51 protein-coding genes, 1 tRNA gene, 2 rRNA genes and 1 pseudogene (2 of these 55 running past the window's edge) are annotated in these 55844 nt (G+C 68.5%); 22 read left to right on the top strand and 33 right to left on the bottom strand.

Features of this window, described 5'->3' with window-relative positions:
• Nucleotides 1–2183: the 3' portion of an NADP-dependent malic enzyme gene (locus M9M90_RS07775; RefSeq protein WP_254836591.1), read on the top strand. Its footprint begins 103 nt before the window's first position; only the last 2183 of its 2286 coding nucleotides appear in the window; the start codon falls outside the window, past its left edge; the stop codon is at nt 2181–2183.
• 174 nt (nt 2184–2357) lie between these two features.
• Here the strand turns inward: M9M90_RS07775 and M9M90_RS07770 are convergent, their stop codons facing one another.
• The 7 genes from M9M90_RS07770 to M9M90_RS07740 all read right to left on the bottom strand — a co-directional run bounded on the left by M9M90_RS07770 (nt 2358) and on the right by M9M90_RS07740 (nt 8106).
• Nucleotides 2358–3050 carry a PepSY domain-containing protein gene (locus M9M90_RS07770; protein ID WP_254836590.1) on the bottom strand — a complete coding sequence of 231 codons (693 nt, stop codon included), beginning with the start codon at nt 3048–3050 and terminating at the stop codon, nt 2358–2360.
• A 7-nt stretch (nt 3051–3057) separates the two neighbouring features.
• Entirely contained in the window at nt 3058–3759 is a 702-nt protein-coding gene (locus tag M9M90_RS07765) for a hypothetical protein (RefSeq protein WP_254836589.1), read from the bottom strand.
• A gap of 2 nt (nt 3760–3761) precedes the next feature.
• On the bottom strand, nt 3762–4082 hold the full coding sequence (locus M9M90_RS07760; RefSeq protein ID WP_254836588.1) for a copper-binding protein: 321 nt from the start codon (nt 4080–4082) through the stop codon (nt 3762–3764).
• Nucleotides 4083–4167: 85 nt separating this feature from the next.
• A complete protein-coding gene (locus M9M90_RS07755) occupies nt 4168–5175 on the bottom strand; it encodes a copper resistance protein B (protein WP_254836587.1) in 1008 nt (335 codons plus the stop codon).
• Complete coding sequence (locus tag M9M90_RS07750) at nt 5172–6896, bottom strand: copper resistance system multicopper oxidase (protein ID WP_254836586.1); 1725 nt, start codon at nt 6894–6896, stop codon at nt 5172–5174. Before M9M90_RS07750 ends, M9M90_RS07755 begins: the two co-directional genes overlap by 4 nt.
• A gap of 71 nt (nt 6897–6967) precedes the next feature.
• A complete protein-coding gene (locus tag M9M90_RS07745) occupies nt 6968–7741 on the bottom strand; it encodes an SDR family NAD(P)-dependent oxidoreductase (protein WP_254836585.1) in 774 nt (257 codons plus the stop codon).
• Nucleotides 7742–7923: 182 nt separating this feature from the next.
• Nucleotides 7924–8106: a hypothetical protein gene (locus tag M9M90_RS07740; RefSeq protein WP_254836584.1), complete on the bottom strand. Its 183-nt coding sequence runs from the start codon at nt 8104–8106 to the stop codon at nt 7924–7926.
• A gap of 350 nt (nt 8107–8456) precedes the next feature.
• On the opposite strand from M9M90_RS07740, the gene M9M90_RS07735 reads away from it, so the two are divergent.
• The 3 genes from M9M90_RS07735 to M9M90_RS07725 are packed head-to-tail and all read left to right on the top strand — an operon-like array spanning nt 8457 to nt 13113.
• Nucleotides 8457–10238 carry an FAD-dependent oxidoreductase gene (locus M9M90_RS07735; protein ID WP_254836583.1) on the top strand — a complete coding sequence of 594 codons (1782 nt, stop codon included), beginning with the start codon at nt 8457–8459 and terminating at the stop codon, nt 10236–10238.
• The gene (locus M9M90_RS07730; protein WP_254836582.1) at nt 10229–12061 is read left to right on the top strand and encodes a 2-oxoacid:acceptor oxidoreductase subunit alpha; all 1833 of its coding nucleotides are present in this window, start codon (nt 10229–10231) and stop codon (nt 12059–12061) included. Before M9M90_RS07735 ends, M9M90_RS07730 begins: the two co-directional genes overlap by 10 nt.
• Nucleotides 12058–13113 (top strand): 2-oxoacid:ferredoxin oxidoreductase subunit beta, encoded by a 1056-nt coding sequence (locus M9M90_RS07725; protein WP_254836581.1) that lies wholly within the window; start codon nt 12058–12060, stop codon nt 13111–13113. The genes M9M90_RS07730 and M9M90_RS07725 overlap by 4 nt, the downstream gene beginning before the upstream one ends.
• A gap of 77 nt (nt 13114–13190) precedes the next feature.
• Here M9M90_RS07725 and M9M90_RS07720 read toward each other — a convergent pair whose 3' ends face one another.
• The 3 genes from M9M90_RS07720 to M9M90_RS07710 all read right to left on the bottom strand — a co-directional run bounded on the left by M9M90_RS07720 (nt 13191) and on the right by M9M90_RS07710 (nt 16942).
• A complete protein-coding gene (locus M9M90_RS07720; RefSeq protein ID WP_254836580.1) occupies nt 13191–13451 on the bottom strand; it encodes a hypothetical protein in 261 nt (86 codons plus the stop codon).
• Between the two features lie 297 nt (nt 13452–13748).
• Nucleotides 13749–16268: an ABC transporter permease gene (locus tag M9M90_RS07715; protein WP_254836579.1), complete on the bottom strand. Its 2520-nt coding sequence runs from the start codon at nt 16266–16268 to the stop codon at nt 13749–13751.
• The gene (locus M9M90_RS07710; protein ID WP_371876908.1) at nt 16265–16942 is read right to left on the bottom strand and encodes an ABC transporter ATP-binding protein; all 678 of its coding nucleotides are present in this window, start codon (nt 16940–16942) and stop codon (nt 16265–16267) included. The genes M9M90_RS07715 and M9M90_RS07710 overlap by 4 nt, the downstream gene beginning before the upstream one ends.
• Nucleotides 16943–17006: 64 nt before the next feature.
• Between M9M90_RS07710 and M9M90_RS07705 the strand changes: the two genes are divergently transcribed.
• The gene (locus M9M90_RS07705) at nt 17007–17651 is read left to right on the top strand and encodes an arylesterase (protein WP_254836577.1); all 645 of its coding nucleotides are present in this window, start codon (nt 17007–17009) and stop codon (nt 17649–17651) included.
• 244 nt (nt 17652–17895) lie between these two features.
• On the opposite strand, the gene M9M90_RS07700 is transcribed toward M9M90_RS07705, so the two are convergent.
• From M9M90_RS07700 to M9M90_RS07685, 4 genes are all read right to left on the bottom strand, one after another.
• A complete protein-coding gene (locus M9M90_RS07700; protein WP_256549241.1) occupies nt 17896–18222 on the bottom strand; it encodes an endonuclease domain-containing protein in 327 nt (108 codons plus the stop codon).
• A gap of 206 nt (nt 18223–18428) precedes the next feature.
• Entirely contained in the window at nt 18429–19178 is a 750-nt protein-coding gene (locus tag M9M90_RS07695) for a GIN domain-containing protein (RefSeq protein ID WP_254836575.1), read from the bottom strand.
• A 5-nt stretch (nt 19179–19183) separates the two neighbouring features.
• On the bottom strand, nt 19184–19756 hold the full coding sequence (locus M9M90_RS07690) for a DUF1700 domain-containing protein (protein WP_254836574.1): 573 nt from the start codon (nt 19754–19756) through the stop codon (nt 19184–19186).
• The gene (locus M9M90_RS07685) at nt 19753–20079 is read right to left on the bottom strand and encodes a PadR family transcriptional regulator (protein ID WP_254836573.1); all 327 of its coding nucleotides are present in this window, start codon (nt 20077–20079) and stop codon (nt 19753–19755) included. Before M9M90_RS07685 ends, M9M90_RS07690 begins: the two co-directional genes overlap by 4 nt.
• Before the next feature lie 124 nt (nt 20080–20203).
• Between M9M90_RS07685 and M9M90_RS07680 the strand changes: the two genes are divergently transcribed.
• The 5 genes from M9M90_RS07680 (at nt 20204) to M9M90_RS07660 (ending at nt 25288) form a co-directional block, all read left to right on the top strand.
• Nucleotides 20204–21001 (top strand): peptidylprolyl isomerase, encoded by a 798-nt coding sequence (locus M9M90_RS07680; protein WP_254836572.1) that lies wholly within the window; start codon nt 20204–20206, stop codon nt 20999–21001.
• Between the two features lie 89 nt (nt 21002–21090).
• A complete protein-coding gene (locus M9M90_RS07675) occupies nt 21091–21723 on the top strand; it encodes a LysE family translocator (protein ID WP_254836571.1) in 633 nt (210 codons plus the stop codon).
• Nucleotides 21724–21809: 86 nt separating this feature from the next.
• The gene (locus M9M90_RS07670; RefSeq protein ID WP_254836570.1) at nt 21810–23564 is read left to right on the top strand and encodes a hypothetical protein; all 1755 of its coding nucleotides are present in this window, start codon (nt 21810–21812) and stop codon (nt 23562–23564) included.
• Between the two features lie 55 nt (nt 23565–23619).
• Nucleotides 23620–24264, top strand: coding sequence for a DUF47 domain-containing protein (locus tag M9M90_RS07665; RefSeq protein ID WP_254836569.1), 645 nt, complete (start codon nt 23620–23622; stop codon nt 24262–24264).
• A gap of 10 nt (nt 24265–24274) precedes the next feature.
• The gene (locus M9M90_RS07660; protein WP_254836568.1) at nt 24275–25288 is read left to right on the top strand and encodes an inorganic phosphate transporter; all 1014 of its coding nucleotides are present in this window, start codon (nt 24275–24277) and stop codon (nt 25286–25288) included.
• On the opposite strand, the gene M9M90_RS07655 is transcribed toward M9M90_RS07660, so the two are convergent.
• The 5 genes from M9M90_RS07655 to M9M90_RS07635 all read right to left on the bottom strand — a co-directional run bounded on the left by M9M90_RS07655 (nt 25285) and on the right by M9M90_RS07635 (nt 35203).
• A complete protein-coding gene (locus M9M90_RS07655) occupies nt 25285–26406 on the bottom strand; it encodes a dipeptidase (protein ID WP_254836567.1) in 1122 nt (373 codons plus the stop codon). The genes M9M90_RS07660 and M9M90_RS07655 overlap by 4 nt on opposite strands.
• Nucleotides 26403–27743, bottom strand: a complete 1341-nt coding sequence (locus M9M90_RS07650) for an amidohydrolase family protein (protein ID WP_254836566.1) — start codon at nt 27741–27743, stop codon at nt 26403–26405. The genes M9M90_RS07655 and M9M90_RS07650 overlap by 4 nt, the downstream gene beginning before the upstream one ends.
• A gap of 65 nt (nt 27744–27808) precedes the next feature.
• Nucleotides 27809–29260: a glutamate synthase subunit beta gene (locus M9M90_RS07645; protein ID WP_254836565.1), complete on the bottom strand. Its 1452-nt coding sequence runs from the start codon at nt 29258–29260 to the stop codon at nt 27809–27811.
• A 25-nt stretch (nt 29261–29285) separates the two neighbouring features.
• Nucleotides 29286–33917 (bottom strand): glutamate synthase large subunit, encoded by a 4632-nt coding sequence (gltB, locus tag M9M90_RS07640; protein ID WP_256549240.1) that lies wholly within the window; start codon nt 33915–33917, stop codon nt 29286–29288.
• A 140-nt stretch (nt 33918–34057) separates the two neighbouring features.
• Entirely contained in the window at nt 34058–35203 is a 1146-nt protein-coding gene (locus M9M90_RS07635; protein ID WP_254836563.1) for an L-lactate dehydrogenase, read from the bottom strand.
• A gap of 86 nt (nt 35204–35289) precedes the next feature.
• Between M9M90_RS07635 and nth the strand changes: the two genes are divergently transcribed.
• From nth to M9M90_RS07620, 3 genes are read left to right on the top strand one after another with little or no spacing between them, the layout of a single operon-like run.
• Nucleotides 35290–36024 carry an endonuclease III gene (gene nth / locus M9M90_RS07630; RefSeq protein ID WP_254836562.1) on the top strand — a complete coding sequence of 245 codons (735 nt, stop codon included), beginning with the start codon at nt 35290–35292 and terminating at the stop codon, nt 36022–36024.
• Nucleotides 36025–36049: 25 nt separating this feature from the next.
• A complete protein-coding gene (locus M9M90_RS07625; protein ID WP_254836561.1) occupies nt 36050–36853 on the top strand; it encodes a DUF72 domain-containing protein in 804 nt (267 codons plus the stop codon).
• Nucleotides 36837–37169 carry a hypothetical protein gene (locus tag M9M90_RS07620; RefSeq protein WP_254836560.1) on the top strand — a complete coding sequence of 111 codons (333 nt, stop codon included), beginning with the start codon at nt 36837–36839 and terminating at the stop codon, nt 37167–37169. Before M9M90_RS07625 ends, M9M90_RS07620 begins: the two co-directional genes overlap by 17 nt.
• Here the strand turns inward: M9M90_RS07620 and M9M90_RS07615 are convergent.
• The 6 genes from M9M90_RS07615 to rlmJ form a co-directional block, all read right to left on the bottom strand.
• Nucleotides 37166–37840, bottom strand: a complete 675-nt coding sequence (locus tag M9M90_RS07615) for a cytochrome b/b6 domain-containing protein (protein ID WP_254836559.1) — start codon at nt 37838–37840, stop codon at nt 37166–37168. The two genes, M9M90_RS07620 and M9M90_RS07615, sit on opposite strands and share 4 nt — an antisense overlap.
• Nucleotides 37837–38301, bottom strand: coding sequence for a cytochrome c (locus tag M9M90_RS07610; protein ID WP_254836558.1), 465 nt, complete (start codon nt 38299–38301; stop codon nt 37837–37839). Before M9M90_RS07610 ends, M9M90_RS07615 begins: the two co-directional genes overlap by 4 nt.
• Nucleotides 38302–38370: 69 nt before the next feature.
• The gene (locus M9M90_RS07605; protein ID WP_254836557.1) at nt 38371–40380 is read right to left on the bottom strand and encodes an AsmA family protein; all 2010 of its coding nucleotides are present in this window, start codon (nt 40378–40380) and stop codon (nt 38371–38373) included.
• A 54-nt stretch (nt 40381–40434) separates the two neighbouring features.
• Nucleotides 40435–41031: a sugar transferase gene (locus M9M90_RS07600; protein ID WP_256549239.1), complete on the bottom strand. Its 597-nt coding sequence runs from the start codon at nt 41029–41031 to the stop codon at nt 40435–40437.
• A 32-nt stretch (nt 41032–41063) separates the two neighbouring features.
• On the bottom strand, nt 41064–41543 hold the full coding sequence (locus M9M90_RS07595; RefSeq protein WP_254836556.1) for a hypothetical protein: 480 nt from the start codon (nt 41541–41543) through the stop codon (nt 41064–41066).
• Nucleotides 41544–41619: 76 nt separating this feature from the next.
• Nucleotides 41620–42435 (bottom strand): 23S rRNA (adenine(2030)-N(6))-methyltransferase RlmJ, encoded by an 816-nt coding sequence (rlmJ, locus tag M9M90_RS07590; RefSeq protein WP_254836555.1) that lies wholly within the window; start codon nt 42433–42435, stop codon nt 41620–41622.
• Nucleotides 42436–42522: 87 nt separating this feature from the next.
• Between rlmJ and M9M90_RS07585 the strand changes: the two genes are divergently transcribed.
• The 4 genes from M9M90_RS07585 (at nt 42523) to M9M90_RS07570 (ending at nt 46039) form a co-directional block, all read left to right on the top strand.
• Nucleotides 42523–43551 carry a DNA topoisomerase IB gene (locus M9M90_RS07585; RefSeq protein ID WP_254836554.1) on the top strand — a complete coding sequence of 343 codons (1029 nt, stop codon included), beginning with the start codon at nt 42523–42525 and terminating at the stop codon, nt 43549–43551.
• Between the two features lie 70 nt (nt 43552–43621).
• On the top strand, nt 43622–44836 hold the full coding sequence (locus M9M90_RS07580; RefSeq protein WP_254836553.1) for an LLM class flavin-dependent oxidoreductase: 1215 nt from the start codon (nt 43622–43624) through the stop codon (nt 44834–44836).
• Nucleotides 44837–44913: 77 nt separating this feature from the next.
• Nucleotides 44914–45729 (top strand): arylamine N-acetyltransferase, encoded by an 816-nt coding sequence (locus tag M9M90_RS07575; RefSeq protein ID WP_254836552.1) that lies wholly within the window; start codon nt 44914–44916, stop codon nt 45727–45729.
• Between the two features lie 100 nt (nt 45730–45829).
• Nucleotides 45830–46039, top strand: coding sequence for a hypothetical protein (locus tag M9M90_RS07570; protein WP_254836551.1), 210 nt, complete (start codon nt 45830–45832; stop codon nt 46037–46039).
• On the opposite strand, the gene M9M90_RS07565 is transcribed toward M9M90_RS07570, so the two are convergent.
• A complete protein-coding gene (locus M9M90_RS07565) occupies nt 46036–47016 on the bottom strand; it encodes an aldo/keto reductase (RefSeq protein WP_254836550.1) in 981 nt (326 codons plus the stop codon). The two genes, M9M90_RS07570 and M9M90_RS07565, sit on opposite strands and share 4 nt — an antisense overlap.
• A 67-nt stretch (nt 47017–47083) precedes the next feature.
• Nucleotides 47084–47365, bottom strand: coding sequence for a hypothetical protein (locus tag M9M90_RS07560; RefSeq protein ID WP_254836549.1), 282 nt, complete (start codon nt 47363–47365; stop codon nt 47084–47086).
• 313 nt (nt 47366–47678) lie between these two features.
• Here M9M90_RS07560 and M9M90_RS07555 point away from each other — a divergent pair, with 313 nt between their 5' ends.
• Together M9M90_RS07555 and M9M90_RS07550 are read left to right on the top strand one after the other, a co-directional pair.
• Nucleotides 47679–47957 (top strand): hypothetical protein, encoded by a 279-nt coding sequence (locus M9M90_RS07555; RefSeq protein WP_254836548.1) that lies wholly within the window; start codon nt 47679–47681, stop codon nt 47955–47957.
• 77 nt (nt 47958–48034) lie between these two features.
• The gene (locus M9M90_RS07550; protein WP_254836547.1) at nt 48035–48499 is read left to right on the top strand and encodes a hypothetical protein; all 465 of its coding nucleotides are present in this window, start codon (nt 48035–48037) and stop codon (nt 48497–48499) included.
• Here M9M90_RS07550 and M9M90_RS07545 read toward each other — a convergent pair.
• On the bottom strand, nt 48496–49308 hold the full coding sequence (locus M9M90_RS07545) for an acyl-CoA thioesterase II (protein ID WP_254836546.1): 813 nt from the start codon (nt 49306–49308) through the stop codon (nt 48496–48498). The genes M9M90_RS07550 and M9M90_RS07545 overlap by 4 nt on opposite strands.
• 2 nt (nt 49309–49310) lie before the next feature.
• Nucleotides 49311–49781: a hypothetical protein gene (locus M9M90_RS07540; RefSeq protein ID WP_254836545.1), complete on the bottom strand. Its 471-nt coding sequence runs from the start codon at nt 49779–49781 to the stop codon at nt 49311–49313.
• 150 nt (nt 49782–49931) lie between these two features.
• On the opposite strand from M9M90_RS07540, the gene M9M90_RS07535 reads away from it, so the two are divergent.
• From M9M90_RS07535 to M9M90_RS07525, 3 genes and pseudogenes are all read left to right on the top strand, one after another.
• Nucleotides 49932–51335, top strand: coding sequence for an aldehyde dehydrogenase family protein (locus M9M90_RS07535; RefSeq protein WP_254836544.1), 1404 nt, complete (start codon nt 49932–49934; stop codon nt 51333–51335).
• 4 nt (nt 51336–51339) lie between these two features.
• Nucleotides 51340–52110 (top strand): alpha/beta fold hydrolase, encoded by a 771-nt coding sequence (locus tag M9M90_RS07530; protein WP_254836543.1) that lies wholly within the window; start codon nt 51340–51342, stop codon nt 52108–52110.
• Between the two features lie 9 nt (nt 52111–52119).
• Nucleotides 52120–53100 (top strand): annotated as a pseudogene (locus M9M90_RS07525) (oxygenase MpaB family protein).
• A gap of 3 nt (nt 53101–53103) precedes the next feature.
• Here M9M90_RS07525 and M9M90_RS07520 read toward each other — a convergent pair.
• The 4 genes from M9M90_RS07520 to M9M90_RS07505 form a co-directional block, all read right to left on the bottom strand.
• On the bottom strand, nt 53104–54264 hold the full coding sequence (locus M9M90_RS07520) for a pyridoxal phosphate-dependent aminotransferase (protein WP_254836542.1): 1161 nt from the start codon (nt 54262–54264) through the stop codon (nt 53104–53106).
• A gap of 86 nt (nt 54265–54350) precedes the next feature.
• Nucleotides 54351–54427 (bottom strand) — tRNA-Met (locus M9M90_RS07515).
• Nucleotides 54428–54484: 57 nt separating this feature from the next.
• Nucleotides 54485–54599 (bottom strand): 5S ribosomal RNA (gene rrf / locus M9M90_RS07510).
• Between the two features lie 89 nt (nt 54600–54688).
• Nucleotides 54689–55844: ribosomal RNA gene (locus tag M9M90_RS07505) — 23S ribosomal RNA — on the bottom strand (it continues 1637 nt past the right edge of the window).

Genomic DNA, 55844 nt, shown 5'->3' with positions numbered 1-55844 from the left:
CGACCCAGCAGGATCTGAGCCTGGCCTATTCGCCCGGGGTCGCCGCTCCGGTCCTGAAGATCGCTGAGGATCCAAACGCGGTCTATGACTACACGTCGAAGGGCAATCTGGTCGGCGTGATCTCCAACGGCACCGCGATCCTCGGGCTCGGCAACCTGGGCTCCCTGGCGTCGAAGCCGGTCATGGAGGGCAAGTCGATCCTCTTCAAACGCTTCGCCGACCTGGACTCCTTCGACATCGAAGTCGCCACCAGCGATGCGGACGCCTTCATCGAGGTCGTGCGCCAGATCGGCGCCACCTTCGGCGGCGTGAACCTGGAAGACATCTCCAGTCCCGATTGCTTCCGGATCGAGGCCGAACTTCAGGACCTGCTCGACGTTCCGGTGTTCCACGACGACCAGCACGGCACCGGCATCATCTGCGCGGCGGGCCTGATCAACGCCTGCGAGGTCACCGGGCGCAGGATGGAGGACCTTCGCCTGGTGCTTTGCGGCGCCGGCGCGGCGGGCCTGGGCTCGATCACCATGATGAAGGCGCTGGGCGTGCGCCCCGAGAACACGACCCTGGTCGATATCGACGGGGTCGTCTACCGCGGTCGCGAGATTGGCATGGACCAGTGGAAGTCCGTCCACGCGACCGACACGCCTCACCGGACCCTGGCCGAGGCGCTGGTCGGGGCCGATGTGTTCGTGGGCGTCTCCGCCAAGGGGGTCCTGACCAAGGCCATGGTGGCGTCGATGGCCGCCGACCCGATCATCTTCGCCATGGCCAATCCGGATCCGGAGATCACCCCGGAGGAGGTCCTTGAGGTCCGGCAGGACGCGATCGTCGCCACGGGACGGTCCGACTATCCCAACCAGGTGAACAACATCCTGGGGTTCCCCTACATCTTCCGCGGCGCCCTGGACGTTCGGGCGCGGTCGATCAATCTGGAGATGAAGATCGCCGCGGCCCGGGCGCTCGCCCTGCTCGCCCGCGAGGACGTCCCCGACGAGGTCGCCGTGGCCTATCAGGGTCGTAAGCTGAAGTTCGGTCGCGACTACATCATTCCCTCGCCGTTCGATCCGCGCCTGATCTGGTATGTCCCCCCGTTCGTGGCCGACGCGGCCATGCGCAGCGGCGTGGCGCGTCGCCCGATCGCCGACATGGGCGACTACCGCGCCGAGCTGAGGCGCCGGCTCGACCCGTCGGCGGGCTTTCTGCAGAACATCACCGAGGCCGTCCGCTCCGCGCCCATGAAGCGGGTGGTCTTCGCGGAGGGCGAGGAACCCTCGGTGATCCGCGCGGCGCACGCCTTCGCCAGCCAGGGTCTGGGCGTGCCGATCCTGGTCGGCCGGGAGGCCCAGGTCTGGAGCAACGCGCTGGAACTGGGCCTCGACGCCTCGGAGTTCGAGATCGAGGTCGTCAACGCGCGGCTGTCGGATCGCAACGGGGCCTATGTCGACTATGTCCACGGTCGGTTGCAGCGGGAAGGCTTCCTGCGGCGCGACGTTCAACGCCTGATCAACCTGGACCGCAACAGTTTCGCCGCCGCCATGGTGGCGCTTGGCGATGCTGACGCGATGGTCACGGGCGTGACCCGGAATTTCGACCAGTGCCTGGAGGAGGTCTGCCGGGTGATCGACAAGGCGCCCGGCGGTCGGGTCATCGGCTTCTCGGTCCTCCTGGCCAGGGGCCGAACGATCTTCGTCGCCGACACCTCGATCAGCGAACTGCCCAGCGCCCAGGACCTCGTCGAAATCGCCTGCGAGGCCGCCGCGGCCGTGCGCGAACTCGGTCATGTCCCACGCGTGGCGTTCCTGTCCCATTCGAGCTTTGGCCATCCGCGTGGGGCGCTGTCTCAGCGCGTGCGCGACGCCATCGCGTTGATGGACCAGCGGGGCGTCGACTTCGAGTACGAGGGCGAGATGCCGCCCGACGTGGCGTTGGATCCGGAACTCTGGGCCAGCTATCCGTTTCAGCGCCTGACCGAGCCGGCGAACGTCCTGGTCATGCCGGCCCTCCATTCGGCGACGATCTCGACAAAGCTGGTTCAAGCCCTGGGAGAGGCGCCGGTCATCGGTCCCGTCCTGCGCGGGCTGGCGCGGCCGGTGCAGATTTGCCGACTGGGCGACTCAGTCTCGCGCATCGTGACCATGGCGGCGCTTGCCGCCTTCGAGGCGCGGCAGGCCGCCACTCCCTGACGACCTCGTCGTCGCGACGTCCAAGCCATCCCAACCCGAGTTTGTCGACATGCGCATTCTCAGACGCCGCTCCTGGCGTCGCCATCACTGGAACCACCTTACCCGGAGGGGGTGGATGATCGTCATCGTGCTGGCGAGCGGCATGGCGGTGCTCATGCTCGCGCTTGCCATCGCTTAGCTGACGACGATGGGCGGTGGGCGCCGGCGGAAGCTGTGGACAAGCAGGATGAGGCCGCTCAGCGCAAGCCAGGCGACGCCCGAGGTCACGGCGATGATGAGCGGGTGGTTGAAGCTCTCGCGCTTGGTGTAGTCCATGATGTGGATCATCCAGAACACGTCCCACAGCCGCCAGCTGTTGTTGCGGCGTTCGAGGACGTCACCATTGGTCGACGACAGGAGGAGCGTCGTGCGCTCGGCGTCGGCGAACTCCACGCGCCACAGCGGAAGCGGCAGGTTGCGTGTCTCGACGTCGGCGGTGTCCACCCTGCGCACCGAGGCCGCGGGCTCCGAGCCGCTGAAGGCGGCGGCGGCCAGGGCCCCTGCCCTCGCCTCGTCGATGGCGACAGGCCGGCCGCTCTTCGCATCGATCAGCTTCACGCCGGATGGTGTGGCCGCTTCATAGACGAACCCATCGCCCAGGGCCTTCAGGCGCAGCCCCATGATAGGGCCGCCGACGGCCTCTGCGATCCGGGCCAGGGGAAGGGTGTCGGCGGGAACCACAAGCGCCGCCGGCTCGCGGACGGAGTGCTCGGCCGAGACCTGGTCATGGTCGAGCAGCGCCATCATCGCGCCGCTGATCGTCCAGAGGACGAACTGCAGTCCGAGGATCAGGCCGAACCATTTGTGCAATGTGCGGATCAGGAACATCGGGATCTCAGGCCGCGGCCCTCCGCGCGCGGCGCCGGCGTCGGAAGCTGTAGAGCAGGAGCCAGGCCCCGGTGAGCGAGGTCGCCACCGCCATCCATGTGGCCACGCGCAGCAGGATGTTGTTCACGTCCTCCCGCGCCTCGTAGTCCATGATGTGGAACATCCAGACGAAGTCGAAGATGCGCCAGAGGTCGTGCCGCTTGGCCACCAGCTCGCCGGTCTGCGGCGAGATGTAGAGGGTCGGCCGCCAGACGCCTTCGAACTCTACCCGCCAGATCGGCGCCGGCCGGCCCTTGATCTCACCCGGCGCGACGTCGAGTAGCTCGGTCTTCACGATCCCGCCGCGCCCGGCATAGTGGGCGAGCGCCCGGTCGCGGGCCGCGGCTTCGTCGAGCGGCGACAGCAAGGCGCCGCTGCGGGCGTCGAACAGCATCCGGCCCGGGATCGCGTCGACGACGTAGACGGGCTTGCCGAGCTGGGTTTCCAGGCGGACCGACCTGGCGCCGGACTGGGCGAAGGTGGAGGGCTCCACCAGCCCCGACATCGGCAGGGCCTTCAGCGCCACCGGCCGCACCAGGTGGTCGCCGTGGATGATGTCGATGTGGACGGCGGTCATGTAGAGGCCGCTAAGCGTCCAGAACACCGCCTGGACTGCGATGACCAGGGCGAGCCACTTGTGGGCCGTTCGCGCCAGGGCTGGCAGGCCCACCCCTAGAAGGCCCGGATGCCGACGATGGTCTGGCCGTTCAGTTGGAAGCGGATCTTGCTGCCGACGGCCGCCTTCGCGAGCAGGGCCTTGTCGGACACCTTGAAGGGCATGGTCATGGCCGGCCAGTTGAGCGCCTTGATGGGATCATGGGCCAGCGTAACCGTACCGGCCCGGGCGTCCACCTTCTTCACGACGCCGACGCCCTCGACCATGGCCGGGGATGGGGCGGCCTTCGGGGCGGCGTGGCCGCTGTGGTCGCCTTGGGCGGCGGCGGCGGAGGTCATGGCCAGGGCGGCCGCGAGGGACAGGACGACGGTTTTCATTGCGATCTCCAAAACTGGCGCCGACGGCGCGGCATGGGCGGCGGCCGCGACCGCCGGAAGAACCGGCCTCGGAGAGGCAGGGTTGTTAGAACCAGGCCCGCAGGCCGACCACCAAGCGGGTGGTGTCGGCATCCTCGCCGGCGGCGCGGGCGAAGTCGGCGGTCCGCCCGTACTTCCGCTCATGGACGACGCCGACATAGGGCGCGAACTCACGGCGGAACTCGTATCGCAGGCGCAGGCCCAGTTCGGTGTCGGTGAGGCCCGAGCCGACCCCGGTCGCACGATCATCCTGCGCCGCGAGATTGATCTCCGCCCGGGGTTCCAGGATCAGCTTCTGGGTGAGCCGCAGGTCGTAGGAGGCCTCAAGGCGCGCCGAGAGGTCGCCCTTGTCGGAGAGAAACGCCGCGCCTTCCAGCTCGAACCAGTAGGGCGCCAGCCCTTCGAAGCCCAGGGTCGCATAGGTGCGTGAAGGGCTGGGCTCGAAGTCGTGGCGCAGCCCGACCTGAAGATCGAAATAGGGGCTGATCGCGCGGGAATAGAGCGCCTGCAGCTCGGCGCTCTCGAGATGATCGGCGCCCTCGCCTTGGGATTTCACGACCAGTCGGTGGATGTCGCCGCCGAACCAGGCCTCGCCCTCCCAGGCGTAGCTGTCCTCGCCCGAGGCCGGACGCAGCTCGGCCGTGCTGAGCATGACCTTCCAGGCGGGCTCGCCCCCGTGCTCCCGGGCGAGCTGCGCGCGCGCCGCGTCCATGGCGGCGGGACTGTGAAAGCGCTCGGCCGCGTGGTCGCTCGGCGCCGGCGGCGGGGGCTCGGCGCCCACGGTCGGCTCCATCCTCGACATGTCGTGGCCGGCATGCGGGTCGGGGGCGGGCGGCATGACATGCCCCGCGTGCGGATCAGCCGCCGGCGGGGCGGCTTCCGGGGGCATGGTGTGCCCGGCGTGGGGGTCCGCGGCGGGCGGCATGGCATGTCCCGCGTGCGGATCAGGCGCCGGCGCGGCGGCTTCCGCGGGCATGGCGTGGCCGGCGTGCTGCGCCGAGGCCGGCGCCGCGACGGCGAGCGGCAGCAGGCCGATCAGGAGGAACCGGTTCACGCCGCACCGCCTTCGAGAGGCCGCACGGTGACGACATTGAACATGCCCGCGTGCATGTGGTGCAGCAGGTGGCAGTGGAACGCCCAGTCGCCGGGGGCGTCGGCGGTCAGGTCGAAGGTGACCTTGCCGCCAGGCAGCACATTGACCGTGTGCTTCAGCGGATGATGCCCAGGGTTGCCGTTCACCACCTCGTAGAAATGGCCGTGCAGGTGGATCGGATGGGCCATCATAGAGTCGTTGACCAGGGTGACCCGCACCCGCTCGTTCAGCCGGAAGGGGATCGGCGCCTTCAGGTGGCTGAACGTCTCCCCGTCGAACGACCACATGAAGCGTTCCATGTTGCCGGTCAGGTGGATCTCCATCTCCCGCGAGGGTGGTCGAGGATCGGGATTGGGGTCGAGCGCGACCAGGTCGCGATAGGTCAGCGCCTTGTGCTCCACCTTCTCCAGACCAAGGCCGGGCTCGCCGGTGCGGTCGACCGGCATGGGCGAGATCATCTGGACGCCCGGCCCCAGCTTCACCTGCGGCGCGTTTCTCGGATCGCGCATGGACATGGAGCCGTGATCCATCCCCTCCATGCCGCCCATGGCGGAGTGGTCCATGCCCATGTCGCGCATGGTCAGCAGGGGACGCTCGCGCAGCGGCGGGACGGCGGCGACCATGCCCGGCCGCGGCGCCAGGGTCGCCCGGCCCATGCCGGAGCGGTCGGCGGCCTCGGCGACCAGGGTGTAGGCCTGGTCCGCGGTCGGCTGGACGATGACGTCATAGGTCTCGGCCGGCGAGATCTGGAACTCGTCGACCTCCACCGGGCGCACGTTCTGGCCGTCGGCCTGGACCACGCTCATCTTCAGGCCCGGGATGCGGATATTGAAGACGCTCATGGCGCCGGCGTTGACGAAGCGCAGCCGCACCCGCTCGCCGGGGGCGAAGAGGCCGGTCCAGTTGTCCTTCGGGCCATGGCCGTTGATCAGGTAGGTGTAGGCTGAGCCGGTGATGTCTAGGATGTCGGTGGGGTCCATCAGCATCTTGGACCACTCGATCCGGTCCTTCAGCGCCTGGTCCCTGCCCTGCATCAGGCCGGCGAGCGTCTGCTTCTGCTGGTTGAAATAACCTGCCTGGGCCTTGAGCTTCCGCATCATCACGTGCGGATGCATGAAGCTGTAGTCGGAGAGCACCACCACGTGCTCGCGGTCGTAGGCGACCGGATCAGGGCCCGCCGGGTCGATCACGATGGGGCCGTAGTGGCCCTCCTGCTCCTGGAGGCCGGAATGGCTGTGGTACCAGTAGGTGCCGGCCTGGCGGACCGGGAACTCATAGACGAACGTCTCGCCCGGCTTGATGCCGGGGAAGCTGACGCCGGGGACGCCGTCCATCTGGAAGGGCAGGATCAGGCCGTGCCAGTGGATCGAGGTGTCCTCGTCCAGGGTGTTGGTCACCGCGATGCGGACGTTCTGGCCTTCCTTCAGCCGGACCAGCGGTCCGGGCACGGTCCCGTTGGTGGTGACGGCGTGGCCCGCGCGGCCGTCCACCTTGAACGCCGTGTGGCCGATCGTGAGCTTGATCTCCTCGCCCGACACGGTCGGCAGGGTCGAGACCAGGCCCGGCGTCGCGCTCTGGGCCCAGGCTGGCAGCATGGCGCCGAGCGCGGCGCCTCCTCCCAGGGCCGCGGCTCCACGCAGCAGCTGGCGGCGATCGAAATCGGCAATGGCGCGTCGGCGCATACGGACGGGTCCTATCCTCGTGGCGGGGAGGAGATGGGGCTTTCTGGGGCCGTAGTCGAGGCGGCGCGCGTCTATTTGGTCTGGCCGCCGTCCACCGCCAAGACCACGCCCGTCACGAAGCTGGCGGCCGGGCTGAGCAGGAAGGCTGCGGCGACGCCGATCTCGTGCGGCTCGCCGAAGCGCTTCAGGGGCACTTCGCGGTTTATCCAGCGCAGCACCTTCTCGCCGCCCGGGCCCTGCGACCGCGTCTCCCAGTCGCCTCCGGGGAAGATGATGTTGCCTGGCGCGATGGTGTTCACCCGCACGCCATGCCGGCCGACGATGGCCGCCAGCTCCTTGCCCATGTGGTTCATCGCCGCCTTCGACGTCCCGTAGGTGAGCGGCGTGCCCAGGGCCGCCCCGCCGGCGATGGAGCTGATGAACAGCAGGGACCCCGCCTTGCGCTCGGTCATCCTGCGAAGGACCACCCGGGCCAGCCGATAGGCGGAATCGAGGTTCTGCACGAACCCCGCGTCCCAGGTCTCGTCATCGACGTCGAATCCCGGCGGGCAGGGATGAAGCCCGACATTGGCCACGGCGCCCCAGATGGGCCCGAACTCCGCCTCGACGGCCTCGATCATGTCGTCCAGGACCGCGCTCTCGCGCAGGTCGCCCGCCCGCGCCCAGACCCGATCCTCGCCCCACCGCTTCGCCAGCGTGTCGCGCGCCGCCATCAGCGGCCCCTCGCCCCGGGCCGCGAAGGCGACCCGGGCGCCCTCCGCCAGGCAAGCCTCCACGATACCGAGCCCAATCCCGCGGCTGCCCCCCGCGACGAAGACGACCTTGTCGTTAAGCTGCAAGTCCATGGGGCCTCGATGTTCAGGGGTGAGGGGGCTCGGCGACGCGGCCGCCGGCGCGATGCAGCCTACAGGACCGGCGACACCTGGGCAGCCAAATCAAGCCGCGATGCGGTGAAGCGTCGTCGCGAGGGGCCGGGTCACTCGGACGCGCCGGGGCGTAGGTCGGACGGTTAGTTGGGTCGGGTGCGCTAGAGCGCGCGGGCGCGGCGCAGGCCCTCGGGGTTTTCCACCTGGGCGCGGCGCTCGTTGATCTCCATCGCCGCGGCGATCCGCTCGGCCTCGCCGTCGTTGAGATCGAGCGTGAAGGAGACGAAGTCCTCGGGAACCGGCGAAGCGAGCACTGAACTGACGTCGATCATCGGATTCGGCATCTGTGGTTCCTCGCGCTGGCGCACCCCATGCGGGTTAATCAAGTGTTACGACAATCCCGCGACAGTCCAAAGGGTCAAGCTCGGGATTCGTCACATGATCACAGGCTGTTGAGCGGAAATTGGGCGCTGCACCATCCGCGAGGCCGGCGCCCCAAGAGCGACACAAGCCGTGGATTTCAGACGCCGCGAGACGAAGAATCACCTCCCGGGCGCCCAGAAACGTATTGGCCGAGACCCAGATAAGGACTTACCATCGATAACGAACGCCGCGCCGCAATTGGCTGGATTCGCTCCATTGGGGCTCGTCTTCGCAGTTGCGGGAGAACGGCGTCGGGGAGAGGGAGTGGTTTGTGCAGCGCACCAGTACCGAGGGTCCCGACTACTTCCATAAGGTTGTCGATTGTCAGTGGGCCTGTCCGGCCCATACGCCGGTCCCCGAATATATCCGTCTGATCGCCGAAGGCCGTTATTCCGACGCCTACATGGTCAACTGGAAGTCCAACGTCTTCCCGGGAATCCTGGGCCGAACCTGCGACCGCCCCTGCGAGCCGGCCTGCCGCCGCGGCCGGGTGGAGGACGAGCCGGTCGCCATCTGCCGCCTGAAGCGCGTGGCCGCCGACAACAAGGACAACATCGCCGGCCGCCTCCCGCCTCCCGCGGCCGCTTCCAACGGCAAGCGGATCGCCCTGATCGGCGCCGGCCCCGCCTCGCTCACCGTGGCCCGCGACCTGGCGCCCCTGGGCTACGAGCTGGTGGTCTATGACGGTGACGCCAAGGCCGGCGGCATGATCCGCAGCCAGATCCCCCGCTTCCGCCTGCCGGAGTCCGTCATCGACGAAGAGGTTGGCTACATCACCGGCCTCGGCATGGAAATGCGGCTGGGATCCTATGTCGACAGCCTCAAGTCGGTGCTCGACGAGGAGTATGACGCGGTCTTCGTGGGTTCGGGGGCGCCGCGCGGCCGCGACCTGGACCTGCCGGGCCGCCGCGAGGTGGCCGGCCACATCCACATCGGCATCGACTGGCTCTCCAGCGTCTCCTTCGGCCACATCGAGAAGATCGGCCGCCGGGTGATCGTGCTGGGCGGCGGCAACACCGCTATGGACTGCTGCCGCACCTCGCGCCGGCTGGGCGGCGAGGACGTCAAGGTCATCGTCCGTTCCGGGTTCGAGGAGATGAAGGCCTCTCCCTGGGAGAAGGAAGACGCCATTCACGAGGACATCCCGATCCTCAACTTCCTGGTCCCCAAGGCCTTCACCCACGAGGACGGCCGCCTGACCGGCGTGACCTTCGAGAAGGTCGAGCCGCGGCTGGACGAGCGTGGCCGCCGCAGCCTGGTTCCCACCGGTGAGCCCGACCAGCACTTCGAATGCGACGACGTCCTGATCGCAGTGGGCCAGGAAAACGCCTTCCCCTGGATGGAGCGCGACATCGGCCTCGTCTTCGATGAGTGGGGCATGCCCCAGGTCGACCCGGTGACCTTCCAGTCGACCCATCCCAAGGTCTTCTTTGGAGGCGACGCGGCCTTCGGGCCCAAGAACATCATCTGGGCCGTGGCCCAGGGGCACGACGCGGCCATTTCCATCGACAAGTTCTGCAAGGACCAGGACCTGGCCGACCGCCCGCCGCCGGGCTTCTCCATGGCCAGCCAGAAGATGGGCATCCATGAGTGGAGCTACGACAACGACATCGCCAACGACCTGCGCTACCGGGTGCCGCTGCGCGACAAGGCCGTGGCGCTCAAGGACGTCAAGGTCGAGGTCGAGCTCGGCTTCGATCGCGAGATGGCCTATCGCGAGGCCCAGCGCTGCCTCAACTGCGACATCCAGACGGTGTTCTCCGAGCCCGCCTGCATCGAGTGCGACGCCTGCGCCGACATCTGCCCGGTGGACTGCATCACCTTCACCGGGAACGGCGACGAGGAGGACCTGCGCGGTCGCCTCAACGCCCCGGCGCTGAACACCGAACAGGCCATCCTGGTTTCCGGCGAGCTCAAGACCGGCCGGGTGATGGTCAAGGACGAGGACGTCTGCCTGCACTGCGGCCTCTGCGCCGAGCGCTGCCCCACCGGGGCCTGGGACATGCAGAAGTTCCTCCTGGAAATGACCCATGCGGGGGGGACATGTCGCTAGAGGCCGTCAACGACTTCGTCGTCAAGTTCGCCAACGTCAACGGCTCGGGGTCGGCGAGCGCCAACGGCATGTTCGCCAAGTCGATCCTGCGGATGGGCGTGCCGGTGGCGGCGCGCAACATCTTTCCGTCCAACATCCAGGGCCTGCCGACCTGGTTCGAGGTGCGGGTCACCGGGGCGGGCCATCTGGGCCGGCGCGGCGGGGTGGACCTGATGGTCGCCATGAACCCGCAGACCTGGGATCGCGACATCGCCGAGATCGAGCCCGGCGGCTATCTGTTCTACGACTCCACCAAGCCCCTGCCCCGCGAGAAATTCCGCGATGATATCAATGTGGTCGGCGTGCCGCTGACCGCCATCTGCAACGCCGCCTATCAGCTCCCGCGCGAACGCCAGTTGTTCAAGAACATCATCTATGTCGGGGCTTTGGCGGCGCTTCTTGGCATCGAGCTTGAAGTCCTGGAGACCTTGCTCGGCGAGCAGTTCAAGGGCAAGGACCGGCTGATCACCGCCAATGTCGCCGCGCTCAAGATGGGCCGGGACTATGTGGCCGAAAACCTCCACCCCCTGGGCCTGAAGGTGGTCCGCGCCGACGCCGTCGGCGACCGGATCTTCGTCGAGGGCAACATGGCCTCGGCCCTGGGCGCGGTCTATGGCGGCGCCACGGTCTGCGCCTGGTATCCGATCACCCCCTCGACCTCGCTGGCCGAGGCCTTCACCGGTTTCTGCGAGGACTACCGGACCGATCCGGAGACCGGCAAGGCGCGCTACGCCATCGTCCAGGCAGAGGACGAGATCGCCTCCATCGGCGTGGTGGTCGGCGCGGGCTGGAACGGGGCGCGGGCCTTCACCGCCACCTCCGGCCCCGGCGTCTCGCTGATGACCGAGTTCATCGGCCTGTCCTATTTCGCCGAGATCCCGGCGGTGATCTTCGACGTCCAGCGCGGCGGGCCCTCCACCGGCATGCCGACCCGGACGCAGCAGGCCGACCTGCTGGCCGGCGCCTATGCCGGCCACGGCGACACCAAGCACCCCATGCTGCTGCCCGCCGATCCCGGTGAGTGCTTCGAGATGGGGGCGCTGGCCTTCGACCTCGCTGACCGGCTGCAGACCACGGTCTTCGTCATGCTGGACCTCGACATCGGCATGAACGAGTGGCTGACCAAGCCCTTCGAGTGGGACCCCGAGCGCAAGCTCGACCGCGGCAAGGTGATGACCTACGAGGACCTGGAGGCCGGCAAGGAGTTCGGCCGGTATCTGGACGTCGACGGCGACGGCGTCCCCTACCGCACCTATCCGGGCGTCCACCCCACCAAGGGCGGCTACTTCACCCGCGGCACCTCGCGCAATCCCTACGCCCGCTACAGCGAGGAGGGCTCGGTCTATGTCGACAACATGCAGCGCCTGCTGCGCAAGTTCGACACCGCCAAGGCCCTGGTCCCCGCCCCGATCGCCCGCCTCGCCAAGCGGGCCACCCGCGAGGGCGTGATCTATTTCGGCTCCAGCACCCCCTCCATGCACGAGGCGCTGGAGACCCTGGACGCCCAGGGCCTGCATCTGGACGCCATGCGGGTGCGGGGCTTCCCCTTCGCCGACGAGGTGTTCGACTTCATCGCCGCCCACGACCGGGTGTTCGTGGTCGAGCAGAACCGCGACGCCCAGCTTCGCACCCTGCTGGTCAACGAGGGCGACGTCGCCCCGGCCAAGCTGGTGCCGGTGCTGAATTATGACGGCTCGCCGATCACCGCCCGCTTCATCGCCGGCGCCGTCGGCGGCTTGATGACCGCCGCCGCGCGGGTGCGCGCGCCGGAGGCCGCCGAATGACCTACATCACCAAGCCACAGCTGCATCACCCCAAGCTCGCGGCCAACAGCCTGGGCTACACCCGCCGCGACTACGAGGGCTCGGTCTCCACCCTCTGCGCCGGTTGCGGCCACGACTCGATCTCGGCGGCCATCATCCAGGCCTGCTACGAGTTGGAGCTGCCGCCCCACCGGATCGCCAAGCTGTCGGGCATCGGCTGCTCGTCCAAGACCCCGGACTATTTCCTGGGCAATTCCCACGGCTTCAACACCGTCCACGGCCGCATGCCCTCGGTGCTGACGGGCGCCAACCTGGCCAATCGCGACCTGATCTATCTGGGCGTCTCGGGCGACGGCGACTCGGCGTCCATCGGCCTCGGCCAATTCGCCCACTCGATCCGCCGCGGCGTGAACATGCTCTACATCGTGGAGAACAACGGGGTGTACGGCCTGACCAAGGGCCAGTTCTCCGCCACCTCCGACAAGGGCTCGAAGTCCAAGAAGGGCGTGGTCAACCACGACGCCGGCATCGACCTGGTCATGCTGGCCCTGCAGATGGGCGCCACCTTCGTCGCCCGCTCCTTCTCCGGCGACAAGGCCCAGCTCGTGCCGCTGATCAAGGCGGCGCTGGCCCACAAGGGCGCGGCCTTCATCGACTGCATCAGCCCCTGCGTGCAGTTCAACAATCACGTCGGCTCGACCAAGAGCTACGACTATGTTCGCGAGCACAACGAGGCCGTGAACCGCCTCGACGTCGTCGTCCCACGCGACGAGATCCAGGTCGACTATGCGCCCGGCACGACCGTCCCGGTCGCCCAGCACGACGGCTCGATCCTGCAGCTCCACAAGCTGGCCCAGCACTACGACCCCAGCGACCGGGTGGGCGCCCTGGCCTACCTTCAGGCCCGCCAGGCGCTCGGCGAGATCGTCACCGGCTTGCTGTTCCTCGACCCCGAGGCCCGCGACCTGCACGAGAACCTCGACACGGTGGACGTGCCTCTGAACAGCCTGAACGAAGCAGAACTGGTGCCGAGCCTCGACGTCCTCGCCAAGCTGAATGCGTCGCTGCGCTAGGGCGGCGCATCGGTCGGGTTGGCATCAAACCCGCTCATCCGGGCGAAGGCCGGGATGAGCGGAAATTAGCTGACGCCCTACGAGTGAAACGCCCGGCGCCCGGCATGGGCCACGTGGTACTCGCCGCTGACCGACAGCACGATCCAGTCGCCCGGTTGGGCCACGGTCCAACCCTCAGGCGTCTGCACCTGCACCGCGCCTGCTTCGCTCATGGCCTGGGCCTGGTCGCCCAGCCACATCCACAGGGTCCGCCAATTCTTCACATCGTGCGGCGGCGGCACGCGCAACGCCGCACCATGGTCGAAACGAACGGGTTCGGCGGAATGTACTAGCCTCATCCCGCGCATACCGGGCTGCTTCGTTTACCAGAGACTTAATGCGACGCCCCCAGATCCTCCCCCAGCGCGCAGCGCGATTTGGGGAAGGTTGGAGCGGTCCGGGCGTCAGATGCTCCCCCTCTGGGGGAGCTCCCGGCCGTTTGGCCGGGTGAGGGGGACTAAAATGCACTCTAGCTAAGGCTCGACCGGTCTCAGCAGGAGCTAAAGTCCCCTCCGTCCCTTCGGGCCAGCTCCCCAGAGGGGGAGCATCTCTAGCGTTCGGTCCAGCGGCCTCGAGACGTATTCAGCCGCAAGTCACTACTCGGCGCGCAGGGCGTCGGCAGGACGTTTCGCCAGGGCCTGCAGCGAGGCCAGCAGTCCGCCCAGGCCCGCCAGCAGGGCCGCGCCGCCCACCAGGGCCGCCACCCCGCCCCAGTCGATGGCCCAGTCGGCCTTGAACACCAGGGTCACCACCGGCCAGGCGGCGATCACGCCCAGGCCCACGCCGGTCACCCCGGCGATCAGCCCCACCGCCCCGTATTCCAGCACATAGGCGCCGAGGATCTGCAGCCGCGAGGCCCCCAGCACCTTGAGGATGGTCGCTTCCCGCGCCCGGGCCTGGGCGCGGGCGGCGATGGCGCCGGTCAGCACCAGCAGCCCGGCCAGGGCCGCCACCCCCGCCGCGCCGCGGATGGCGAGCGCCAGGCGGTCGAAGAGGTCGGTGGCGGCCTCAAGCTGCTCGCGCACCGAGATCACGTTCACCTCCGGGAAGGCGGCGCCCAGGGCGCGGCCGACGCGGGCCTCCTGCGCCCGGCTGGCCTTGGCGATGGCGACGTGGCGCAGCTCCGCCCCTTCCAGGGCGGAGGGATTCAGCACCAGGGGGAAGCTCGCCCCGAAGCCGCCCACGTCGACCTCGCGCAACACCGCCACCTTGGCCTCGATCTCGCGACCCAGCACCGACAGGGTGACCAGGTTGCCCACCTTCAGCCGGCCGGCCCGGGCGGCGTCGACCTCCATGGCCAGCAGCGGCGGCCCCGCATAGTCGGCCGGCCACCAGCGCCCTTCGACGACCTTGGCATTCTTCGGCTCCGGCCCGATGGCCGAGAGCGAGATGTCGTTGTCGTAGGCCCAGCGCTCCTGCTCGTTGATGGCGCTCCGGTTCACCGGCATGCCGCCCAGCCGGATGATCCGCCCGGTGAGGAACGGCGCACGCAGATAGGTCTCTGGCGTCAGGGGCGCGGCGAAGGCGGCGGCTACCGCCGCGTCGAACTCGGCCGCTCGCGCCCCCGGGATCTCGGTGAACACCAGGGCCGGCGCCGTGCGCGGCGCGACCTCGGCCACCTGCCGCAACAGGCTGGACTGGATCAGCACCACCGCCGCCAGCAGGGCCACCCCCAGGCCGATGGCCGGCGCGGCCGTGCGCGCCGCCGAGCGCGGTCCCGCCAGATTGGCCAGGCCCATCCGCACGGACCCTCGCGTCTTGCCTCGCAGCCGCCCGGCCAGCCAGGCCGCGCCCAGCCCCAGGCCCCACAGCAGGACGAACGACACCGCCACCCCGCCGATCATCCCGGCCGCCGCCAGGGGCGTGGGCGCGGTGATCACAGAGAGCGCCGCCAGCGCCAGGGCCGCCACCCCCGCCCCCACGGTCTCGACGCTCAGCTTCAGCCGCCCGCCCACGTCGCGGCGGAACAGGCTGGCCGGCGGGGTCACCCTCGCCCGCGCCAGCGGCGTCAGGGAGAAGGCCGCCGCCGACAGCAGGCCGAAGGCCGCGGCCTTGAGCAGCGGGACCGGATAGATGTCGAACAAGGCCGGGACCGGAATGTCGTCAGGGACCAGTCCGCCCAGGATGAAGGGCGCGGCGGCCCCGACCGCCAGGCCGATCGCCACCCCCAGCAGGGCCAGGACTCCGATCTGGATCAGATAGAGGTCGCGGATGAACGGTCCTTCGGCCCCCAGCGCCTTCAGCACGGCTATCGACGGCTTGCGCGCCTCAAGGAAGGCGGCGACGGCGCCGAACACGCCCAGGCCACCCGCCACCAGCGAGGCCAGGCCGATGAAGCCCAGGAAGTATTCCAGCTGGTCGATTAGCCAGCGGATCCCCGGGGCGGCGTCCTCGCGGTCGCGGATACGGATGGACTTGTCCTTCAGCGCCTTGCGCAGGTCCTGGCGCGCCGCCTTAAGGTCCGTGCCCGGCGGCAGGGCCACACGGGCGGTCTCTGCGAAGGTCAGGCCGGGCTCCAGGAAGCCGCCCGCCGCTACGGCCTGGCGCCGCACCAGCACCCGCGGCCCCAGCGCGAAGCCGCGAGACAGCCGGTCAGGCTCCTCCAGCAGCACATCGCGCACCACTACCGGCATCTCGCCGACCAGGATCTGGTCCCCGATCTTCAGGCCCAGGCGCTCCAGCAGGGCGCGCTCCACCGCCGCGCCGGCGACCCCGTCGCGGACGGCCAGGGCCCGGGCCAGGGGCTGGCCGGTCTCCAGGGTCACCTTGCCGGAGAGCGGATAGGCCTCGCTCACCCCACGCAGGTCGACCAGGCGGCGCTCGCCGGACGCGGCTTGCGCCATGGCCCGGGTCCCGACGGCCCAGGATGTCGCCCCCGCCGCCTCGATGGCCTTGCGCTCGGCCTCCGTGAACCGGCGCTGTTCCAGGGAGACCGCCATGTCGCCGCCCAGGATTTCGCGCGCCTGGACAGCCAGGCCGGTGCGGAAGGCCTCGGCGGTCGACCCCGCCGCGGCGATCGCCGCCACGCCCAGCGCCAGGCAGGCCAGGAATATCCGAAATCCCTTCACCCCGGAGCGCAGTTCGCGGGCGGCGTACCGCCAGGCCAGGAACCTCACGGCGCAACGCGCCCGTCGGCCAGCCGCACCCGGCGGTCGGCGCGGGCGGCCAGGGCTTCGTCGTGGGTCACCAGGACCAGGGCGGCCCCCTCCTCCGCCACCAGCCCGAACAGCAGGTCGGCCACGTGGGCGGCGTTGACCCCGTCGAGATTGCCGGTGGGCTCGTCGGCGAACAGCAGGGCGGGCCGCGGCGCGAGCGCCCGGGCGAGCGCCACCCGCTGCTGCTCGCCGCCGGAGAGCTGATGCGGATAATGCTTCAACCGCGCCGAGAGGCCGACCCGGTCCAGCCAGCTTTTCGCCACGGCCTCGGCGTCGGCCGCCCCGGCGATCTCCATGGGCGCGGCGACATTCTCCAGGGCGGTCATGTTGGGCAGCAGGTGAAAGGCCTGGAACACCAGGCTGACCCGACCCCGGCGCAGGCGGGCCCGGCCGTCTTCGTCCAGCTTCGACAATTCACGGCCGAACAGGGTGACCCAGCCGGCGGTCGGGCGCTCCAGTCCCGCGGCCACGGCGATCAGCGAGGACTTGCCCGACCCGGACGGCCCGGTGACCGCCACCCGCTCCTTCTCGGCCACGGAAAAGCTCAGGTCGCGCAGGATATCCACGGGACCCGCCGCGGACGGCAGGGTGAGGCAGACGTTCGAGAGCACGAGCGGCGGACCAGAGTCGGACAAGGAGACCTCGGAAGCGATGGCGGACATTGAGCTTGGCAAGCGAAGCCTTAGATAGGGCAGTAGAATGGCCGACACACCCACCAGCCTGACGACCCGCCGCGCGCTGATCGCCGCCGTGGCCCTGACCCTGCCCGGCGCGGCCCTGGCGGCGCCCCGGCGCGTGGTCACCCTGTTGGGCGATTCCATCACCGCGGGCTACGGCCTGCCCGCGCGCGCCGCCCTCCCCGCCCGGCTGCAGGCCGAGCTCGACCGGCTGGGCGCAGGCGCCCTGGTCCGCGGCGCCGGTGTCTCGGGCGACACCACCGCCGGCGGCCTCGCCCGCCTCGACTTCAGCGTCCAGAAAGACACGGCGGTCTGCGTCGTGGCCCTGGGCGGCAACGACCTGCTGCAGGGCCAGGATCCCAAGCGCACCAAGGCCAATCTCGACCGCATCGTCGCCCGGCTGCGGGCGCGGAAGATCGCGGTGGTGGTGGCGGGCCTGAAGCCCCCGTCGGTGATCGGCGGCGCCTATGCCCGGGAGTTCGAGGCGGTGTTCGCCGCGGTGGCCCGCGCCCATCGCGCGGCCCTCTACCCCAACCTGCTGGCCGGCGTCGCCCAGACCCCGACGCTGAACCAGCGCGACGGCTTCCACCCCAACGCTCAGGGCGTCCAAGTCATCGCCCGCGGTCTGGCGCCGGTGGTGTTGAAGGCCTTGGCGGGTCGCGCCTAGGGCAAACGGTCAAGGAACCAGATGAGGGGAACTTTGACTCGCTTCCGCGCCCTTCAACCCCCTCCGTCTCTCCGCTTCGCTCCGAGCCACCTCCCCCAAACCGCGCTACGCGCTGGGGGAGGATCCGGGCTCGCATAGTCCATAGATGCTCCCCCCCTGGGGGAGCTCCCGGCCGCATGGCCGGGTGAGGGGGACTTTGACTCGCTCAGTGCGCTTCAACCGCCTCCGTCTCTCCGCTTCGCTCCTAGGAAGGCTCAATCGCCTGACGGATCATCGCCACGGCATCATCGACCTCGTCGAGCACCAGCGACGCCGAAATCCTCAGCGTCCTCACACCCTGGTCGGCCAGCCATGCGTCCCGTCGCTCGTCACGCTCCGGCCGCTGTCCGGTACCGTGAACGTAGCTGTCTACCTCGACGCAGAGCTTCGCCGCATCGCAGTAAAAGTCGAGAACATAAGGCCCAAGCGGATGCTGCTTGCGGAACTGCAACCCATCCAACTTGCGCCCCTTGATCGCCCGCCACAGCAGCACTTCCGGCAGCGACATCGTCCGCCTCAGCCTCTTGGCCATGGTCCGAGTTCGCGCCGGCGCGTCCATTCATCCCCCACACGTCTAGGCCGCACCATACAAGATGCTCCCCCTCTGGGGGAGCTGTCGGCAAAGCCGACTGAGGGGGACTCTGACTCTCGCTTATGGGCTTCAGCCCCCTCCGTCACGTCGCCGAAGAGGGCGACGCGCCACCTCCCCCAGAAGGGGAGGACCTTCGCGTCTGCGACCTAGTGCGCCTCGTGAAGCTCACCCGCGCCGGAGATGTCGGTGGCGAGCTGGGCCGGCTTGGTGAGCAGGGTCACCTCTGAGGCGCCCGAGATGTTCAGGTCGGCCACGCTCTTGGGGGCGAGAGACGTCTCGGCGCTGCCGGAGCTGTCGACCGCCGCCTCCTCGGCCTCGAGCCCGGAGAGATCGAGTTCCGAGGAACCCGACACGTCGACGGCGAGCTTGCGGGTCACGCCGCGGACCGTAACCTCGGTGGATCCCGATGCGTCGATCGCCAGGCTGTCCTGCTTATAGGCCTCGACGACCAGCTCACTGTCGCCGCCGACGCCGAACTTGCGGACATCCGGCGCCGTGATGGTGATCTTCAGCCGGCGGCTGGAATAGTGGGTCCCGTCGGTCGCCAGGCGCCCATTCTCCAGCACCACCCGCTCGACGGCGCGCTTGGGACCGGTGATGACAACCGTGCCGGGGCCCGGCGCCTGGGTGAACTGCACATCGGCGGGGACGTCGATGTCGAGCTCCGAACCCCCGGTCCAGGCGATCTCGCGGGTGAAGGTGGAGCCGGTTTCACCGACGTCGACATCGACATCGACGTCCCGATCGACATGGTCCCAGTCGATCTCGCTCCAGTGATTGATCCAGTGCCAGTTGCGCGCGGCAAGGTCGGGTCCGCCGATGGCCGCGGCGCTGGAGAGCGCCACCACCCCGACGAAGAATCCCGTGATGGCGATGAGGACGAGGACGCGGATCATGGAACTCACCCCTGCACTTGCGGTTCGATGGCCGGCTTCAGCAGCCGGTAGTGGAGGCGCCCGTACCAGACCAGGGCGTTGACGAAGCCGATGACCACCAGGGTCAGCAAGGCGCCGGCGGAGCTCGCCAGGGCCATCAGACCGATACCGCCCAGCAGGGCCGCCGCTGTCCCGCCCGGGGGCTGGAAGAACGGGCCCACCGCGAACACGGCGCCGCCGGCGAAGAACACCGCCACCACCGCGATGATCAGGCCAAACAGGGTTCCGGCCACCGCCATCAGGATCGGCAGCAGGATCAGCAGGTCGATGGCGCCCAGGCCAAGCACGGCGAAGATCGCGCCGGCCGCCGCCGAGGGATTGCGCTGCTCCTCCCACTTCTTGAGGCCGACCTCGGCGCGCAGCTCGCGCGCCAGCCGGGCGGGATCGCCCAGGGCGGTTGCCACCTCCTCCTCGGAGCGGCCGGCGGCCAGCCCCTCGTCGAAGTGCGCCTCATAGTCGGCGATGGCGTCGGCGATGGCCTGCGGGGGCATTCCCGAGAGACCCAGGCGCAACCGGTCGATGAAGGCCTGCCGGGTCATTTCGTCTCTCCCAGGATGGCCTCGACGGCGCGGGAAAACGCCGCCCATTCCGCCTTCTGGGCCGTGAAGCTCTGCTTCCCGGCCTCCGTCAGCTTGTAATACTTGCGTGGCGGACCGGAAGAGCTCTCCACCAGATAGGTGTCGACCAGCCCGTCGGTCTGCATCCTTCGCATCAACGGATAGATGGTGCCTTCCCCCATATCGATCCCCTCGGCCAAACGGCTCGCGATCTCATAGGCGTAGCTGTCCTGTCGGGAGAGCAGCGCGAGCACGCAGAGCTCGAGCACCCCCTTCTTCAGCTGGACTTGAACGGCTTCCGCCACGACGCGCACCTCCAATTCGAGCTAACGTGTATCGCACGGTAGTGATCGGTGCAAGGTAGCGTGCATTACAAGTTAGTAAGCTGGGCCCGTTGCGAAAGGCGACGGTTTGTCGATAGTCGAGAACATGCTTCGTCTATTCACTTTCTGTATGGCCGCCCTGTCGATTTCGGCCGCCGCCCAGGCCGCCGACTGGCGGTCCCTCGATCCCACCGAGACCCTGGTCATCGAGACCTCCAAGGGAACGATCGTCGTGGAGATGCGGCCCGATCTGGCGCCCAGGGCGGTGGAGCGGATCAAGCTGCTGGCGCGGGAGGGGGTCTATGACGGCCTGCTGTTCCACCGGGTGATCGAGGACTTCGTCGACCAGACCGGCAACCCGGACAACAAGGACGGCGGGGTCTCCAGACACCCCGACCTGGCGCCGGAGTTCACCTTCCGCCTCAAACCCGACCAGCCCCACCCCATCGTCCGCGACACCAGCGACGCGGTGGAGGGCTTCGTCGGATCGACGCCCTTCATCGGCGCCCAGGACCTGCTGGATACGAACCCGCTGGGCCGCCGCGCAACCGGCGCCTACTGCCCCGGCGTCGCCGGCATGGGACGGCAGGAGGCCGTCACAACCGCCAACAGCGAGATCTTCTTCATGCGCCAGGCCAGCCGCCGGCTGGACGGCGACTACACGGTCTGGGGTCGGGTGGTGAAGGGCCTGGACGTGGTGCGCGCCATGGCGGTCGGCGAGCCGCCTGCCAATCCCGACCGGATGATCCGCGTCCGGGTCGCCGCCGACATCCCCGCCGCCGAACGCCCCAGGGTCGAGGTGCTGGACGAGCGCGGGGCGGCCTTCAAGGCCCTGGTCGGCAGGGTCCGCGCCGCCAGGGGCGCCGACTTCACCGTCTGCGATATCGAGATCCCCACCCGCTGAGAGCGCGCCTAACGATCCACGCGGGATTTCTGGCGCGCGGGACTCAAGGCCTGCAGCTATAGCCGGGCTCCAAGCAGGGGAGCCGCGGCATGGTCGTCTGGACGGACTGGATCGCTTTCGGACTGATCGCGCTGGGCATGGCCATGACGCCCGGCCCCAACATGATCTACCTGATCTCGCGGTCCATCAGCCAGGGCCGCCGCGCGGGGTTCATGTCCCTGGCCGGGGTGGCGGCCGGGTTCATCTTCTACATGGTCTCGGCCGTGATCGGCCTGACGGCGATCGTCATGGCCGTGCCGATCGCCTATGACGTGATGCGGATCACCGGCGCCTGCTACCTGGCCTGGCTGGCCTGGCAGGCGTTGAAGCCCGGCGCCGCCTCCCCCTTCGCGGTGCGCGAGCTGGAGCCGCACGGCGACGCCCGGCTCTTCGCCATGGGCCTGTTCACCAACCTGCTGAACCCCAAGGCCGCGGTGCTTTACCTCTCGCTGCTGCCGCAGTTCATGCACCCCGAGCGCGGCGACATCCTGGCCCAGGGCATGATCCTGGGCGCCACCCAGATCACGGCCAGCGTGGCCTGCAACGGGGTGATGATCCTGGCCGCCGGCTCGGTGGCCAGGTTCCTGGCCGCCCGCCCGACCTGGGCCATGGTCCAGCGCTGGCTGATGGGCACGGTGCTGGGCGCCCTGGCGGTACGGATGGCGCTGGACAGCCGACGCTAGGCGAGGACGAAAGCCAGGCGGCCCTCGAATTCGAAAGCAAGGCTCCGGCCCTAGTCACGCTCGCCGCGAACGGCCAGATTGCGCCCATGAGCGCCGGGGACGACGGTTCGGAAGACAACTTCGGCGCGCGCCTGGCCATGGGCCTGCTCGTGCTGGCCGGCCTGGCGGTGGTGCTGGCCTATGTGAACCAGATCTTCGCGGCCGAGCCGATCTATGCGGGCGACGAAGGCGCCTATCTGATCCACGCCCTCTACGGCAAGGCGATGGCCGGCGATCCGCGGCTCGCCCCGCAGCTGCAGGCGCTCAACAACACCGTCTTCCTGCTGATCATCCGCGCCGTCACCTACGGGACCGAGCACCTGCTGGAATGGCTGCGCGTGCTGGGCGCCGGGGCCTATTTCGGCGGACTGGTCCTGGTCTGGATGGCCGTGCGGTCGAAGCTCGCCGACTGGCGCTCTGGCGGCTTCCTGCTGCTGGCCCTGGCCTTCCCCTATTACCGCTTCGTCTTCACCGCCTTGCCGGAAGGTTGGTACGTCGGCTTGCTGGGCGTGCTGGTCCTATCCACAACCCGCCTCTATCTGGACCGCCCGGCGGTCCACGCCCTGCTGGCCGGAGCGCTGACAGGCCTGCTGACTCTCATCAAGCCGCAAGGCGTGGCCGTGGCCGCCGCCTTCATGGTCCTGGCGGTCCTGGACGGCCTGCTGGGCCGCCGGCAGCTCTGGGTCTTCACCGCACGGATCGTGCTGTTCGCGGTGGCCTTCCTGGCGGCGGGCAATCTCGCCCAGCTGGCGGTCGGCGCGCCGATCACCCAACCCTTCACCTTCTTCCTCGGCGGCCACTATGTCCGCGCCCTCGACAGCCCGACCGGGCTAGAGGAGCTTCGGCGGGCGCTGTGGGCCCTGGCCGCCATGGCGTCCGCCAGCCTGCTGCTTGCCGGCGTGCCCATCGCCACGGGCCTGGCGCGGATCGTCGCCCGTTGGCGCTGGAGCCTGCGCCGCGGCGGCTATCGCCTGGACGAGACGGAGACCGCCTTCCTCCTGGTCCTGCTGGCCCTGGCCGCCACCCTGGCCATGGTGGCGATCTTCGCGGGAAAGGCCCTGGTCTACGGACCGAACGAGACCGGCCGCCTCTGGGGCCGCTATTTCGAGTTCTTCGTGCCGATCATCTGGCTCGCCGCGGCTCCGTTCATCGCTGAATTCCAGCGTGGCGGCGGCCGTCCGTGGCGCATCGCCATGGGGCTGGTGACCCTCGTTGGCGTGGCGGGCCTCGCCGTCTGCATGCTGCGCGGCATGGCCATCTTCCCCTGGGACGGCTCGGCGCTCACCGCCTTCTACCGTCCCCATCTCGCCCGCTGGAACTTCGACGCCGGGGCGCCGCTGTTTGGGATGGCGGTCGTCGCCAGCCTCGCCGTGGCGGTCGCCTGCCTCACCCGGATCCGGACATCGGTCGCCTGGCTCGCCTATTTCGTAACCCTGGGCCTGCTCTCGACCTTCCTGGACCTGCGTTGGCGCGGCGCGATCGCCCCGGAGCGCGCGACCCTCCAGGCCGAACTGCAGGCCGCCCACTCTCTGATCGCGCGGCAGCCGGAGCGGGCCGCGGCGGTCGTCGACGGCATGGACGTCCATCACCTGGTCCTGCTGGGCCTGCGGGGCCGACCGTACATGATCCTGACAGAGCCCAATGCGGACGTCGGAACCGGCGTCCTGGCCGACTACGACACCGTGGTGGTGGTCGGCCCCCACGATCTCATCGGCGATGGATGGAAGCCGCTGTTCGAGGGCGAGCGACTTGCGGTCTTTCGACGCGAAGCCGCGCTCGCCGCCGAGGCGCGAACACGCTAAGAGCCGCCGGGGGGCCGGCTCGAAGCTCGGCCGATATTCTGGCGACGGATCGAAGATGCTGAGCTGGTTTCAGGCGATGATGCCGAAGGAAGAGAAGTTCTTCCACCTGTTCAGGGCCCATGCCGAGACCCTGGTCGAGGGCGCCGCCGCCCTGCGCGACGTCCTGAAGGGCGGCGACGGCGTGCCCGCCGCCTGCGCCCGGGTGGTGGCTCATGAGAACGCCGCCGACGAGATCACCCGTGAGGTGCTGACCGCCGTCCGCCGGACCTTCATCACCCCCTTCGACCGCAGCGACATCAAGGACCTGACCACCTCGCTCGACGACGCCATCGACCAGATGCAGAAGACCGCCAAGGTCATCACCCTGTTCGAGCTGCGCGAGTTCGAAGATCCCATGCGCGAGATGGCCGACATCATCGTCGAGGCCGCGCTGCTGACCCGTGAGGCGGTCGGCCTGCTGGACAAGATGCGCCAGAACGCCCACCGGCTGAACGAGTTGACCGAGCATATCACCCAGATCGAGGACCGCTCAGACGCGATCTACGACGCCGGACGCAAGGCGCTGTTCCTGGCCCACCGCGCCGGAGACCCCATGGCCTTCGTGGTCGGCGTCGACATCTACGGCCACCTGGAGAAGGTGATGGACCGCTTCGAAGACGTGGCGAACCGCATCAGCGGCATCGTGATCGAGCAGGTCTAGGGAACGCCAGGTGGACCTTCTCGGCTTCACGCCGCTCCTGATCTTCCTGGTCGTCGTCGCCCTGGCGTTCGACTTCCTGAACGGCCTGCACGATGCGGCCAACTCCATCGCCACCATCGTGGCGACCCGTGTGTTGCCGCCCTTCGCGGCCGTGGCCTGGGCGGCCTTCTTCAACTTCATCGCCTTCCTGTTCTTCGGCCTGCACGTGGCCAAGACGGTGGGCGCGGGGCTCATCGAGCCCAACCTGATCACCGACGGCCTGATCTTCTCGGCCCTGATGGGCGCCATCGGCTGGAACCTGCTCACCTGGTGGGCGGCGATCCCGTCATCGTCCTCCCACGCCCTGATCGGCGGGCTGGTGGGCGCGGGCCTGGCCAAGGCCGGGACGGACGCGGTGATCTGGGTCGGCCTCAACAAGACCCTGGCGGCCATCGTGCTGTCGCCCGGCACGGGCTTCGTCCTGGCCCTGCTCCTGACCCTGATCGTCTCGTGGTCCTTCATCCGCTTCACCCCGTTCGCGGTGGATGGGGTTTTCCGCAAGATGCAGTTCGTCTCGGCCTCGCTCTACTCGCTGGGCCATGGCGGCAATGACGCCCAGAAGACCATGGGCATCATCGCCGCCCTTCTGATCGCCCACGGCATGGGCCCGGCCTCAGGCGAGTTCCACGTGCCGCTGTGGGTGGTGCTGTCCTGTCAGGCGGCCATGGGACTGGGGACGCTGTTCGGCGGCTGGCGGATCGTCCACACCATGGGCTCGAAGATCACCAGGCTGACCCCCATGCAAGGCTTCTGCGCCGAGACCGGCGGGGCCATCACCCTGTTCGCGGCCACCAGCCTGGGCGTGCCGGTCTCCACAACCCACACCATCACCGGCGCCATCGTCGGCGTCGGCGCGGCGCGGCGGGTCTCGGCGGTGCGCTGGGGCGTGGCGCGGCGGATCGTAACGGCCTGGGTGATCACCATCCCGGCGGCCGCGGCGATCTCGGCGGTCACCTATTGGGTGGCCGGGCGGTTCATGGGCTAGCCCCAGACGCGCTCGGCGTAGCTGACGAAGTTCCGGCCCATCACCTTGTCGATCACCCGCTGGCTGTGGCCCCGCGCTTTCAGAAGCCCCGCCAGCTTGCGGAACTGGTCAGGCCCGCGCAGATCCATGACGAAGGGCTGAGTGTCGGCCCGCTCGCCCTTGGCGGCGATGCCGGCGGCCTTTCGCTCGGCATGCTCCTGGGCCAGCGCGGCCTTGTAGGCCTCCATGTCGTCGATGGTGGCCACCGAGCCGTCGGTGCCGATCCCCACATGGTCTTCGCCGCAGATCTTCAGCGCGTGCTCGATATGGGCCGCCACGTCGGCGGCGCTGGCCTGGCTGGTCGGTTTCAGGAACGGCATGAAGTAGATTCCGACGAAGCCCCCCTTCTCCGCCACCCCGCGCAGCTCGGCGTCGGTCTTGTTGCGCGGCAGGTCGGTCAGCGCCCGGCAGCCGGTGTGGTTGATCGAAATGGGCGCCTTGGACTCGGCCAGGGCGTCCAGGCAGGTCCGCTCGCCGGAGTGCGACAGGTCGACCATCAGCCGGGCGCGGTTAAGGCCTGCCACCACCTCACGTCCCGCCGGCGTCAGGCCGCGGTTCTCCGGCGCCATCGAGCCGTCGCCCAGGATGTTGGGGAGGTTGTAGGTGAGCTGGACGATCCGCACGCCGCGCGCGGCGAACTCGTCGATGCGCTCCAGCTTCTCGCCGATCTGCACAGCGTTCTGGAAGCCGTAGATCACGCCGATCCTGCCGGCCGCTCCGGCCTTGGCGATGTCGGCCGCCTTTCGCACCAGGGTCAGGTCGGCGGCGTTGTCGGCGATGATCCTGTCCCAGACATCGAGGGTCTTCAGCGTATAGGCGTAAGGCTCCTGCGGCCCGGCCACATAGCCCAGCGTGATGTTCACCGCCGTCAGGCCGGATGCCTTGGCGTCGCGCAGGCCCCGGGCGTCGAAGTCCGTTACCGAGGTGTCCGCAGCCGGCCCCGCGGGGCGGCCGATCTGCAGGTTGGGGTTCGATAGTCCCCCCAAGGCGTTGACGATAATCGGCTTTTCGGTGCGAGCGAGGGCCGGTCCTGCCGCGAGGGCGGCGGCGAAGCCGAGGGTCTGGCGGCGGGAGATCATGGCTGGCTCCTTCGTGCGGCCAGGTCGGCCTTGGGATCGTAGTCGGCGCGGGAATAGGCCACGCCGCGCTTCACGGTGGTGACCACGGTGCGCAGGTTGCCTATGTCGGCGGTGGGGTCCTTGGCGACGAACACCAGGTTGGCCAGCTTGCCGGCCTCGATGGTCCCGAAGTCGGGGTCCCGGCGCACCGAGAGCGCGCCGTTGCGCGTGGCCGCCACGATGGCCTGCATGGGCGTGAAGCCGGCCCTGTCCACCAGCAATTCCAGCTCCTCGTGCAGGGCGGGATAGGCGGCCTCCGGGGCCGAGGCGCCGTCGGTGCCGGCCGAGATACTGACGCCCGCCTCAAGCGCCTCGCGCGTCAGCCGCGCGGCCAGCTCCGTCGAACAATAGGGCTTGGTCGGGCGGCCCTTCATGGCCTCGTAGATCCGCACCGTGGCGTCCAACACCACGCCGTCGGCCCTCATCCTGTCGTAGAGTCTGGCCATCTCGGGGTGGACACCCTTGCCGAAGCGGCTCTCTTCGACGGCGGCGCGGTTGTGGTACTGGCCGGGGATCGGGGCTGACACCTGGTAGGCCAGCATGCAGACATGGCTGACCACGTCGGCCTTGGCGTCCAGCACCTGCTCGGGCGTGGCGGGAAACACCGCCGCATGGGCCCAGATCGGCACGCCCTGGCGGTGAGCCTCGGCGGCGATCGCGGCCACGGTCTCGCCCGGCAGGTTCGCATAGACCTTGATCGCCGAGGCGCCGAGACCGCGCGCCTGGGCCACCGCCAGCGACAGGTCGGTCTGCGGTCCGATCGCCTGCATCCAGCCGACCTCGCCCGCCTTGGCGCCGCGCGAGGCCGCGTGAACGCGACTGTCCTCGAAGAACGACGGCCCGGCCATCAGCGCGGCGTAGTAGATGTCGGGACCGGCGATCTCGCCGATCCGCGTCGCCCGAGCCAGGTCGGACACGTTGCGCAGGTCGTCGGCCATGTCGCGGATCGAGGTGATCCCGCCATAGAGGCTGCGCTTCAGCTCCGCCTCGGCCCAGGCCCGCGCCGGCGGCGTGGCCAGATGCTGGTGGCTGTCGGTCAGGCCGGGCAGGACGTACTGGCCGGAAACGTCCACCACCTTGGTCTGCGGCGGCAGCTTGAGGGCGATCTCCCCCTCCCGCCAGACCCGCTCGATGCGCTCTCCCCTGACCAGGATCGACATGCCGGGCTTCGGCGACGCGCCGGTCCCGTCGATCAGGGTCGCGCCGCTGTAGACGGTGAGCGGTTCTGGCTGCGCGGCGGCGAGGCCGGGAACCAGGGCGAGGACGGCGGCGAACGCCGCGGCGCGGAAAGCGGTCATGCCTCCCGTTTAGCCCGGCTCAACGCGTCCCCGAAAGGCCAAGCTCACCGACCGACGATCAGCGACTACCTTGGCAGCTTGCTGACGCCCATCAGATAGGCGTCGACGGCCTGGGCGCACTGGCGGCCCTCGCGGATCGCCCAGACCACCAGGGACTGGCCGCGCCGCATGTCGCCGCAGGAGAAGATGTTCGGTGTCGAGGTCTTGTAGTCCGTCACCGGGGCCTTGACGTTGCCGCGGGGGTCCAACTCGACGGCGGCCTGTTCGATGAATTCATTGTGCCGCGGCCCGACGAAGCCCATGGCCAGCAGGACCAGATCGGCCGGCAGCTTGAAGGCGCTGCCCGGGACCTCCTGCGGGGTCTGGCGACCGCCCTCGCCGGTCACCCATTCGATGCGGGCGCACTCGATGGCCTCGACCTTGCCGTTGGAGCCCAGCACCTGCTTGGTGGTCACGGCGAAATCGCGCTCACAGCCCTCTTCCTGGCTGGACGAGGTGCGCAGCTTCAGCGGCCAGTCCGGCCAGGTCATGAACTTGTTCTCGCGAGCCGGCGGCTGCGGCATGATCTCGAGCTGAGTGACCGAGGCCGCGCCATGGCGGTTCGAGGTGCCGATGCAGTCGCTGCCCGTGTCGCCGCCGCCGATCACGATCACATGCTTGCCGGTTGCCGAGATCGCGCCTGTGGGCGCGGCGCGCAGCTCGTCGTCGCCGGCGTTGCGCTTGTTCTGCTGAGTGAGGAAATCCATGGCGTAGTGGACGCCGGTGAGCTCGCGGCCGGGGATCTCCAGATCGCGCGGGTTCTCCGCCCCGCCGGCCATGACAAGCACGTCGTAATCGTCCAGCAGGCGCTGGACCGAAACGGTGACACCGACCTCGAAATTGGTGCGGAAGATCACGCCTTCCTGCTCCATCTGGGCGATCCGGCGATCGATCAGATGCTTCTCCATCTTGAAGTCCGGGATGCCGTAGCGCAGCAGGCCGCCGATCCGGTCGCTCTTCTCGAACACGGTGGGCGCATGGCCGGCCCGGGCCAGCTGTTGAGCGCAGGCCAGCCCCGCCGGGCCCGAACCCACCACCGCGATGCGCTTGCCGGTGCCGCGGGGCGAACCCTGCGGCTTGATCCAGCCCTCGTCCCAGCCGCGATCGACGATCTGGCATTCGATGGTCTTTATGGTCACGGGCGCATCGACGATGTTCAGCGTGCAGGCAGCCTCGCAGGGCGCGGGACAGACCCGCCCGGTGAACTCCGGGAAGTTGTTGGTCGACTGCAGGTTCTCCAGCGCCGCCTGCCACTGGTCGCGATAGACCAGGTTGTTGAAGTCGGGGATCTGGTTATTGACCGGACAGCCGGTGTGGCAGAACGGAATCCCGCAATCCATGCAGCGCGCGGCCTGGCCGGCCACGGCCGACGTCGCCAGCGGCTGGGTGAACTCCTTCCAGGTCTTCAGGCGCTCGGACGGGGCGTCATAGACGCGGTCCTGGCGTTCGATCTCAAGAAAGCCGGTGGGCTTGCCCATGCTCTTAACTCCCCGACTCTGAAAGCTATTCGGCCGCAACGGCCGCGGCCGCCTGGCGTTCGGCGGCCATGTCGACCAGGGCCCGGCGATAGTCCTTGGGCATGACCTTCACGAAGTCGCCCAGCGAGGTCTCCCAGGTCTCCAGGATCTCCCGCGCGCGCGCCGACCCCGTATAGAGGTGGTGGCGTTCGATCAGGATGCGCAGGCGCTCGGCGTCGAAGGAGAGCATGTCCCCCATGCCGTTGTTCTCGACCGACACCGCCTTCTGGGTGGGCGCGTTGTCGTGGCCGAGGCCGGTGACGGTCACGCGGTCCAGGTCGACCATGGCCTTGTTGCAGAGCGCCTCGAACCGCTTCCTGGGATCGTAGACATAGGCCACGCCGCCCGACATCCCGGCGGCGAAGTTGCGCCCGGTGTCGCCCAGCACCACCACCACGCCGCCGGTCATGTATTCACAACCGTGGTCGCCCAGGCCTTCGACCACCGTCACCGCGCCGGAGTTGCGCACGGCGAAACGTTCGCCGGCCACGCCCTCGAAATAGGCCTCCCCGGCGATGGCCCCGTAGAGGACGGTGTTGCCGACGATGATGTTCTCGGTCGGGTCGCGGTTGGCTTCCGGCGGCTGGCGCACGACCACCCGGCCGCCGGACAGGCCCTTGCCCACATAGTCGTTGCCGTCACCGGTCAGTTCCAGGCTGATCCCGCGGGCGGCGAAGGCGCCGAAGCTCTGACCGGCCTGGCCGCGGAACTTCAAGCTGATGGTGTCGTCCGGCAGGCCGGCATGGCCGTAGCGGCGCGCCACCTCGCCCGACAGCATGGCGCCGACGGTGCGGTTGATGTTCTTGATCGGATACTCGCCGAGGACGGGCTTGCCCTCCTCCAGCGCGGCCTTGGCGTCAGCGATCAGGGTATTGTCGAGCGCCTTCCCCAGACCGTGGTCCTGGCGGTCCATGTTCCAAAGGCCGGTCGGGCTCTCGGAAGGGATGGCGTAGAGCAGCTTGGAGAGGTCGACGCCGCCGGCCTTCCAGTGGTCGACCGCGTGGCGCATCTCCAGGCGGTCGACGCGGCCGATCATCTCGTTGACCGTGGCGAAGCCAAGCTCCGCCATGATCTCGCGCAGCTCTTCGGCGACGAAGAAGAAGTAGTTGATCACGTGCTCGGGCTGGCCGGTGAAGCGCGCGCGCAGAACCGGGTCCTGGGTGGCCACCCCCACCGGGCAGGTGTTGAGGTGGCACTTCCTCATCATGATACAGCCGGCCGCGATCAGCGGAGCCGTGGCGAAGCCGAACTCGTCGGCCCCCAGCAGGGCGGCGACCGCCACGTCGCGCCCGGTGCGCAGGCCGCCGTCGGCCTGGACCGCCACGCGGGTCCGCAGTCCATTGAGCAGCAGGGTCTGCTGGGTCTCGGCCAGGCCGATCTCCCAGGGCGAGCCCGCATGGGTCAGCGAGGTCAGCGGCGAGGCGCCGGTGCCGCCCTCGAAGCCCGAGATGGTGATGTGGTCGGCGCGCGCCTTGGCCACCCCGGCCGCCACGGTTCCGACGCCGACTTCCGAGACCAGCTTCACCGAGATGCGGGCCTTGGAATTCACATTCTTCAGGTCGTGGATGAGCTGGGCCAGATCCTCGATCGAATAGATGTCGTGGTGCGGCGGCGGGCTGATCAGGCCCACGCCCGGCGTCGAGTGCCGGACCCGAGCGATGTTCTTGTCGACCTTGTGGCCGGGAAGCTGGCCGCCCTCCCCGGGCTTGGCGCCCTGGGCCATCTTGATCTGGATGTCGTCGGCGTTGACCAGGTACTCGGCGGTGACGCCGAACCGGCCGGAGGCCACCTGCTTGATGGCCGAGCGCATGGAGTCGCCGTTGGGCAGCGGAACGAAGCGATCGGCCTCCTCCCCGCCCTCGCCGGTGTTCGACTTACCGCCGATCCGGTTCATGGCCATGGCCAGCGTAGTGTGGGCCTCGCGGCTGATCGAGCCGAAGCTCATGGCCCCGGTGGCGAAACGCTTGACGATCTCGGCCGCCGGCTCGACCGCCTCGATGGCGATCGGGGTCTCGGCGGCCTTGAAGCGCATCAGGCCGCGGATGGTCAGCAGGCGTTCGGACTGCTCATTAATTCCAGCCGCGAAGCTCTTGTATTCATCCGGCAAATTTCCGCGCACGGCGTGCTGCAGCTTGCTCACCGTCTCCGGCGTCCAGGCGTGCTCCTCGCCGCGTAGGCGGAAGGCGTAGGTCCCGCCGACGTCCAGCATGGAGGCGTAGATCGGATTGTCGCCATAGGCGTCGCGGTGACGGCGCACCGTCTCCTCGGCGATCTCGCGCAGGCCGACGCCCTCGATGGTGGTCGCGGTGCCGGTGAAGTACTGCTCGATCAGTTCCGACGACAGGCCGACCCCGTCGAAGATCTGCGCGCCGCAATAGGACTGGTAGGTGGAGATGCCCATCTTGGACATCACCTTCAGCACGCCCTTGCCGACGGCCTTGATGTAGTTCTTACGCACGTCGTAGGCCGACAGGGTCGAGCCGGTGGAGACGCGGATCTGCTCCAGGGTCTCGAAGGCCAGATAGGGGTTCACGGCTTCGGCGCCATAGCCCGCCAGCACGCAGAAATGGTGCACCTCGCGCGCTTCGCCGGTCTCGATCACCAGGCCGGTCTGCATGCGCAGGCCCTGGCGGATCAGGTGGTGGTGTACGGCCGCGGTCGCCAGGGCCGCCGGGATCGGGATGCGGTCGGACGAGACCTCCCGGTCCGATAGGATCAGGATGTTCTTGTCGGCCAGGACGTTGTCGGTGGCCTCGCGGCAGACGCGGTCCAGGGCGCGCTCAAGCCCCGCGACGCCCTCCTCGGCCGCCCAGGTGACATCGATGGTGGCGGTGCGGAACGAGCCGTCCACCAGTTCGCTGATCGAGCGGATTTTCGACAGATCCTCATTGGTGAGGATCGGTTGGGAGACTTCCAGCCGTTTATGGGTGCCGGCGTGGCGGCCCAGCAGGTTCGGCCGCGGCCCGATCATCGAGACCAGGCTCATCACCAGTTCCTCGCGGATCGGGTCGATGGGCGGATTGGTGACCTGGGCGAAGTTCTGCTTGAAATACTCGTAGAGCAGCTTCGGGCGCCTGGAGAGCACGGCGATGGGAATGTCGGCGCCCATGGAGCCGATCGGATCCTCCCCCGTCCGGGCCATGGGCTCGAGGAAGAACTGGATGTCCTCCTGGGTGTAGCCGAAGGCCTGCTGGCGATCGAGCAGCCGGCCCGCGTCGTTGGCGAGGGCCTCGTCGAAGGCGATCTCGGGCAGCTCTTCCAGCTTGAACTGGGTCTGGGAGAGCCACTCGGCGTAGGGCTCGGCCTGGGAGAGGGTCGCCTTGATCTCCTCGTCCTCGATGATCCGGCCTTCTTCCATGTCGATCAGCAGCATCTTGCCCGGCTGCAGCCGCCACTTGCGGACGATCCGCTCCTCGGGAACGGTCAGGACGCCGATCTCCGAGGCCATGATCACATGGTCCTGGTCGGTGACGACGAAGCGCGCCGGACGCAGGCCGTTGCGGTCCAGGGTGGCGCCGATCTGGCGGCCATCGGTGAAGGCGACGGCGGCCGGGCCGTCCCACGGCTCCATCAGGGCGGCGTGGTACTCGTAGAACGCCTTGCGCTCGGCGTTCATCAGCGGATTGCCGGCCCAGGCCTCCGGGATCAGCATCATCACCGCGTGGGCCAGCGGGTAGCCGCCGGCCAGCAGCAGCTCGAGCGCGTTGTCCAGGCAGGCGGTGTCCGACTGGCCGTGCGGGATCAGCGGCCACATCTTGTTGAGGTCGGGGCCCAGCAGGTCGCTTTCCAGCGTGCGACGGCGGGCGTTCATCCAGTTCACGTTGCCGCGCACCGTGTTGATCTCGCCGTTGTGGGCGATGAACCGGTAGGGGTGGGCGAGCTTCCAGGATGGAAAGGTGTTGGTCGAGAACCGCTGGTGGACCAGGGCCAGCGCCGATTCGGTGATCGGGTTGGCGAGGTCCTCGTAGAAGGTCCCCACCTGGCCGGCCAGCAGCAGACCCTTATAGACCACCGTCCGCGTGGAGAATGACGGCAGGTAGAGCTGGGTCAGGCCCGGGAGGTTCAACCGGGTCGCCATCTCCGCCAGCGGGTTCTGCAACTGCTTGCGCACGGTCAGCAGCTTCCGCTCGAAGGCGTCCTGGTCCTTGGTGTTGGGGCCACGGCCGACGATGGCCTGGCGGATCACCGGCATCTCGGCCAGCACCGCCGCGCCCAGGCCGTCGGTGTTGGTCGGCACGTCGCGCCAGGCGATGAAGGTCTGGCCTTCAACCTTCAGGAAGTGCTCGAACTGGTGGACGGCCATTTCGCGGGCGGCGGCGTCCCGCGGCAGGAAGCACATGGCCACGGCGTAGTCGCCCGGCGGGGGCAGATCGATACCTTCCTTGCCGGCCCAGTCGCGCAGCAGGCCGTCCGGAATCTGGATAAGGATCCCCGCGCCGTCGCCCACCAGCGGATCGGCGCCCACGGCGCCGCGATGGTCCAGATTGACCAGGATCTCCAGGCCACAGGCCACGACCTCATGCGATTTGCGGCCCTTGATATTGGCCACAAACCCCACGCCGCACGCATCGTGTTCGTTGCGCGGGTCGTACAGACCTTGACGTTCCGGAGCTCCCATCGGCGTCCCTCACTCGTAAGCTCGCAGGCGTGCGCGGACGCGGCCAAACGCGACCGTTCCGCACGCCAATTCGGCGCGCATCTACACGGCAAGTTCAACCCTTGTCGATGGGTCAGAACCTTCGGAATTGAAAAGATTTTCTAAGGTGCGACGTCTAGTAGCGTTTTATCGGCGTTTCGCGCGGCGTTGCACCCCGTGAGGATCATCGCCACGGCAAGCTCGCTGCGCAGGGTCCCCAGCATCTTCTCCACCATCGGCTGGCCTCCAGCGCCGAGCGCATAGGCCCAGGCTCGGCCCACGAAACAGGCGCGGGCGCCGAGCGCCAGGGCTTTCAGCACGTCCAGGCCGGAGCGCACCCCGCCGTCCATGAAGATCTCCAGGTCGCCGCCGACCGCGTCCACCACCGCCGGCAGGGCGGAGATCGAGGACCGCACCCCGTCCAGTTGCCGCCCGCCGTGGTTGGAGACCACCAGGCCCTGGGCGCCCGCCTTGACCGCCTCGCGAGCGTCTTCCGGGTCCAGCACGCCCTTGATGACGATGGGCCCGTCCCACGTCTTTCGCACCCAGTCGATGTCCGCCCAGGTGACGGTGCGGTCGAAGTTCCTGGCGACCCAGCTCAGGAAGTCGGTGACCTGCCGTCCCTCGGTCACCGCACTCTGGACGCAGCCCAGCGTGTGGGGCCGGCCGTGCAGCCAGACATCCCAAAGCCAGTCCGGATGGGTCACACCCTGCCAGGCGGTGTTGAGCGCGCCGGACAGCCCGCTCGCGCCGGTGAACCCCGAACGGACATCGCGATAGCGCGAGCCGGGCAGCGGCAGATCCACCGTAAAGACGAGGACCTTGCAACCCACGGCCTTGGCCCGCGCCAGCAGCTCGGCCATGTAGCCACGGTCCTTCAGCATATAGAGCTGGAACCAGGGCGGGGTCCCGGAAGCCGCCACCTCCTCCACGGAACAGACCCCTACCGTCGAGAGGCAGAACGGCACGCCCGCCGAAGCCGCGGCCTTGGCCGCCTGGACCTCGCCGCGGCGGGCGTACATGCCCGCCATGCCCACCGGCGACAGGCCCACGGGAAAGCTCATGGGCTGCCCGAACACCTCGACGCTCATATCCAGCTGGCTCATGTCGCGCATGACTCGCTGGCGCAGGGCGATGGCCTCGAGGTCGGCCACGTTTCGGCCCAGGGTCACCTCGGCGTAGCTGCCGCCGTCGATATACTCGAAGAACATCTTCGGCAGCCTGCGCCGCGCCAGCTCGCGATAGTCAGATACCGACGCCGGCTTCATCCTGGCTCTCCCCGTTTCCGCCCAGCCTCTTTGGTAGGGTCAAGCCGCGCCGTTGACAAATGTTCCGCATTTGTTCTTGTCGACTCATGCAAGTCCGACTCGCCCTCCCCTCCGACCTGCCGGCCGTCCGCGACCGGCTCCGCGCGGTCTTCGGTCCGCAGAGGGCGGAGCATCGGATGGATCCGGTCTCCCAGCTCATCAAGGCTGTGATCAGCTCGCGCACATATGACGAGGTGGCCTGGGCCGCCTTCATCCGCCTGCGCGCGGCCTTCCCGAACTGGACGACCTTGACCCTGGCCGATCCGGCCCAGATCGAGCCGGTCATAGATCCGGTGACCTTCGCCGAGGACAAGGCGCGGCGGCTGCCGATCCTGATCCGGGTGATCATCCTGAAGCGCGGCGAACTCAACCTCGACTTCCTGAAGGACGAGCCGCTGGACGAGGCCATGGCGTGGCTGACCCGACTGCCCGGGGTGGGGATCAAGGCCGCGGCGGCCACCCTGAACTTCAGCACCCTGGCCCGGCCCGTCCTGACGGTGGACACCCACGTCCATCGGCTCAGCGGTCGGCTCGGCCTCACGCCGCGCGGCGGCGACCGGACCCTGGCCTATGACGGCCTGATGGAACAGGCGCCCGCCGATTGGGACGCCGATCGGTTCTTCGAGATGCACTGGCTGCTCAAGGCCCAGGGCCAGTCCATCTGCAGCCACTTCGACCCGGCCTGCGACCTCTGCGCTCTGCGCGACGCCTGCCCCCGCATCGGGGTCGGCCGTGACCAGGAAGGCGCGGTCGTCGCCTTCCCGTCGCGGGTGGAAACCTAAGCCGCGTTCGCGCGCTCAAGGCGACATGACCGTCCGGATCGGAACTGCGGGCTGGGCCATTCCCCGTCCGGTAGCGCCTGGCTTTCCAGCGGCGGGATCGATCCTGGCGCGCTACGCCCAGGTGTTCACCGCGGTCGAGATCAACAGTTCCTTCTTCCGGTCGCATCGGCGCGAAACCTATGAGCGCTGGGCGGCATCGACGCCGCCCGGCTTTTCGTTCTCCGTGAAGCTGCCGCGCACGATCACCCACGAGGCTCGGCTCGAGCCCTGCGAGGGGCCCCTTGCGCGTTTCCTCAATGAGGTCGCGGGGCTTGGCGGCAAGCTCGGCCCGATCCTGATCCAGCTTCCCCCAAGCCTTCGCTTTGAAGCGACCGGCGAGGCCTTCATTCGGGGTTGGCGCGACCGCCATTCCGGTCCGACGGTGATCGAGCCGCGCCATCCGACCTGGTTCGAGCCGCAGGTGGAAGAACTCCTGGCCCGCAGCGAGGTCACCCGCGTGGCGGCCGACCCCGCCGTGGTTCCCGGGGCGGCCGAACCCGGCGGCTGGCTGGGCCTGACCTATACCCGCCTCCACGGTTCGCCGGTCATGTACGCCTCGCCCTATACCGACGCGGCGTTGGAGGCGGTCGCGGCGCGCCTGGGCGCACGGCCGGGCGAGGCCTGGTGCATGTTCGACAACACACGCTCGGGAGCAGCGGCTGCCGACGCCTTGCGGCTGCTTTCGCGCTGCAAGCCGGGAAATCTCGCGTCTACGGCGTTGGAGACCACCGCCGACCACGCTAGTTTGCGCCCACGGATTCTAGGAGCGATCGATGACCGACCGGATTGAACGGCCCTGGGCCCTGATGCGTCACCACGCGGGCTGGGCCGATGTCTTCCACATCGAGAACGAAACCGCCGATTCCATCACCGGCTTCTATCCGGACCGCGAGACCGTTGGCCCGCCGGTCAATTACAGTGTCCGCGCCGTCCTCGCCCGCTTCCCGACCATGGAGGCGGCCCGCGCCGCGCGAGAAGGCGCGGTGCTGGAGTGGCGCAAGCACGACGAGGGGGTCCGAGAGGCCGAAACCACGCTGCGCGAAGCCGAGAAGGCGCGCGAGGAAGCTTGGCTGGGCTGCCTGCGCGACGCCGCGAACGGCGGCTAGAACCGCAACCCCTTGGCTGCGGCCCATACCACGCCCACCGCCAGGACCAGCCCCACCAGCAGGCTCCACAGCCGCCCCCGCCGCAAGGGCGCGGCGGCGAAGGCGCTCTTGCCGCTGATCATGGCGCCGATCAGGTTTTGGCGCTTCCAGGCCCAGTAATAGGCGACGGCCAGCAGGTGCATGACGACCAGCCCCTGCAGGACGCGGAACAGCAGCTCGTGCAATTCGGCGCAGAGCCGGCTGGTCTCGAAGCTCACCAGATAGGTGAGCGGCCCGGACTCGATGCCGTCGATATCGGCGGCGAACAGCCCGAGCACGGTCAAGGCCAGCATTACGGCGATCATCGCCACCACGCTCCAGGCGCCGAGGGGATTGTGCCCGGCGCTGTGGCTGGGGCTGCGTTCGCCCACGGTCTTCAGATAGGACAGGGTCGCCCGGGGTCCGGTGAGGAAGCTCGCGAACCGCGCGGTCGAGCCGCCGGCCACGCCCCACCAGAGCCGGAAGACCAGCAGACCCAGCAGCCCATAGCCGGCCCACTTGTGGATCTGCATGTTCTGTTCGGCGGAGAACCAGGCGACCAGGATCAGGACCACCATAGACCAGTGGAATATCCGGGTGGGCAGGTCCCAAAGCGCCACGCCAGGCGCGCGGAGCCGTGTGGGCTCGCTCATTTCTCCTCAGCGCGGAAGGGCTTGTGGCAGCCGCCGCAGGACCCGCCGGTGGCCTTGACCTGAAGCTTGATCGCCTCGACGTCGCCCTTCCGGGCTGCCACGCGCAGCTTCTGGCTCTCGACCTGAAACGCCTTGGTCGCCTCGGCGAACTTGGCGGGTTCGGCCCAGATGTCGGACTTGGCACGGGTCTTCAGGCCGCTCTCCGGACCGGAACCCTTGGGAAACCACTTGGGGATGGCCAGGGAAAATCCGTGGACCTTCTTGGCTTCGGCGGCGATCAACTTCGTGCGCGGCGCATCCTTCTTGAGTTCGTCATTAATCGCCTTGAACGACTTGCCGGTCTCCTTGTAACCGGACTGGCGCAGGGCGACGGCCTTCTCCACCGAAGTCGCAGCGACGGCGCCGCCCGCGGTCAGGGCCATTACTAAGGCGATGCTGACTACGCTGGTCATTTCGGACATGGACGACGTCTCCGCAAGGATGTGGCTAAGGCAGAGTTGAGACGAGCCCGCCCGATGCGTCAATCGAACCTAGCGGCGGGTGACCTTGACCGGAACGCCTTCACGGGCGGCGTCGGCGATGAGGGCGCCGCACGCGGCGTCCTTGGCCAGGCCGAGATCGACGAAAGGCAGGACCACCGCAAGCGGCGCGGCGACGGTCGCCAGCAGGGCGGCGAAACCGCCCTGGGCGATGGCCCGGCCGCTCTCCACCCCGATCTTGGGTCCGGTGAGCGGCCCCTTGATGGTGATGGGCGCGGTCAGCCGTATCAGCCGCGGCTCCTTGGGATGACCCTCGATGCGGAAGTCCATCCGCTCGGTCTCCAGGTCGATGCTGCCCTTCCCCGTCCCCAGCACGGGGCCGGTGTCGAAGACGATACGGTTGGCGGTCATCACCCCGTCCTTCACCTGGAAATGGGCGACCGCGCAGCGCACCGGCGTCTTGCTCTTGTCCTTGGCGAGCAGCAGGCCAAGGCCCTTGGTCACGTTGACCCCCAAAAGCTCCGCGAAGGCCTCCCGGATCTCGCCGCCAGGCACTACCGCCAGCACCTCGCCGTTGGCGTTGGCGGCCGCCCGGTGGACCGACGCGCCGGCGCCGGTCAGCTTGATCCGACCGACGAACGAGCCGGTCAGCGGCGTGCCGCCGGTCTTGATCGGGATGAGCTGTTCCAGCCGCGCGTTGGTCAGCCGGAGATCGACGCTGGTGACCGGAACGTCCTTGCGGGCGTCCAGCCGCATCGAGCCCCCGATCCGGCCCTTGGGCAGGTCGAAGCTCACCGGGTCGGCGGTCAGTACGCCCGCGTCCAGCCGCACGTGGACCGAGGCCGAGCGCAGGGGCAGCATGGCGTCGCGCACGCTGACGGCGTTGTACTTCACGTCGGCGTCCATGGCGCGGACCCGATCGACCTTCAGAGTGGCGTCCGGCAGCAACCGGTGCTGGGCCTGCATCTGGCGGGCGACCGCCGCCTGTTCCGGCGAGGCGGTCTCTCCCTTGCCGACCGCCGGCGCGCCACCGAAGATCGTAGCCAGGTCGTCGAAGTCCAGAAGCTTCGAACGCAGGTCGGCCTTGAGGAACGGCCGCTCGCGCCCGGTGTCGACCGAAAGTTCGCCCGCCAGGTCGGTGTCGCCGACCCGGCCGCCGATCTTGGCGATCGTCCACGTCATGTCGTCGCGCGACATCCGTCCGGTCAACCGGTAGGGCGGGGAGTTGGGCAGGGCCACGCCGGTCAAGTCGTAGAGATCGGCCAGGTCGGGACCGCTGGCCGTGACGTTCATGGCGAACCGGCCAAGATCGAAGGGCTCGGGGATGGCGCCCTTGGCCCGTACCCTGGTGGCGCCGGCGCGGATATCGGCGTCGAAGGGGTATGGCTTGTCGGGATCCACGTTCAACAGCGGCCCACCGACAACGTTCAACAGGAAGGGCGCGGCGTTGATCGAGCCCTTGCCCGCCATCCGGAACCCGCGATTGGCCGCGCCTTGCGTCTCCGACGCATTGAGCGTGGCGTCGAGGGCAATCTTGCGCTTCGCGTCAGTGAACTTCAGCCGGCCCTCGTCGATCACGAACCGGCGTATCGGCGGCATCCGTAGCGGCTCGTCCCTCTTGCGGCCGTTGGAAAAGTCCCAGGTCGTCCGTCCCTGGAGGTCACGCAGCAGCACCAGGTTGGGCTTGGCCGCCTCCAGCTTCAGCAGCACCACCCGCCCGCGCAACAGCGGCAACGCGTCGATCTGCACATGCAGGCGCTCGATCTGTGCGGTCTGGCCGGGACCGGCCCATTTCGGATTGCCGATGCGGATCTTGCCCACGGTGGCGCTGGGTTTCAACGACAACAGCTTGACCTTGAGGTCGCCGTCGATGGCCACCTCGCGCCCGGTGCGCGCCGATGCGTAGCGGGAGATCGGGCCGCGCAGATAGTTCCAGTCGAACAGGATCAGGAACAGGGCGACCGCGATCACGAATACGCCCGCGATCCCGCCCGTCCAGGCGAGCGCCTTGTGGCGTCCGGACATCTGGCGCGGGGTTTGCGGCTGTGGGTCGTCAGTCAATCTGCGCCTCCGGAGACTCCCCCAAACGCGCGAACCGACGGTTAGGTTACCGCCTCAGTGGCGTACGCCGTGCCCCGTGACCGCCGCCATGCCGGTCAGGGCGATGATCTTGAGGTCCAGCAGGAAGCTGCGACGCGCCAGATAGTCGGCGTCCAGCCGCGCCTTGTCGGCGATGGGAAGAGCGTCGCGACCGTTGACCTGCGCCCAACCCGTGAGGCCGGGCCGCAGGACTTCCACCCCGGCCGCGGTGCGCAGGGCCACCAGGTCGTCCTGGTTGAACAGGGCCGGCCGCGGCCCCACGAGGCTCATGTCCCCAGTCAGGACACTCCAGAGCTGGGGCAGTTCGTCCAGGCTGGTGCGCCGCAGGAAGGCGCCCAGCGGCGTGATCCAGTCGCCCGCGTCCGACAACAGGTGGGTCGCCACGTCGGGCGCGCCGAGCCGCATGGTGCGGAACTTCGGCATGGCGAACAGACTGTTGCCGCGCCCGATCCGCCGCGACCAGTGGAGGGCCGGGCCCCGGCTTTCCAGGCGCACGGCGAGCGCCACGGCGACAAGCACCGGCGAGAGCAGGATCAGCCCCGCCAGGGCCACCATGATGTCGAACCCACGCTTGGCCACCGATCCTCCCGCCGTCCCTAGGGTGCGGGTCAAGCCTTAGCGCGCCTGGCGCCCGCCCGCCAAGCTCAGGCGGGCTCGTCGGAGACTGAACGGGTGGCGCGCGGCGTCTTCGCCTTGGGCGCCGCCGGCTGGGACGCGACTTCGGGCGCAGCCTCTATCACCGCTTGGGCTTCGACGACCGGCTCGGGCTCGATCGCAGGCGCGGCATCAACCACTGGCGCGACGTCAGACAGGAGTTCGGCGGACGCGATAAAGGCCGGCTCAGGTTGGGGCTCGGCCGCCACGGCCGCTTCCGGCGCCTCGGCCTGCGGCTCGGCGGCTGGAGCTGTTTCGAGTTCGAGCACGGCCGGCGTCTTCGCGAACAGGGCCTCGAGGTTCGTCGCCTGCCGCCAGCGGCTGAACCACCAATAGGCGACACCGGCCGAGGCCGCGCCGGCATACAGGAACCAGAACGGCGAGGCCGCCCCCAGCGGCACGTAGATCGCGCTTTTGGGTTCGAACTTGAGCTCAGAGGGGAGCTCGGGAAGGGTTTGCGACGGGATCAATGGACGCCTCCAAACGGCTAAGGTTTGTGCGATGCAGCAAATCCTAGTCGATCTGTTCGCAAGTGCAAAATGAACCTTAGGTGGCTGTCCAGATTCGGGCCGCCCCGCCCTGGCCCAGGGCGCCCACTGTCCAATCGCAGATCGATTGCAGGGTCTGGGCCATCCCTTCGGGCGCTCGGGCCACCACCAGGGCGCAGCCGTTCATCTTCATGGGGTCGTTCAGCGGCCGCATGCGCGCCTCGGCGATCAGCAGCGGTCCGACCCCGGCGGCCTCGGCGTCGCGCACGAAGCTGTCGAAGGTCTCCAGGTCCTTGAGCGGCAGCCAGACCAGGGTCACGGCCTTGGGGTTTCTTGCCGCCACGGCGCCCAGGGTCTCGACGCAGCGATCGTAGTCGTCGGCCCTCTCGAACGGCGGATCGATCAGCACCAGGGCATCGCCGTCGCGGGGAAGCCTGGCCACCACCTCGGCATAGCCGTCGGCGCAGACCGCCCGCGCCGCCGGCCAGGGCGTGAGCGCCTGGGTCAGGGCCGCATGTTCCTCGGCCCGAAGTTCGCAGGCCAGGTAGCTGTCGCCCTTGCGTAGGGCGCCGGCGATCAGCAGGGGCGAACCCGGATAGAGCCGCGCCGTACCGCCGCCATTCAGCTGGCTCACCGCAGCGCATAGGGGCTGCAGCGCCGCCGGCAGGTCCTTGGCCTTCATTAGCTGCCCGATCCCCGCCTGGGCCTCGCCAGAGCGCTGCGCCTCATCGCCGGACAGGTCGTAGAGGCCGCGGCCGGCATGGGTGTCGATCACGGTCAGCGGCCGGGGCATGCGTGAGAGCAGGTCCAGCAGGGCCGCATGCTTGACCAGGTCGGCAAAGTTCCCGGCATGGAAGGCGTGGCGGTAGTTCATCGGCGTCGGAACCCTGCGGCGCCGCTCACGTTGAGCGCCCGCGAGGGGCGTTCCTGCCACGGCTCGCGGAATTTCCAAAGGCGTGAGATGGACCGCGACAGCGCTGATCCGCCGCCCGCGGCCGAGGGCGGCCTGACCTACGTCAACGACGGCGACGTCGGGATCACCCGCGTCGCCACCGCCCGGGGGTTTTCCTATCGCGATCTCCACGGCAGGCCGGTGAAGGACCCCAGGACCCTGGCGCGGATCGCCGCCCTGGTCATACCCCCGGCCTGGACCCAGGTGTGGATCTGCCCGACCGCGCGGGGCCACATCCAGGCCACCGGCCGCGACCAGCGCGGACGCAAGCAGTACCGCTATCACCACCGCTGGCGGCAGGCCCGCGACGAGCAGAAGTACGGCCGCCTGATCGCCTTCGGCCGCGCCCTGCCCCGGCTGCGCGCCCAGGTGGAGGCCGATCTGGCCCTGCGTGGCCTGCCGCGCGACAAGGTGCTGGCCGCCGTGGTTCGGGTGATGGAGCTCACCCTGATCCGGGTGGGCAATGAGGAATACGCCAAGACCAACAAGAGCTTCGGGCTGACCACCCTACGCGACCGCCACGCCAGGATCACCACGGCCGGCGCGGTGTTCGAATTCCGCGGCAAGAGCGGCAAGGTCCACACGACCGGCTTCCGCGACCGCCGCCTCGCCAATGTGGTCAGGGCCTGCCAGGACGTCCCTGGTCAGCGGCTGTTCCAGTACATCGACGACGACGGCCAGCGGCACGCCGTGGAGTCCGCCGACGTCAACGCCTATATCCGCCAAGCCCTGGGCGAGGACTTCTCGGCCAAGGATTTCCGCACCTGGGCCGGCACCCTTTCGGCCGCCCGCGGGCTGGTCGCCCACCCGCCCGCCACCGACGCGGCGGAGGCCAAGCGAAATGTCACCCGCACGGTCAAGGCGGTGGCTGGCCTGCTCGGCAACACCGCCGCGGTGTGCCGAGGCTCCTATATCCATCCCCTGGTGCTGGAGTCGTACGAACGCAGCGTCCTGCCGCTAAGGCCCGGCGCTTCGGCTCGCGCCTTCGAACTCTCGGTGCTCCGGTTCCTGGAAGCGGCGCAAGAGGCGGCGGCCTGACGCTTTCCCCTAGGCGCCCCCAGCGTAATCGGCGTTAAGCTCCCCGAAAACACCGCCAGGGAGGGCTCACATGCTCGGGGACAAGCTGCGTTTCGGCGCCTTCATCGCGCCGTTCCATCCCATCGAAGAGAACCCGACGCTGGCCATCCAGCGCGATCTCGAACTCGTCCAGTGGATGGATCAGCTTGGCTATGACGAGGCCTGGATCGGCGAGCACCATTCCGCCGCCTACGAGCTGATCGCCAGCCCCGAGGTGTTCATCGCAGCCGCCGCCGAGCGCACAAAGCACATCCGCCTGGGGACGGGGGTCTCGTCCCTACCCTACCACCACCCCCTGATGCTGGCCGACCGGATCAACCAGCTCGACCACATGACTCGCGGCCGGGTGATGTTCGGGGTCGGCCCCGGGGCCCTGGTCTCCGACGCCTTCATGATGGGCATCCCGCCCTCCAAGCAACGCGACCGCATGGACGAGGCGCTGGACGTCCTGGTTCCCCTCCTGCGCGGCGAAACGGTCACCCACAAGTCCGACTGGTTCGAACTCTCCAACGCGCGCCTGCAGATGACCCCCTATTCGCGGCCCAGCGTCGAGATCGCGGTGGCCAGCCAGGTCTCTCCCACCGGGGCGCGGGCGGCGGGCAAGCACGGCGCGGGCCTGCTGTCCCTGGGCGCAACCTCGACCGGCGGCTTCAACGCCCTGTCCTCCAACTGGGCGGTGGCCGAGGAGCAGGCCAGGGAACACGGCCAGACCATGGACCGCCGCGCCTGGCGGCTGGTCGGCCCTATGCACATCGCCGAGACCCGCGAGCAGGCCATGGCCGACGTACGCTTCGGGCTGGAGAAGTGGATCTATTACTTCCGGGAGATCGCCAACCTGCCCATCGTGCCGGCCGACGCCGAGAATCCCGTAGAAGCGCTGATGGCGTCCGGCATGGCGGTGATCGGCACGCCGGACGACGCGGCGGCCAAGATCCAGCAGCTCCTGGATGAGAGCAAAGGCTTCGGAGCCTTCCTGTTCATGGCCCACAACTGGGCCGATTGGACGGCGACGAGGAAGTCCTACGAGCTGTTCGCTCGCTACGTGGTGCCGCGCTTCCAGGACCTGAACGTGAACCGCCAGGCATCCATGGACTGGGTGAAGTCCAACAAGGCGGAGTTCACCGGCCAGATGCAGGCCGCCGTCGGCGCGCGCATCGTCCAGCACATGATGGAGAAGGGCTCCGAGAACATCCGGCCCGAGATCGTAGAGATGATCACTGGCGGGGCGAAACCTCCCGGCGAGTGAGGGGCCGCCAGCGCAATCGGCTGGCGTCGCGGCTGCGGCTTGCCTAGCCTGGGCAAGTGAAAGCGGGGACGCGCGACGTGGACATCCAGGCCTATTTCGACCGCGTTGGCTTCTCGGGCCGCGCCAGGCCTGACTTGGCGACCCTGACCGCCCTGCACCGCAGTCACCTGCGGGCGATTGCCTATGAGAACCTCGACGTCCAGCTCGGGCGGCCGATGACGCTGGATCCGGAGGCCGCGTTCGACAAGCTGGTCACTCGGCGGCGCGGCGGCTGGTGCTACGAGATGAACGGCCTGCTGGGCGCCGTGCTGCAGGAGATCGGCTTCTCGGTTACGCGGATGGCGGGCTCGGTGGCCCGCGGGGAGCGCGACGGGCGTCCGCTCGGCAACCACCTGGTCCTGCGCGTCGAACTTGATCGACCCTACATCGCCGATGTCGGTTTCGGCGACGGCATCCTCGAGCCCTTCCCGATGACCTTCCAGGACCATGATTGCGCCGGCTACCGGTTCCGGCTTGAGGACCTCGACGGCGAATGGCTGCGGTTTCACAACCACGCCAATGGCGGGGCGCCCTCCTTCGACTTCACCCTGGAAACGGCCTCGCCCGACCAACTGGCCGCCACCTGCCGCTGGCTCTCGACCTCGCCGGACTCGATCTTCGTCCAGACCGCGCTCGCCTTCCGCCATAGGCCCGACGGTATCGTCAGCCTGCTGGGCCGCGCCCATCGCCGTATCCGACCGGATGGGAAGGAGACGCAGCTCCTGAACTCGGCCGAGGAGTTCGTCGCCGTGCTGAAGCGCGACTTCGACCTCGACGTGCCGGAGGCCGCCGGCCTCTGGCCCACCATCCACGCCAAGCACGAAGAGCTGTTCGGCGAGGACGCCCAGGTCTGAGCCCTAATAGGTTCCTACGCGGGTAGTCATAAAAGCGTGCCTGGACATCCCGAGCGTGCGGTTCCACATCCCCGACCGTTGGGGAAATGGAGACGCAGACATGCTTGACCTCTCGCTTCCGCCGTCCGTCACCGTCAGTCCGACCGTCGTGGGCGTCTCCGTCCTGACCGACGACGGAGTCATCGTCCAGATCAGCCTGCCCCGGCCCCGCGGTCTGCACGACCTCCCCGCCGAGGAGGTCGCCGACCGCGCCATGACCCTGGCGAGGGCGGCGCTGAAGACCGCTTCTGAGACCTTGGAAGCCGCCTAGCCCTCGGTGTCGATCGAGGCCTGCATGGCCGGTGCGTAGCGGGGACCGGTGACGGTCTTCTCGTTCACCAGCGCCTCGACCTTGGCCATGGTCTCCGCCGACAAAGTCACCTCGGCGGCCTTGGCGTTCTCGGCCATATGGGCGGGCGACGTGGTGCCGGGGATCGGCACGATGATCGGATCCTTCGCCAGCAGCCAGGCCAGGCAGAGCTGGGCCGGGGTGCAGCCGGCCTCGGCGGCCAGCGCCGCGAACGCCTTGTAAAGTTTCAGGTTCGCGGCGAAGGCCTCGCCCTGGAAGCGCGGCATGTCCTTGCGGAAGTCGCCCTCGCTGAGCACGCTCGGATCGGGCACCCCGCCCGCCAGGAAGCCCCGGCCCACGGGGCTGAAGGCCACGAAGGCCACGCCCAGCTCGCGGCAGGCGTCCAACACCGCGATCTCCGGATTGCGGGTCCAGGGCGAATATTCAGTCTGCACTGCGGCGACCGGGTGGACGGCGTGCGCGCGGCGCAGAGTGTCGGCGGAGACCTCCGACAGGCCGATCGTCTTGATCTTGCCCTCGGCGACCAGTTCGGAGAGCGCGCCCACGCTCTCCTCGATCGGCACGCGCTTGTCCCAGCGGTGCAGGTAGTAGAGGTCGATGACGTCGGTCCCCAGGCGCTTCAGGCTGCCCTCGCAGGTGGCCTTCAGGATCTCGGGCCGACCGTTCAGCTCGCGCTTGTCGCCATTGGTCAGACCGCACTTGGAGGCCAGGACGAAGTCCTTGCGCCGCGGACCCAGGACCTCGCCGACCAGGGTCTCATTGTGTCCGATCCCGTAGACGGCGGCCGTGTCGAAGAAGGTGTAGCCGGCGTCCAGCGCACCTTCCAGCACCTGGCGGGCCTGCTCGCGAGGGGGCGGCGGGCCGTACGCGTGGGACAGGCTCATGCAGCCCAGCCCGATGGCCGAAACTTCGAAGGGACCGATCTGACGCTTATCCATGCCCGCGCTCCATGCTCACTCAACGCTCGCGAGAAGCGTCGAGGCGGAGCGCGAGGTCAAGTCCCGGCTAGGGGTTGACCGTCATCTTGATGACGATCCGGCCCGGATTGGCGAGGGCGAAGCTCTCGGGAACCTCGACCTGGGCCGCCAGCTTCACGGCCGCTTCGGCCGTGGCGCCCTGGGCGTCGAGCGCCTTGCAGTCCTTCAGGCCGGTTTCCGACACCTGGCAGTCCAGCAGCACGGCGGTGGCGATCGCCTCGACCATGGGAGCCGGGGCCGTGGCCGAAGCCGGTTGGGCGGCGGAAGACGCCGAGAGCGCGGCGGCGGCGGCAAGAATGGAAAGCAGCATGGGGCCTCGGCGTTTACAAAGATTAGTCAATGGCGAAGCCGGGCGGAACGCAAGTGTTTCATTCCGGCGCCTTCGGAAATCCTCGTCGCAACGGACGCGCCAACCTGGCGGGGGCCGCCCGGATCTAGGGCAGGCGCCCAGTAGTTTCGCAGCGCAGCAAAGATTTCACCGCAACGCGAAATTACCCTTGAACCGGTTCCGGGGCGTGCAGTATCGGAGTCGTGGGCGAAGCGGTCGCGACTGATTTGGCCGCAGTCCAAAGGGAAACGCCGGGAGGTGGTTGGTCTTCAACCCCCTTTCGGGACTTCAAATTATGATCCGTTCTTTCGCACTCTCGACCCTGGCCGTTCTGGCCATCTCCGCCCCCGCCCAGGCCGCGTCCTCCGTGAAGGTCGATCTGGTCGGCAAGTCGGCCGCCCAGATCGAGGCGGACGTCACCAAGGCCGCCAAGAAGGTGTGCTTCTACGAGACCCGCAGCGAGACCCTGGCGCTGGACGCCTACGGCCGCTGCGTGAAGGCCACCGCCAAGGTGGCGATGGAGCAACTGGCCACTGCCCAGGCCCAGGCCGGCACGGCCCTGGCCGCGCGCTAGGTCCGGCAAAATCCAAGCAAAGGCCGGCGTCGCCGCCGGCCTTTGTCATGTCCGGGCCCCGCCTTACGTTGCCCGCCATGAGTCGACCGGACCTGACGGGAAACCTTGCCGCGACCCTGGACGTCGTGGCCGACGCGGCGGGCGGGCTCGCCGACGACTGGTGGCTGATCGGCAGCGCCGCCATGGCCCTGGCCGGTGTGTCCGATCTCGATCCGCCCGATGTCGACCTGCTGGTGAGCGAACGCGACGCCCGGCGGCTCATCGGCGTCTGGGGGGCCGAGGTCGCGCCACCGTCGAGCTCCGACCTGTTCCGATCGAAGATCTTCGCCAAGGCCGGCGTCGCCCCACTACCCATCGAGATCATGGCGGGCTTCGAGGTCAGGACGGGCGACGGCTGGCGGCCGGTCCGCCCCCGCACGCGGCTGGGGATCGGAGGCGTCTTCGTCCCGACCACCGCCGAGCAGGTCGAGATCTGCCGCCTGTTCGGCCGGCCCAAGGACCTGGCGCGGATCGAGGCGCTCGAGGCCCTGGCCTGGCGCTAGCGCCGCTCCTCATGCACGCGGACGATCAGCGACTGGCTGGCCGTGGCCATCAGCTCGCCGTCCTGGGCGAACAGATACATGGCCCCGTGCCCGAACCCGCCGTGGACGCCCAGGATGCGGGTGTCGCACAGCACCCAGTCGGTGGGCACAATCGCGCGCACGCGGATCGTGTTGTCCAGGCTGTTGCCGCCGGCGTTGAGGCCCAGGGCGTTGCCGACGGCGCCCGGCACGAAGTCGGCCATGATCGCCAGCATGGTGGCGTCGATGGCGATGGCTTCGCGGGGCCGGATCCACAGCAACAGCCGGCCGTCCTCGCCGTCGCCGGCGTCCGTGCCGCCATAGCGGCCCTTGGCGACCCGCACCTCGATGCGGCTGTGCAGGTCCTCGCCGCCGCCGCGCCAGTGGTCGGCGGGCGGGCAGTCCTCCGGCGGGTCGCAGTCGGGCATCGTCAGCCACTGGCGCGACAGGTCGCTGGGCCGCGCGCCCAGGGCGGCGTTGACCGTGAAGATCTCCTTGTCGCCCACATGGCCGGTCACCCGGGCCTGGCTGTTGTACTTGCCGGCGGCCGGAACCCAGACGTCCAGGTCCACCACGCTGGGCGGCCGGGCATAGGAGAGATACTGGGCCGTGGCCCAGATCACCGGCCGCTCGCAGGTCCGCTGAAGGGCGGCGATGGACGAGCCCAGGCCCACCCCGCCGAACATGAACAGGTTCCCGGGCGGCCCGACGCAGACCCCGGGGCTCAGCGGCAGGTACCAGCGATGCGGATTGTGCGTCGCCTGGATGTCGAAGAAGAGCTGATCTGTCATGGTCAGCGCGACGCCGCAGCCGCTTCGGCCTCGTTTTGAAGGCGCTTCTCGGCCTCCTTCATGAGGGCGTCGGTGGAGAGGTTCTTGGCCTCGCGGGCCCTGATCTCATCGACCAGCCGCTGGTCGGCGTTCTGGACGTGTAGGGCGTAGAGGAAGGCGCCGAACCCACCCAGCGCCGCCACCGTCAGCACCAGGGCGGCGATGGCCGCCATGCTGGTCCAGGCCTTGGTCTGCTGGCCGGGGGGCGCCGGCTTCAGATAGGCCGCCCCGATGAACACCACCCCGGCCAGGAAGGTCGCACAACCGGCCTGGTGGATCATCGCCCGCTGGCCGACCAGGTCAGCATTGGCCACCACGCTGGGGGCCAGGCCGATCAGGCGATTGCCCTCGGTGAGCTGCGAGACCTCGATGGTCCCGGCGAACACCACCTGGGCAAGTCCCAGCAGGGCGAGAATCCATCCGGCGATGATCATCAGGGGTCTCCGCGCCGCGCCTGGCGGACTCAGTTCAGGGGGCTTCTAGTTATCACGCCCCGCCGCGCTTTCGACTTCCGCTCGCGCAGTCTTGACCGCCGTCGCGGCAGGTGGGCGAGATTTCCCCGACCGCAAAAGGAAGGAAGCGCCATGGCCCAGTTCAAGCTGCTCATCGACGGCCGTCTGGAGGACGGCGACTCCACGATGGAAGTCATCAACCCGGCCACGGAAGAGTCAGTCGCCACCTGTCCCCGCGCCTCCAAGGCCCAGCTCGACAAGGCCGTGGCCGCCGCCAAGGCCGCCTTTCCCGCCTGGCGCGACACCCCCATCGCCGAACGCCGCGCGGCCCTGGTGGCGATGGCCGACGTCATCCAGGCCAACGCCCCGGAACTGGCCCGCCTTCTGACCCAGGAACAAGGCAAGCCCATCGACGCCGCCACCGGGGAAGTCTACGGCGCCTCGGCGTTCTTCCGTTATTTCTCGACCCTGGACCTGCCGATCAAGGTCCTGGACGACGGCCCGGGCCGCAAGGTGGAGGTTCGCCGCCGCGCCCTGGGCGTGGTCGGGGCGATCGTGCCCTGGAACTTCCCGATGATCCTGATGGCCTTCAAGGTGCCCGCCGCCCTGCTGGCCGGCAACACCGTGGTGCTGAAGCCCGCGGCCACCACCCCGCTCTCGACCCTGCGCTTCGCCGAGCTGGTGAAGGACATGGTCCCGCCCGGCGTGCTCAACGTCATCGCAGACGCCAACGACCTGGGTGGCGCGCTCACCGCCCATCCGGACGTGAACAAGATCTCTTTCACCGGCTCCACCGAGACCGGCAAGAAGGTGATGGCCGGCGCAGCCGATGCGCTGAAACGCATCACCCTGGAGCTGGGCGGCAACGACGCGGCCATCGTCCTGGGCGACGTGAACCCCGAGGTCACGGCCGGAAAGATCTTCAGCGCCGCCTTCCAGAACTCCGGCCAGGTCTGCATCGCCGTCAAGCGCGCCTATGTCCATGAGAGCATCTATGACCGCGTGTGCGATGAGCTGGCCAAGCTGGCCGACGCCGCCGTGGTGGGCGAAGGCCTGCAGCAAGGGGTCCAGATGGGGCCGCTGCAGAACAAGATGCAGTACGAGAAGGTGCTGGGCGTCATCGAGGACGCCCGCAAGACCGGCAAGATCATCGCCGGCGGCGTGGCGCCCGAGGGCAAGGGCTACTTCATCCGCCCCACCATCGTGCGCGACATCACCGACGGCACGCGGCTGGTGGACGAGGAGCAGTTCGGCCCGGTCCTGCCGGTGATCAAGATCCGCGACGGCGAGGACGCCCTGGCCCGCGCCAACGCCTCGCTCTACGGCCTGGGCGGATCAATCTGGTCGGACGACCTGGACGTCGCCTACGACCTGGCCGGCCGCATGGAAAGTGGCACGGTCTGGATCAACAAGCACGCCGAGCTCGATCCCGGCATCCCGTTCGGCGGCGCCAAGTCCTCCGGCATCGGATCCGAACTCGGCGAGGCGGGCCTTGCGGAGTTCACCCAGATGCAGGTCATCAACATGGCGAGGTGACGACATGGCCAGGCTCAATCGCGACGGGGTCGAGATCTATTACGAGGTGCATGGGGAGGGCCCGCCCCTCCTCCTGACCCACGGCTTCTCGGCCACCGCCCAGATGTGGAAGGGTCAGATCGACGCGCTGGCGCCGCACTTCCAGCTGATCACCTGGGACATGCGCGGCCACGGTCAGTCTGACTATCCGGACGACCCGGCGGCCTATTCGGAAGAGGCCACGGTCGCCGACATGGCCGCCATCCTGGACGCCGTCGGCGCCAGGGACGCGATCATCGGCGGCCTGTCGCTGGGCGGATATATGAGCCTGGCCTTCCACCTGGCCCATCCCGAGCGCACTCGCGCCCTGCTGATCATCGACACCGGACCCGGCTACAAGAACGACGCGGCACGCGAGGGCTGGAACGCCAATGCTCTGAAGCGCGCCGACCGTTACGACGCCGACGGCCTGGGCCTGCTTGAAAAGGGCAGCGCCGAGACCCGAACTGCCCGCCACCGAGACGCCACCGGTCTCGCCCACGCCGCGCGCGGCATGCTGACCCAGCGCGACGCCAGGGTGATCGAGAGCCTGCCCAACATCGCCGTGCCGTCCCTGGTGGTGGTGGGCGCCGACGACACGCCGTTCCTCGCCGCCAGCGACTACATGGCCGGCAAGATCCCCCACGCTCGCAAGGTGGTGATCCCGGGCGCCGGACATGCGGCCAACATCGACCAGCCGGCGGCTTTCAACGCGGCGCTGCTGAACTTCCTCGAAGCTTCCGGTGTGGCGGCCTGATCGTCACCTATGGGTTCTGATAGTTGCCAGCCGGCTGCGCGAGGCCGACCCTGGCGCCAGCTTCCACAGGGCGCGCCCATGACCACGACTGATCTCGGCCCGGCGGCCGCAGCCGCGCGACGCCCCCAGCCGAAGGCCAAGACCGGGCTTCCCAAGGTCGATTTCACCAGGCCGGCCGGCGAGGCCGCGCTGTTTGGTCCCGATTCCGTAGCCTGGCACGTCTATGACAACCCGATCTCCCTATTCATCGGCGGCTCCACGGCCGTGTTGCTGGAGCTGGCCGAACCCAGGGTCCGCTCGGGCGTCTGGGATCACACCAGCTTCCGCACCGATCCCCTCCCCCGGATGAAGCGCACGGGCCTGGCGGCGATGGTCACGGTCTATGGTGCGCGCAGTACGGCCGAGGCGATGATCGCCGGCGTCGGGCGCATGCACGGCCGGGTCGAGGGCGTCACCCCGGCGGGCCAGCCGTACCGCGCCACCGATTAGGAGTTGCTCGACTGGGTGCAGGCCACGGCCGGCTTCGGTTTCCTGGAGGCCTATTCCACCTTCGTCCGACCTGTGAGCAACACCGACCGGGACCGGTTCTACGCCGAGGGCGCCCCCGCTGCGGCGCTCTATGGCGCCATCGGCGCGCCGCGTTCCCAGGCGGAACTCGAGGCGCAGTTCATGGCCATGCGTCCCAAGCTCGAGCGCTCCGAGATCGTCTTCGAGTTCCTGGACATCGTCCGCCGCGCCCCGATCTTCCCCGCGCCCCTGCGGCCGCTGCAGCGCATGCTGATCCGCGCCAGCGTCGAGATCACCCCGGCCTGGGTCCGCGATATCCTCGGCCTAGGCGCCGGCCACGGCCTGCGGCCCGGCGAGGCGGCGATCATCCGCGGCCTGGCCGCCCTGGCCGAGAAGGCGCCGAACTTCGCCAACCCCTCGGCCCAGGCCTGCCGCCGCCTCGGCCTGCCGGCGAACTATCTGCGGACCTTGCGGGCTCTCTGAGCCTTAGGTCGCAGCCTCCAGGGCGCGGCGCTCGGCGGCGCGGGTCTGGAACCACGGGGTCAGGCGGCGCAGGGCTTCCTCGATCTCCGGGGTTGAGACCGCGAAGCTCATACGGATGAACTTGGCGCCCTCGACGGGATCGAAGTCGAGGCCGGGCGCGGTGGCGACGCCGGTGGCGCGCAGCAGCTCCTCGCAGAAGGCCAGGCTGTCGTCCGTGAGATGCCCCACGCGCGCATAGATGTAGAAGGCGCCGTCCGGCGGCGCGATGGCGTCGAGGCCGAGCGCCGGCAAGGCCTGCAGCAGCAGCGAGCGGTTGGTCCGGTAGACCTCGAGGTGGCCCTCCAGCTCCTCGCGGCAGTCCATGGCCACGAGCGCCGCGTGCTGGCTGAGCGAGGGCGGGGTCAGGAAGAGCGCGCCCATATAGGCCCGGGCGGTCGCCGCCTCGTCGCGCGGGACCAGGAGCCAGCCCAGCCGCCAGGCGGCCATGCTGAAATACTTGGAGAAGCTGTTGATGACGATGGCGCGGGGCTCGAACTCCAGCATCGAGCGGGTCGGCTCGCCATAGCTCAGCCCGTGATAGATCTCGTCGGAGATGATCCGGATGCCCCGCTCGCGGCAGACCTGGGCGATCGCCGCCAGTTCGGCTTCCGGGATGATGGTGCCGGTGGGATTGGCGGGGCTGGCCAGGATCAACCCCGCCGGCGCGGGCTCCACGGCCGCGAGCGCCGCGGCTGTCATCTGGAAACGCACCTCCGGGCCGCAGGCGACCTCCACCGGCGTCATCCCAAGCGCCTTCAGTGAGTTGCGATAGGCCACATAGCCAGGCCGCGCCGTCGCCACCCGGGCGCCGGGCTTGAAGGTCATGGCCAGCGCCAGGACCAGGGCCGGCGAGGCGCCGCAGGTGAGGATCAGCTGCTCGGGGGCGATCTCGACACCATAGGTCTCAGCGTAGTGCCTGACGATCCGGCGCTTGAGCGGCGCACTCTCCCAGTAGCCCATTCCGTCGGTGTCCAGCACCTGGTGGGCGACGGCGATGGCGGCCTTGGGGGCCCCGGTCGAGGGCTGGCCGAACTCCATGTGGATGATCGATCGGCCCTGGCTCTTCAGCTCGTGGGCAACGCCGCTGATGGTGATGGCGTGAAAGGGGTCGATCGGCTCGGCCATCGGGATCCTCGGGGAGACTGCGCCCGGTCTATAGCGGGTCCGGAAACGAAAAAAGCCCCCGCGTCGGCGGGGGCTTTTTGAAGTCTTGGGTGCGGGGACAGGATTTGAACCTGTGACCTTCAGGTTATGAGCCTGACGAGCTACCGGGCTGCTCCACCCCGCGGCAAAGCTTGGATAGAAGATCGTGATTGAAGGGTTGGACGTTTCATACGTTTGGTAGACCTGGCGGCGACCTACTCTCCCGCGCCTTAAGACGAAGTACCATCGGCCCAGAGAGGCTTAACGACCGAGTTCGGAATGGGATCGGGTGGGGACCTCTCGGCAAAACCACCAGGTCAACGAAACGGATGAAAAACGAGAAGACATCATGCCTCCAGGACTGGGTCCTGAAGGCGAAACAAAGCGAACATGAGTTCAACTAAGAACGATCAAGCCGATCGAGCGATTAGTACCAGTAAGCTGCATGCCTCGCGGCACTTCCACACCTGGCCTATCAACGTGGTGGTCTACCACGGCTCTCGGCGAAGCCTTGTTTTGAGGTTAGTTTCCCGCTTAGATGCTTTCAGCGGTTATCTATTCCACACTTAGCTACCCTGCTGCGCGGCTGGCGCCACGACAGGTCCACCAGAGGTGTGTCCATCCCGGTCCTCTCGTACTAGGGACAGATCCTCTCAAGCTTCGTACACCCACGGCAGATAGGGACCAAACTGTCTCACGACGTTCTGAACCCAGCTCACGTACCACTTTAATCGGCGAACAGCCGAACCCTTGGGACCTGCTCCAGCCCCAGGATGTGATGAGCCGACATCGAGGTGCCAAACTTTGCCGTCGCTGTGGACGCTTGGGCAAAATCAGCCTGTTATCCCTAGAGTACCTTTTATTCGTTGAGCGATGGCCCTTCCACGCAGAACCACCGGATCACTATGGCCGACTTTCGTCTCTGCTCGACTTGTCAGTCTCGCAGTCAGGCGGGCTTATGCCATTGCACTCGTCGAGCGATTTCCGACCGCTCTGAGCCCACCATCGCGCGCCTCCGTTACACTTTGGGAGGCGACCGCCCCAGTCAAACTGCCCGCCACGCCATGTCCCGAACCCGGATAACGGGCTGCGGTTAGACGTCAGCGACAACAAGGGTGGTATTTCAAGGTTGGCTCCACCGGAGCTGGCGCCCCGGTTTCATAGCCTCCCACCTATCCTACACATGTTGCCGCTAACGCCAAGGCGAAGCTGCAGTAAAGGTTCATAGGGTCTTTCCGTCTGACCGCGGGAACCCCGCATCTTCACGGGGAATTCAATTTCGCTGAGCCTATGCTGGAGACAGTGGGGAAGTCGTTACGCCATTCGTGCAGGTCGGAACTTACCCGACAAGGAATTTCGCTACCTTAGGACCGTTATAGTTACGGCCGCCGTTTACCGGGGCTTCAATTCGCAGCTCTCACCGCTCCTTTTAACCTTCCGGCACCGGGCAGGCGTCAGACCCTATACGTCGCCTTGCGGCTTCGCAGAGCCCTGTGTTTTTGATAAACAGTCGCTACCCCCTGGCCTGTGCCACTCTACAAAGGTTGCCCTAAGCAGAGTCA

The organism is Phenylobacterium sp. LH3H17 (assembly GCF_024298925.1).
GTDB lineage: Bacteria > Pseudomonadota > Alphaproteobacteria > Caulobacterales > Caulobacteraceae > Phenylobacterium.
This window is presented reverse-complemented; position numbering and strand designations above follow the sequence as displayed.

Excerpts from the sequence above, each read along its gene's own strand:
- M9M90_RS07670 (WP_254836570.1), top strand. The coding sequence starts at position 21,810 with ATGAGCGCCGGGGACGACGGTTCGGAAGACAACTTCGGCGCGCGCCTG.
- M9M90_RS07665 (WP_254836569.1), top strand. The coding sequence starts at position 23,620 with ATGCTGAGCTGGTTTCAGGCGATGATGCCGAAGGAAGAGAAGTTCTTC.
- M9M90_RS07770 (WP_254836590.1), bottom strand. The coding sequence starts at position 3,050 with ATGTTCCTGATCCGCACATTGCACAAATGGTTCGGCCTGATCCTCGGA.
- M9M90_RS07745 (WP_254836585.1), bottom strand. The coding sequence starts at position 7,741 with ATGGACTTGCAGCTTAACGACAAGGTCGTCTTCGTCGCGGGGGGCAGC.
- M9M90_RS07645 (WP_254836565.1), bottom strand. The coding sequence starts at position 29,260 with ATGGGCAAGCCCACCGGCTTTCTTGAGATCGAACGCCAGGACCGCGTC.
- M9M90_RS07700 (WP_256549241.1), bottom strand. The coding sequence starts at position 18,222 with ATGGCCAAGAGGCTGAGGCGGACGATGTCGCTGCCGGAAGTGCTGCTG.
- M9M90_RS07520 (WP_254836542.1), bottom strand. The coding sequence starts at position 54,264 with ATGGCCGAGCCGATCGACCCCTTTCACGCCATCACCATCAGCGGCGTT.
- M9M90_RS07570 (WP_254836551.1), top strand. The coding sequence starts at position 45,830 with ATGCTTGACCTCTCGCTTCCGCCGTCCGTCACCGTCAGTCCGACCGTC.
- M9M90_RS07535 (WP_254836544.1), top strand. The coding sequence starts at position 49,932 with ATGGCCCAGTTCAAGCTGCTCATCGACGGCCGTCTGGAGGACGGCGAC.
- M9M90_RS07615 (WP_254836559.1), bottom strand. The coding sequence starts at position 37,840 with ATGAGCGAGCCCACACGGCTCCGCGCGCCTGGCGTGGCGCTTTGGGAC.
- nth (WP_254836562.1), top strand. The coding sequence starts at position 35,290 with ATGCAAGTCCGACTCGCCCTCCCCTCCGACCTGCCGGCCGTCCGCGAC.
- M9M90_RS07550 (WP_254836547.1), top strand. The coding sequence starts at position 48,035 with ATGAGTCGACCGGACCTGACGGGAAACCTTGCCGCGACCCTGGACGTC.
- M9M90_RS07560 (WP_254836549.1), bottom strand. The coding sequence starts at position 47,365 with ATGCTGCTTTCCATTCTTGCCGCCGCCGCCGCGCTCTCGGCGTCTTCC.
- M9M90_RS07620 (WP_254836560.1), top strand. The coding sequence starts at position 36,837 with ATGACCGACCGGATTGAACGGCCCTGGGCCCTGATGCGTCACCACGCG.
- M9M90_RS07650 (WP_254836566.1), bottom strand. The coding sequence starts at position 27,743 with ATGACCGCTTTCCGCGCCGCGGCGTTCGCCGCCGTCCTCGCCCTGGTT.
- M9M90_RS07740 (WP_254836584.1), bottom strand. The coding sequence starts at position 8,106 with ATGCCGAATCCGATGATCGACGTCAGTTCAGTGCTCGCTTCGCCGGTT.
- M9M90_RS07705 (WP_254836577.1), top strand. The coding sequence starts at position 17,007 with ATGGCCGACACACCCACCAGCCTGACGACCCGCCGCGCGCTGATCGCC.
- M9M90_RS07680 (WP_254836572.1), top strand. The coding sequence starts at position 20,204 with ATGCTTCGTCTATTCACTTTCTGTATGGCCGCCCTGTCGATTTCGGCC.
- M9M90_RS07610 (WP_254836558.1), bottom strand. The coding sequence starts at position 38,301 with ATGTCCGAAATGACCAGCGTAGTCAGCATCGCCTTAGTAATGGCCCTG.
- M9M90_RS07625 (WP_254836561.1), top strand. The coding sequence starts at position 36,050 with ATGACCGTCCGGATCGGAACTGCGGGCTGGGCCATTCCCCGTCCGGTA.
- M9M90_RS07675 (WP_254836571.1), top strand. The coding sequence starts at position 21,091 with ATGGTCGTCTGGACGGACTGGATCGCTTTCGGACTGATCGCGCTGGGC.
- M9M90_RS07695 (WP_254836575.1), bottom strand. The coding sequence starts at position 19,178 with ATGATCCGCGTCCTCGTCCTCATCGCCATCACGGGATTCTTCGTCGGG.
- M9M90_RS07635 (WP_254836563.1), bottom strand. The coding sequence starts at position 35,203 with ATGAAGCCGGCGTCGGTATCTGACTATCGCGAGCTGGCGCGGCGCAGG.
- M9M90_RS07540 (WP_254836545.1), bottom strand. The coding sequence starts at position 49,781 with ATGATCATCGCCGGATGGATTCTCGCCCTGCTGGGACTTGCCCAGGTG.
- M9M90_RS07725 (WP_254836581.1), top strand. The coding sequence starts at position 12,058 with ATGACCTACATCACCAAGCCACAGCTGCATCACCCCAAGCTCGCGGCC.
- M9M90_RS07690 (WP_254836574.1), bottom strand. The coding sequence starts at position 19,756 with ATGACCCGGCAGGCCTTCATCGACCGGTTGCGCCTGGGTCTCTCGGGA.
- M9M90_RS07730 (WP_254836582.1), top strand. The coding sequence starts at position 10,229 with ATGTCGCTAGAGGCCGTCAACGACTTCGTCGTCAAGTTCGCCAACGTC.
- M9M90_RS07585 (WP_254836554.1), top strand. The coding sequence starts at position 42,523 with ATGGACCGCGACAGCGCTGATCCGCCGCCCGCGGCCGAGGGCGGCCTG.
- M9M90_RS07760 (WP_254836588.1), bottom strand. The coding sequence starts at position 4,082 with ATGAAAACCGTCGTCCTGTCCCTCGCGGCCGCCCTGGCCATGACCTCC.
- M9M90_RS07655 (WP_254836567.1), bottom strand. The coding sequence starts at position 26,406 with ATGATCTCCCGCCGCCAGACCCTCGGCTTCGCCGCCGCCCTCGCGGCA.
- M9M90_RS07545 (WP_254836546.1), bottom strand. The coding sequence starts at position 49,308 with ATGACAGATCAGCTCTTCTTCGACATCCAGGCGACGCACAATCCGCAT.
- M9M90_RS07750 (WP_254836586.1), bottom strand. The coding sequence starts at position 6,896 with ATGCGCCGACGCGCCATTGCCGATTTCGATCGCCGCCAGCTGCTGCGT.
- M9M90_RS07530 (WP_254836543.1), top strand. The coding sequence starts at position 51,340 with ATGGCCAGGCTCAATCGCGACGGGGTCGAGATCTATTACGAGGTGCAT.
- M9M90_RS07555 (WP_254836548.1), top strand. The coding sequence starts at position 47,679 with ATGATCCGTTCTTTCGCACTCTCGACCCTGGCCGTTCTGGCCATCTCC.
- rlmJ (WP_254836555.1), bottom strand. The coding sequence starts at position 42,435 with ATGAACTACCGCCACGCCTTCCATGCCGGGAACTTTGCCGACCTGGTC.
- gltB (WP_256549240.1), bottom strand. The coding sequence starts at position 33,917 with ATGGGAGCTCCGGAACGTCAAGGTCTGTACGACCCGCGCAACGAACAC.
- M9M90_RS07720 (WP_254836580.1), bottom strand. The coding sequence starts at position 13,451 with ATGAGGCTAGTACATTCCGCCGAACCCGTTCGTTTCGACCATGGTGCG.
- M9M90_RS07565 (WP_254836550.1), bottom strand. The coding sequence starts at position 47,016 with ATGGATAAGCGTCAGATCGGTCCCTTCGAAGTTTCGGCCATCGGGCTG.
- M9M90_RS07580 (WP_254836553.1), top strand. The coding sequence starts at position 43,622 with ATGCTCGGGGACAAGCTGCGTTTCGGCGCCTTCATCGCGCCGTTCCAT.